Source organism: Cellulomonas sp. ACRRI (genome assembly GCF_022346185.1).
Taxonomy (GTDB): Bacteria; Actinomycetota; Actinomycetes; order Actinomycetales; family Cellulomonadaceae; genus Cellulomonas.
In genome coordinates this window covers 1-47,205 of sequence record NZ_JAKRMS010000017.1, presented here as the reverse complement: position 1 = coordinate 47,205, position 47,205 = coordinate 1, and the positions used below count along the sequence as shown (strand labels likewise).

General features: G+C 70.6%; 34 protein-coding genes. 12 read left to right on the top strand and 22 right to left on the bottom strand.

The genetic code is table 11. The features are described 5' to 3' along the window. Positions 1-76: 76 nt before the first annotated feature. A complete protein-coding gene (locus MHY85_RS05735) occupies positions 77-229 on the top strand; it encodes a hypothetical protein (protein WP_218704816.1) in 153 nt (50 codons plus the stop codon). Between the two features lie 29 nt (positions 230-258). On the opposite strand, the gene MHY85_RS05730 is transcribed toward MHY85_RS05735, so the two are convergent. The 3 genes from MHY85_RS05730 to MHY85_RS05720 form a co-directional block, all read right to left on the bottom strand. Further along, complete coding sequence (locus tag MHY85_RS05730; RefSeq protein WP_239194045.1) at positions 259-633, bottom strand: hypothetical protein; 375 nt, start codon at positions 631-633, stop codon at positions 259-261. 110 nt (positions 634-743) lie between these two features. Beyond that, positions 744-2,261, bottom strand: a complete 1,518-nt coding sequence (locus MHY85_RS05725; protein ID WP_239194043.1) for an alpha-N-arabinofuranosidase — start codon at positions 2,259-2,261, stop codon at positions 744-746. Between the two features lie 110 nt (positions 2,262-2,371). Further along, positions 2,372-3,364, bottom strand: coding sequence for a LacI family DNA-binding transcriptional regulator (locus MHY85_RS05720; protein WP_239194041.1), 993 nt, complete (start codon positions 3,362-3,364; stop codon positions 2,372-2,374). 402 nt (positions 3,365-3,766) lie between these two features. On the opposite strand from MHY85_RS05720, the gene MHY85_RS05715 reads away from it, so the two are divergent. The 6 genes from MHY85_RS05715 to MHY85_RS05690 all read left to right on the top strand — a co-directional run bounded on the left by MHY85_RS05715 (position 3,767) and on the right by MHY85_RS05690 (position 8,952). After that, positions 3,767-4,087: a hypothetical protein gene (locus MHY85_RS05715; protein WP_239194039.1), complete on the top strand. Its 321-nt coding sequence runs from the start codon at positions 3,767-3,769 to the stop codon at positions 4,085-4,087. 121 nt (positions 4,088-4,208) lie between these two features. Then, complete coding sequence (locus tag MHY85_RS05710) at positions 4,209-4,616, top strand: hypothetical protein (protein WP_239194037.1); 408 nt, start codon at positions 4,209-4,211, stop codon at positions 4,614-4,616. Between the two features lie 47 nt (positions 4,617-4,663). Then, on the top strand, positions 4,664-5,734 hold the full coding sequence (locus MHY85_RS05705; RefSeq protein WP_239194035.1) for a peptidoglycan-binding protein: 1,071 nt from the start codon (positions 4,664-4,666) through the stop codon (positions 5,732-5,734). Further along, positions 5,734-6,396: an ABC transporter ATP-binding protein gene (locus MHY85_RS05700; RefSeq protein ID WP_239194049.1), complete on the top strand. Its 663-nt coding sequence runs from the start codon at positions 5,734-5,736 to the stop codon at positions 6,394-6,396. The genes MHY85_RS05705 and MHY85_RS05700 overlap by 1 nt, the downstream gene beginning before the upstream one ends. Continuing rightward, positions 6,393-7,493, top strand: coding sequence for an FtsX-like permease family protein (locus tag MHY85_RS05695; protein WP_239194033.1), 1,101 nt, complete (start codon positions 6,393-6,395; stop codon positions 7,491-7,493). The genes MHY85_RS05700 and MHY85_RS05695 overlap by 4 nt, the downstream gene beginning before the upstream one ends. A 190-nt stretch (positions 7,494-7,683) precedes the next feature. Further along, positions 7,684-8,952 carry a low temperature requirement protein A gene (locus MHY85_RS05690; RefSeq protein WP_239194031.1) on the top strand — a complete coding sequence of 423 codons (1,269 nt, stop codon included), beginning with the start codon at positions 7,684-7,686 and terminating at the stop codon, positions 8,950-8,952. Positions 8,953-8,958: 6 nt separating this feature from the next. Here MHY85_RS05690 and MHY85_RS05685 read toward each other — a convergent pair whose 3' ends face one another. From MHY85_RS05685 to MHY85_RS05670, 4 genes are all read right to left on the bottom strand, one after another. Further along, complete coding sequence (locus tag MHY85_RS05685; protein ID WP_239194029.1) at positions 8,959-9,477, bottom strand: hypothetical protein; 519 nt, start codon at positions 9,475-9,477, stop codon at positions 8,959-8,961. Continuing rightward, the gene (locus MHY85_RS05680) at positions 9,470-9,976 is read right to left on the bottom strand and encodes a hypothetical protein (protein ID WP_239194027.1); all 507 of its coding nucleotides are present in this window, start codon (positions 9,974-9,976) and stop codon (positions 9,470-9,472) included. The genes MHY85_RS05685 and MHY85_RS05680 overlap by 8 nt, the downstream gene beginning before the upstream one ends. Continuing rightward, a complete protein-coding gene (locus MHY85_RS05675) occupies positions 9,973-11,016 on the bottom strand; it encodes a hypothetical protein (protein WP_239194025.1) in 1,044 nt (347 codons plus the stop codon). Before MHY85_RS05675 ends, MHY85_RS05680 begins: the two co-directional genes overlap by 4 nt. 65 nt (positions 11,017-11,081) lie before the next feature. After that, positions 11,082-11,435, bottom strand: a complete 354-nt coding sequence (locus tag MHY85_RS05670; RefSeq protein WP_239194023.1) for a hypothetical protein — start codon at positions 11,433-11,435, stop codon at positions 11,082-11,084. Positions 11,436-11,740: 305 nt separating this feature from the next. Here MHY85_RS05670 and MHY85_RS05665 point away from each other — a divergent pair, with 305 nt between their 5' ends. After that, positions 11,741-12,532 (top strand): hypothetical protein, encoded by a 792-nt coding sequence (locus MHY85_RS05665; protein ID WP_239194021.1) that lies wholly within the window; start codon positions 11,741-11,743, stop codon positions 12,530-12,532. Between the two features lie 30 nt (positions 12,533-12,562). Here the strand turns inward: MHY85_RS05665 and MHY85_RS05660 are convergent, their stop codons facing one another. Then, positions 12,563-13,189, bottom strand: coding sequence for a hypothetical protein (locus tag MHY85_RS05660; RefSeq protein WP_239194019.1), 627 nt, complete (start codon positions 13,187-13,189; stop codon positions 12,563-12,565). Positions 13,190-13,399: 210 nt separating this feature from the next. Here MHY85_RS05660 and MHY85_RS05655 point away from each other — a divergent pair, with 210 nt between their 5' ends. After that, positions 13,400-14,074 (top strand): helix-turn-helix domain-containing protein, encoded by a 675-nt coding sequence (locus MHY85_RS05655; protein WP_239194018.1) that lies wholly within the window; start codon positions 13,400-13,402, stop codon positions 14,072-14,074. Positions 14,075-14,082: 8 nt separating this feature from the next. Next, the gene (locus MHY85_RS05650) at positions 14,083-14,844 is read left to right on the top strand and encodes a hypothetical protein (protein ID WP_239194016.1); all 762 of its coding nucleotides are present in this window, start codon (positions 14,083-14,085) and stop codon (positions 14,842-14,844) included. A 93-nt stretch (positions 14,845-14,937) separates the two neighbouring features. Here MHY85_RS05650 and MHY85_RS05645 read toward each other — a convergent pair whose 3' ends face one another. From MHY85_RS05645 to MHY85_RS05620, 6 genes are all read right to left on the bottom strand, one after another. After that, complete coding sequence (locus MHY85_RS05645) at positions 14,938-16,047, bottom strand: sugar-binding protein (protein WP_239194014.1); 1,110 nt, start codon at positions 16,045-16,047, stop codon at positions 14,938-14,940. Between the two features lie 111 nt (positions 16,048-16,158). After that, complete coding sequence (mmsB, locus tag MHY85_RS05640) at positions 16,159-17,454, bottom strand: multiple monosaccharide ABC transporter permease (protein ID WP_239194012.1); 1,296 nt, start codon at positions 17,452-17,454, stop codon at positions 16,159-16,161. 22 nt (positions 17,455-17,476) lie between these two features. Further along, on the bottom strand, positions 17,477-19,027 hold the full coding sequence (mmsA, locus tag MHY85_RS05635) for a multiple monosaccharide ABC transporter ATP-binding protein (RefSeq protein ID WP_239194010.1): 1,551 nt from the start codon (positions 19,025-19,027) through the stop codon (positions 17,477-17,479). 260 nt (positions 19,028-19,287) lie between these two features. Then, positions 19,288-20,094 (bottom strand): ATP-binding cassette domain-containing protein, encoded by an 807-nt coding sequence (locus MHY85_RS05630; RefSeq protein WP_239194047.1) that lies wholly within the window; start codon positions 20,092-20,094, stop codon positions 19,288-19,290. Between the two features lie 16 nt (positions 20,095-20,110). Beyond that, positions 20,111-21,286, bottom strand: coding sequence for an ROK family transcriptional regulator (locus MHY85_RS05625; protein WP_158372643.1), 1,176 nt, complete (start codon positions 21,284-21,286; stop codon positions 20,111-20,113). A gap of 291 nt (positions 21,287-21,577) precedes the next feature. Then, entirely contained in the window at positions 21,578-21,979 is a 402-nt protein-coding gene (locus MHY85_RS05620) for a hypothetical protein (protein WP_239194008.1), read from the bottom strand. A gap of 310 nt (positions 21,980-22,289) precedes the next feature. On the opposite strand from MHY85_RS05620, the gene MHY85_RS05615 reads away from it, so the two are divergent. Next, entirely contained in the window at positions 22,290-23,225 is a 936-nt protein-coding gene (locus MHY85_RS05615; RefSeq protein ID WP_239194006.1) for a hypothetical protein, read from the top strand. A 227-nt stretch (positions 23,226-23,452) separates the two neighbouring features. Further along, positions 23,453-24,679, top strand: coding sequence for an aldose epimerase family protein (locus MHY85_RS05610; RefSeq protein ID WP_239194004.1), 1,227 nt, complete (start codon positions 23,453-23,455; stop codon positions 24,677-24,679). A 106-nt stretch (positions 24,680-24,785) separates the two neighbouring features. Here the strand turns inward: MHY85_RS05610 and MHY85_RS22025 are convergent, their stop codons facing one another. From MHY85_RS22025 to MHY85_RS05570, 8 genes are all read right to left on the bottom strand, one after another. Continuing rightward, a complete protein-coding gene (locus tag MHY85_RS22025) occupies positions 24,786-25,385 on the bottom strand; it encodes a helicase-related protein (protein WP_374232949.1) in 600 nt (199 codons plus the stop codon). A 2,543-nt stretch (positions 25,386-27,928) separates the two neighbouring features. Beyond that, complete coding sequence (locus MHY85_RS05600; RefSeq protein WP_239194000.1) at positions 27,929-29,740, bottom strand: phospholipase D family protein; 1,812 nt, start codon at positions 29,738-29,740, stop codon at positions 27,929-27,931. Next, positions 29,737-30,930: a DUF6361 family protein gene (locus tag MHY85_RS05595; protein ID WP_239193998.1), complete on the bottom strand. Its 1,194-nt coding sequence runs from the start codon at positions 30,928-30,930 to the stop codon at positions 29,737-29,739. Before MHY85_RS05595 ends, MHY85_RS05600 begins: the two co-directional genes overlap by 4 nt. After that, entirely contained in the window at positions 30,927-32,153 is a 1,227-nt protein-coding gene (locus tag MHY85_RS05590) for an McrC family protein (RefSeq protein ID WP_239193996.1), read from the bottom strand. Before MHY85_RS05590 ends, MHY85_RS05595 begins: the two co-directional genes overlap by 4 nt. Further along, entirely contained in the window at positions 32,150-34,267 is a 2,118-nt protein-coding gene (locus MHY85_RS05585) for an AAA family ATPase (RefSeq protein WP_239193994.1), read from the bottom strand. Before MHY85_RS05585 ends, MHY85_RS05590 begins: the two co-directional genes overlap by 4 nt. A gap of 67 nt (positions 34,268-34,334) precedes the next feature. Beyond that, positions 34,335-38,312 (bottom strand): Eco57I restriction-modification methylase domain-containing protein, encoded by a 3,978-nt coding sequence (locus MHY85_RS05580; RefSeq protein ID WP_239193992.1) that lies wholly within the window; start codon positions 38,310-38,312, stop codon positions 34,335-34,337. Continuing rightward, the gene (locus tag MHY85_RS05575) at positions 38,312-41,149 is read right to left on the bottom strand and encodes a helicase-related protein (RefSeq protein WP_239193990.1); all 2,838 of its coding nucleotides are present in this window, start codon (positions 41,147-41,149) and stop codon (positions 38,312-38,314) included. The genes MHY85_RS05580 and MHY85_RS05575 overlap by 1 nt, the downstream gene beginning before the upstream one ends. Positions 41,150-41,164: 15 nt before the next feature. After that, positions 41,165-46,366, bottom strand: coding sequence for a DEAD/DEAH box helicase (locus MHY85_RS05570; protein WP_239193979.1), 5,202 nt, complete (start codon positions 46,364-46,366; stop codon positions 41,165-41,167). Between the last annotated feature and the right edge of the window lie 839 nt (positions 46,367-47,205).

The following is a 47,205-nucleotide window of genomic DNA, read 5'->3' as shown; positions in this document are numbered from 1 at the left end:
GGTGCGGGCTGCTCGCCGGGCGCTCGGGCGCGGGGCGGGTTACGGTCGCCGCTCCTCGAACGATCGGAGGCACGACATGGGATACGTCGGCAAGCTGCTGAAGAGCGCGGTCGTGGCCAAGGCGGCGCAGGTCGCGATCCGGGAGATGTCCAAGCCCGAGAACCAGCGCAAGGCCAAGGAGCTGCTGGGCCGGGTCACGAAGCGGGGCGGGGCCACCGGCCGCGCCTGACGGGCCGACGGGGCGCTGCGCCCGCGAGGTCAGGCGTCGTACACGTGCGCGTCGCCCTCGAACGGGCGCAGCGTGTCCGGCGCCGGGAACGGCAGCGTCCAGGTCGGCGCTCCCGGGAGCACGGCGCCCCACTGCTCCGCGACGACCACCACCTGCTCCGGGCTGACCTCCGCGAACCGCACGCGCTGCTCGGTGCCGTCGTCGAGGGTCAGCGACCACCGCTCGGCGAGCCACCGCAGGCCGCGCTCGTCGAGGGCCGCCTCGGCGGCGAGCCAGTCGCCGGTGCCGGTGACGTCGCGCCCGAGCCGGTCGACCGCGACGAACTCCTCGCCCGCCGGGCGGATCCAGCCCAGCAGCTCGCGGTCGTCGGCGCGCCGGTGCTCGATCCAGTCCGCGGGCAGCATCGCGCCAGGCTAGCCGCGGGGTCGCGCGGTCTCCTACGGTTTCCGGCCCGGCCGCACGAGATCGGCGTGGGCCGGGCCGGAAACCGTCGGCGGGAGAGCCGAGGCGGCCGTCAGGCGCCCGCGCCGCGCAGGCGCAGGACCGACCAGGACACCGCCGGCAGCTCGACGGTCAGCACGCCGTCCTCGCCGAGGGCGGCGCTCGCGTTCGGCTGCGGCAGGACCGTCTCTGCGTCCTCCTTCGTCGCGCGCCAGTGGACGTCGTCGTGCGCGTAGGTCAGCGCCTCCACGACCTCGACCGCCCCGACGCCCCGCAGGTCGACCCGCAGCGTGGTCGGCGCGTCGATGGCCCGGTTCACCGCGAACAGCGCCACGTCCCCGGTCGACGCGTCGTACGTCGCCACCGCGTCCACCAGCGCCGACTCCCCGAACCGCGCGTTGGCGTACGTCGGCGCGTCCACGGCCACCCGCAGCACCTCACCCCGCGCGTACTTCGAGGTCAGCGCGAACGGGTGGAACGTCGTCTGCCGCCAGGCCGGGCCGCCCGGCTCGGTCATGATCGGCGCGAGCGCGTTGACGAGCTGCGCCTGGCTCGCGGAGTGCACCCGGTCCGAGTTCCGCAGCAGCGAGATGAGCAGGTTCCCGACGACCACCGCGTCGGCGACGGTGTAGACGTCCTCCTCGAGCCGCGGGGCGATCGGCCAGTCCTCGCCCTTGGGGAGCTTGTCGTCGTTCTCGTGGTACCAGACGTTCCACTCGTCGAACGAGATGTTGATCCGCTTGTCGGTCTTGCGCGCCGCGCCCACCGCGTCCGCCGTCGCCGCGACGGTCGCCACGAAGTGGTCCATGTCCTGCGCCGACGCGAGGAACGAGCCGAGGTCGCCGTCCTGCTCGTGGTAGTACGCGTGCGCCGAGATGAGGTCGACCTGGTCGTAGCACTCCTCGAGCACCTCGCGCTCCCAGGTGCCGAACGTCGGCATGCCCGAGCCAGACGACCCGCAGGCGACCAGCGTCAGGTCGGGGAACATCTGCCGCATGCCGCGGCCGGTCTCCGCGGCGAGGCGGCCGTACTCGCGGGCGGTCTTGTGGCCGAGCTGCCAGGGGCCGTCCATCTCGTTGCCGAGGCACCAGAACGAGATGCCGAACGGCTCGTCGGCACCGTTGGCGCGGCGCTGCTCGGCGCGGGCGGAGCCGCGGCGCTGGTTCGCGTACTCCAGCAGCTCGAGCGCCTCGGGCAGCCCGCGGGTGCCGAGGTTGACGGCCATCATCGGCTCGGCGCCGGCGGCCTTGGTCCAGGCCATGAACTCGTGCAGCCCGAAGGCGTTCGTCTCGGTCGAGTGCCACGCGAGGTCGAGCCGCTCCGGGCGGTCCTCGACCGGCCCGACGCCGTCCTCCCAGTTGTATCCCGACACGAAGTTGCCGCCCGGGTAGCGCACGGTCGAGATGCCCATCTCGCGGGCGAGGGCGAGCACGTCGCCGCGGAACCCGTCGGCGTCGGCGGTGGGGTGGCCGGGCTCGAAGATGCCCGTGTAGACGCACCGACCCAGGTGCTCGACGAACGTGCCGAAGGTGCCGCGGCGGACCGGGGCGACCGTGAAGGCGGGGTCGATGACGACGGTGGCGGAGTGCATGGGGGAGACCCTTCGTCGAGGTGCGTTCAGCGTTGAACTACGGCGGCGACGCCCACTGTAGTCCATCGTTGAACTGAGCCTCGTGCGTCCCGAGACGAGCGGGTGGGACGTCAGCGCTCGACGAGGTGGAACGGCGTGCCGATGTGGCCGCCCTCGCCGCGGCGCTCGCCGACGAGCAGGTCCAGGATCAGCCCGGTCGACGTCGCCAGGCCGGGGTCGATCGTCGTGAGCGGCGGGACCAGGAACCCGCCCTCCTCGATGTTGTCGTACCCGACGACCGCGACCTTCTCCGGCACCGGGACCCGGTGCACCCCGAGCGTGTACAGCGCCCCGAACGCCAGCGAGTCGTTGAAGCAGAACACCCCGTCGAAGTCGACGCCGTCCGCCAGCAGCTGCTCGACGGCGGCGGACCCCTCGGCGCGGTTGTACGCGTCGACCTCGACCAGCAGCGCCGGGTCCAGCGGGATCCCCGCGGCGGCGAGCGCGCGCCGGTAGCCCTCGAACCGCACGTGGCCGGTCGAGCCCCCGTCGCCGGGCTGGAACCCGACCGCTGCGATCCGCGTCCGGCCCTGCTCGATCAGGTGCCGCGTCGCGGCCTCGGCCGCCGCGGCGTTGTCCGGGCCGACGTGCGGGACGGTGTCCGACGCCAGGCCCTCGCCGTGCTCGCCGATGAGGACGAGCGGGACGGTGCTCCGGCGTGCTGCCATGTCGTCCCGGGTGAGCCGCAGCGGGCTGAACACCAGGCCGTCGATCGCGGGCAGGTCCTCGGACTCGAGCATCGACAGCTCGACGTCGCGGGTGCCCTTCGACTGGGTGACCAGCACCGTCGCGCCGCGGGCCTCCGCGGCGGACACGAACTCGGAGGCGAACTCGGCGAAGTACGGCTCGCGCAGGCTCGGCACGCACAGGGCGATGAGCCCGCTCCGACCGCTGCGCAGCTGCCGGGCGGCGAGGTTCGGGCGGTAGCCGAGCTCGGCGATGACCGCGAGGACCCGCTCGCGCACCGGCGCGCTGACCCAGCCGGTGCCGTTGACGACGTTGGACACCGTCTTGGTGCTGACGCCCACGCGCTCGGCGACGTCGGCGAGCCGGACGCGTGCCATCGGGCGCCTCCTCGTCGTGGTGGACGTGCGGCTCGACCAGGCCGCACCCTCGTGGCCCGCGCGGTCGTGGAACCGTCCGGTGGCCGGCCGGTGCGCGCCGATCGTACCTGCGTCGCGGACGCACCCGTTGAGCGTCGAACGAGGACGTCGGCGACGTGCCGCGCTCGCGGGTCAGATCTGGGACGACACCACCTGGACCCGGTGCTCGGCGGGAGCGCGACCCCTGCGGATCTCGGGTAGGGCAGCGAATCGCCATAGCAGGCCTCGCCCGGCGGAGAAAAGTGAGATATCCCCGACTCGTCCCCCTTTCCTCGCCCCGAACAGGACCACCACGATGGCTGCCCTGGGAGGCCGTGAGGCCTGCTCACGAGCAGGGGGGCTTTCTCTAGCAGGGGAAGTGCAATGCGCAGAATTGTGAGCAGTGCAGCGCTCGCGGCGGTCATGGCCGTCGGCCTGGCGGCGGGACCGGCCTCGGCAGCGCCGGCGTCGAAGTCGGGAACGGTCTCGTGCGAGATCTTCCAGAAGGGCGGCGTGCAGGCCAGCGCCGAGCGAGACGTCGCCGGCCGAGCACCCGGAGGCCCGTCGTTCGCGTACGACTGGGGTACGTGGACGAACAAGACCTACCGGATCAACGGGACGGCCTCGGGCGGCGGCGCCTGGAGCGTGGAGTCGCAGAGCATCCTCAACACGGCATCCTCGTTCGGCTACTGCCACGGCGGCTGAGCGGGTGCGCCGCTGGACGACGGCGATCGGCCTCGCTGCGCTCTCGACGGTCCTCGGGAGCTGCTCGGTCGGATCGCCGGAAACCGGGCCCGCCTCGGCGCCGTACTCCCCGCCGGGGTGGATGGCGGCCCAGGTGCAGGCGAACGACGAGCTGATCGCCAAGCAGTCCTCGTGTCTCGAGAGCGCCGGCTACGTGTTCACCGTGCAGGGAGACGGGCAGTTCCTCGCCCCGGAAGGTACCGACGTCAGCGCGTTCGCGTCGGCGCTGAGGCAGTGCACCGCTGATGCCCTGGGCGACCTCGACGGGTGGCGGCCGGGGCCGGGGGAGCTCGGCGAGCTCCACGACCGGCAGCTCGACGTCGTCGCGTGCCTCGAGCACGAGGGGTACGTGGTCCGCGACGTCCCGTCCCGGGACGCCTACGTGGACTCGGGCGGGACGTGGACACCGTACGACCAGCTCGTGATCGACGGAGACGCCATGGTCCAGCTCAAGCGCAGGTGCCCGGACCCGGGCATGGACAGCCTGTGACCCCGACGACCAGGGCGACCGCAGGAGCGCCGAGGCGCCGGAAGGGCGTGACGGCGCTCCTGTGGTCGTCGGCTGTCGCGATCACCCTCGTGGCGGGAGTCCTGGCCGGGCGCGCGACGGTCGCCCCGCCTCGTGCTCCGGCGCCCGACCCCACTCCTGCCTCGTACACGGTCGGCGAGGGATCGGTCAGCCGGTCGCTCCGGTTCCCGGCGACGGCCGTGTGGCCGGCCGTCGACCTCCCCGCCGGACTGGCGGAGGGGGTGCTGACATCCGTCGACGTGACGCACGGGGAGCTGGTGGGTTCTGGGACCGTCCTCTACACCGTCGACCTCCGGCCCGTCGTGCTCGTCGACGGAGAGGTCCCCATGTTCCGGGACCTCCTGCTCGGGTCCCAGGGACCGGATGTCGCCCAGCTCAGGGCGTACCTGCAGAGTGTCGGCCACCTCCGCTCGTCCCGCTCCTCGACCACGTTCGACGCGACCACCCGCCAGGCCGTCAAGCGGTGGCAGCGCTCGCTCGGAGTCGACCCCGACGGCCTCGTTCGGGCGGGAGACGTGATCTTCTCGCCCGGGCTCCCCGTACGGGTGTCGACAGGAGGTGCCTCGCCCGGAGATCTGACCGGTCCGGGTGTCGCAGTGGTCGGCGCGACCGCGTCGGTCCCTTCGTTCACGGTGACTCTCGCGGCGGACCAGGCGGCGGTCGTGCCCACGGACGGACCTGTGACCGTCTCCGGTGCCGGTCACGCGTGGGCCGGACTGATCGGTTCCGCGGAGCAGGTCGAGTCCACGCTCGTCCTCACGCTCGCGGGTGCGGACGGCGGTCCCGTGTGCGGAGCCGAGTGCGACACCATGACACCGCCGGCGTCCGGGGGCGCGTCGGTGTTCCAGGCCGACTTCACGATCGTCCCCGAGACGGTCGGCCCGGTGGTGCCCGTCGCCGCGATCGGTCGTACCGGGACCGGTGACCACGTCGTCACGCTCACCGCGGGTCGCCAGGTACGCGTCGTCGTCCTGGCATCGGCGGACGGGATGGCGGTGGTCGAGGGCCTGCAGATCGGTGACGAGGTGGTGCTGGTCGCGGACCATGTCCACGACGACCGGCCCGGGGGCGGTGCGTGATGCACCTCGCGGCGCGTGGCCTCCAGTTCGCGTACCGGCGCGGGGCGGAGCGGACGATCGACGACTGGACGGGCGCGTTCGCTCCCGGATCGGTGACGGCGTTGACGGGACCCTCAGGGAGTGGGAAGTCGACGCTCCTCTACCTGCTGGCGCTCATGCTGCGACCGACGGCGGGAACCGTCGAGTGGGACGGGCGGGCCGTGGGCGACCTCCCGGACGCGGAACGCGCCCTCCTCCGAGGGACCCGAGCGGGGTTCGTCTTCCAGGACGCCATGCTCGACCCTGCGCAGACGGTGCTGTCGAACGTGCTCGAGGGCGGCCTGTTCTCGGGGCTTCCCCGCCGGTCGCTCGTCGCTCGGGCCAACGACCTCCTGGAGCGCTTCGGGGTGGATCATCGCCGTGGTCATCGGCCGGGCGAGGTGTCCGGTGGGCAGGCGCAGCGGGTGGCGTTGTGCCGTGCGCTCCTGGGCGACCCGCAGGTCGTGTTCGCGGACGAACCGACCGGCAACCTGGACCGCTCGACGGCGGACGTCGTGCTCCACGCTCTGCGTGCCCACGCGGCGCGGGGCGCGACCGTCGTGGTGGCGACCCACGATCCGCTGGTCGTCGAGAGGTGCGACGGCGCGGTCGGCCTGACCACGCGCGCGGAGGATCCCGCGTGATCCGCACTCGTGCCCTCGTCGGCGAGGCGCTGCGCTCGACGGGGCGGCACCTCCTGACCACGGGGGCGCTCGCACTCATCGCGGCACTGGCCACCGCCGCGGTCCTCCTGACGACCGGCAACTCGTACGCCACCGAGGCCGCGGTGATCGGTTCGCTCGACGAGCGAGGTGCCCGGGTCGTGGTCGCCTACGACCACGACGGCGCCGCCGGGATCCGGATGGCGAGCGTCGACAGCCTCTCCCGGACCGATGCCGCGGAGTGGTTCATCGGGCTGGGGGAGGCTGTCGACCACCACGTGGACCACGAGCTGGCCCGGGCGACCGTCGGGGTGCGGGCGGTGTTCGGAGCGTTCGAGGACGTGGTCGTGCCGGCTGCGGGACGACTGCCTCGTGAAGGAGAAGCAGTCCTGGGTGAACGCGCGGCGCGCGACGCGGGGCTCCTGGACGGGATCGGCGCGCTGAGCGCCGGCGGGGTCGACATCCCGGTCGTCGGGGTGTTCCGGGCCGAGGGCCCGTTCGACCGTCTCAACGACGTCGCGCTCGCCGTGCCGGACTCTGCGGAAGGCGAGCGGCAGCTCCGGTACCTGTACGGCCTCGCTCCGGCGATCGGCCAGATCGACGTCCTCGCGGACGCGATGCGCGCCGGCGTGGTCGCGAGCGATCCCGATCTCATCCGCATCGAGAAGCCCAGTGCGGCGGCCGACCTCGAGCGGGTGATCAGCGGAGAGCTCGGGTCGGCGGCGCGCAGGTCGACGACGCTCATCCTGGCGACGTCGGGTCTGCTGATCCTCATCGTCGCGATCATGGTCGTCGGAAGTCGCCGACGTGACGTCGGCAGGTGGCGCGCACTCGGGGCGTCCCGGTCAGCCGTCGTCACCGGGTTCGTGATCGAGGTGGTGGTGCCCGTGGTCCTCGGCGCGTCAGTGGGCGCGCTCTCCGCTCAGCTGTGGAACCAGGCGGCCCACGACTTCCGGAACTCCTGGACGTTCGCGGGTGCGCTCGTGGTGGACGCGACGCTCGTGGCCGTGGCCGCGGCGGTCGCCCCGGCCATCGCCGCGGCCAGCAGGGACCCGGTCCGGGTCCTCCGGGTCCCCTAGCCGGACTCGGGATCGGGTCCGTCGCGACGTCAGGGGCGACGCCGCGCCGATATCCGCTGTGCGCGCCGCAGTCCCGCGGTCCCCGCGCTCGACGTGGTGGCGCCGGTCGGTGGAGACGTCGCGGCCCGTGCGACGTCGGCCGAGCTGGAGGTCTCACGGCGCCGCCCGCAGGCGTGACACGATCCAAGGCGTGACGAGGCCAGCTGCACCGATCACGCGATCCCGGGTCGCCCCGCTGCGCATCCGCATGACCGGCCGCGACCCCCGCGAGGAACGCCGCGCCGCCACCCCGCTCGAGCTGCTGTTCGACCTCACCTTCGTCATCGCCTTCGGCCGCACGGCGGAGGAGCTCGCCGTCCTGGTCGCGGACGGCCACGTCGGCCCGGCGATCGTCGGGTTCACCTTCGCCACGTTCGCCGTGTCCTGGGCGTGGATCAACTTCACCTGGTTCGCCTCGGCGTACGACACCGACGACTGGCTGTTCCGGCTCACCACGATGGTGCAGATGGTCGGCGTGCTGATCCTGGCGCTGGGTGTGCCGCCGATGTTCGAGTCGCTCGCGGCGGGGGAGCACCTGGACAACCGGGTGCTGGTGCTCGGGTACGTCGTCATGCGCGTGCCGATGGTGCTGCAGTGGGCGCGCGCCGCGGTCGCCGACCCCGCCCGCCGACCGAGCGTCGCCGTGTTCATCACCACCCTGCTCGCGGCGCAGGCCGGCTGGGTGACGCTCGCGCTGCTCGACCTGCCGACCACGACGACGTTCGCCTTCGTCGTCCCGCTGGTGGTGCTGGAGCTCGTCGGACCGGTCGTCGCCGAGCGCGTGCACGGCGGCACCCCGTGGCACCCGCACCACATCGCCGAGCGGTACGGCCTCGTCGTCATCATCGCCGTCGGCGAGGGGCTGACCGGCACGACGTTCGCGCTGGCCGCGATCATCGAGGAGTCGGGCTGGACGGTCGAGACCGCGCTGCTCGGGCTGGCGGGCGTCGCGCTCACGTTCGGGCTGTGGTGGGCGTACGACGTCATGCCGAGCGGCGAGCTGCTGGCCGCCCGTCGCCGACGCTCGTTCTCGTGGGGGTACGGGCACATCGTGCTGTTCGGGGCGATCATCGCGATCGGCGGCGGGCTGCACGCGGGGGCGTACTACCTGCTCGGGGAGAGCACGCTGTCCGCCGTGGGCACGGCGCTGACCGTCGCGGTGCCGGTGGCCGTGTACGTCGGGACGTTCTACGCGCTGTTCGCCGTGCTGAGCCGGGCGCACGACCGGTTCCACGTGGTGCTCGTCGGGGTGTCGGTGGGGGTGGTGCTGGCGAGCGTGGCGCTGGCGGCCGCCGGGGTGGCGCTGGTGTGGTGCCTGCTGGTGCTCGCGGCGACGCCGTGGGTGACCGTCGTCGGGCACGGGTGGGCGGGGCGGACGGCGTCGGCTGCGGCTGTCACCGGTGGCGAGGTCGACTCGTGAGGCCGCTCACTGTGACCGGCCGCTGAGCCTCGACGTGATCCGTTCGGCGGGCACGTCGAGCGTCGCCGCGAGGTAGACCCGGCGCCGCACTCCGGCGCGGCGCAGCACCAGACGGTCGCCGACGACCCGGGACGGTCGGACCTCGACCGTGGTCCCGGCGACCGGCCACACCTCCGCCGGGGCGTCGACCAGGGCCGAGTTCGCCGAGGGCAGCGGCTCGAACCGGATCTCGTCGGCCGTGACGACGAACGCCACCGAGCCCAGCACGGCAGGGCGGTCCTCGATCTTCCGTCGGCCCCAGACCAGGAGGGCGGCCGGGGCGACGAGGAAGGCGAGCAGGAGGAGGCTGCGCGGCTCGAAGCCCCGCACCGCGTTGGCGGCGACCCAGGGCACGAGCACGAGGAGCGCGAGCAACGCCGCCAAGGCGATCGCCGCCCGTCCGCGGCGCTGGGGATCGCGAGAAGCCCGCCGCTGGAAGTCCCGCCGCGCCTCGGGGCGGAACTGCACGACGAGCGGTTCAGCCACGGTCGGTCCCCCGCCCCGGGCGCTCGTCCGCGTCGCGCGCCTGCTCCGCGGCGCGCTTCTCCTCGATGCGCTGCTGCGACCCCTGCCAGCCGGTCAGCTCGTCCGCGGCGACCACGTCGCGCGTGCGCTGCGCCCGGGCCTGGGCGTCGGCGGCGTAGGTCGCGAGCTCCGCCACGGGTGGGAACACCGGTGTGCCGTGCTGCTCGCGGTGCTCGGCGAGCCGCCGTGCGAGCTGGTCCTGCTGCTCCGGGGTCGGGGTCCGGGACTCGACCTCGTCGCGATCGACCTGATCCAGCCGGAGGGCGGCCTGGAAAGCCGGGTCGGCGAGCAGAGATCGCAGCGGTCGTCGGCCGTCCGCAGCCTCGCGGAGGCGGTCAGCGTAGGCCGGGTCGTCGGTCTCCGCAGCCCGCTCGAGCAGGGTGCGGCGGAGCTCAGCGCGGTAGTCCGAGCCGAAGACCTTGTCGAGGACGGGGGAGATGTCGGGCAGCTCGGTCATCATGCTTCCGGGATCGGGACGCTGGTGATGGTCATCGACGACGCCTGCAGGCCGTTCATGAGTCCGCCGATCGCCATCACGGCCGCCACGGCGGAGCCCCAGATCGCGGAGAGCTCGGCGATGAACGCGGCGACGGCCGACACGATCGCCATCGGTGCGGTGGCGCCACCGCTGAAGACGGCGGCGATCGCCTCGCCGACGGAGCCCACGCCGAGAGCCAGCGCGACGACGTGGTCGCCCAGGGCGTCCAGCCCGGAGTAGGCGGCCTGGCACAGCATGTAGGACGAGCCTGCGGCCTTCTGGTACTTCAGCTCCAGGTCGCCGTAGGGGGCCAACTGGGCCTCGAAGGCCGCCAGGATCTCCGCGAAGAACTCGCCCGCCTTGGTGGCTGCCTCGCCCTGTGTCCAGCCCTGGAACATCGCGATCGCCTCGTCGCGGGTGGCGTCGCCGAGCCGGGAGAAGTAGTCACCGATCTGGCCGAACGCGCTGCCCGCGGTGTAGATCCGGTCCCAGTCGCCGCCGACCTCGGACCAGAGCCACTGGAAGATGTCGCCGCCACCGATGCCGGGCCACACGAGCTGGAAGCCCTGGTTGATCAGCCACCGCGCCCACCACGTGAACGACAGGTAGTCGGGCCACTGGAGGATCGCCAGGAACACCGGGTTGAGGTCGGGCATGCCCTCCGGCGCGGAGAGCGCCTCCGACGGCTGCGCCGCGGATCCCCCCGACGGTGCGGTCGCCCCCGTGATGGGCGGAGTCGCGGCGTTCGGGTCCAGGTCCTTGAACAGGTTCCGGAAGGCGACGGACTGGTCGTCGTCGGTCGCGTCGTACCGTTGGGCGATCGTGTTGAGAGCGTCGGCCGCCGCGGTGAGCAGACGCTTCGTCGCGGCGAGGTTGGTCTCGGTGGCCTCGAGGTAGGTGTCGTGCTGACCGAGGGCGAGGCCGGCGAGTCGACCGTCACCCCACCGGCTGAACCCGGACAGGTGGGACGAGCTGTAGCTCATCGCCCCGTTGACGTCCGAGGCGATCTGTCCCAGCCGCACGTCGCACGTCTTGAGGTATGTCGTATCGACCTGCACTCCACGCCCCCTGTTCGTCTGCCGGGACCCTACCGCGGCGCCGGGAACGCGAGTCGCCCGGTGGCAGCCCCCCACGCGGCGACGATGCCGACGATCACCAGGACGGCGTAGGCCGCCGTCGCCCCGGGGAGTCGTCCGGTGAGGACGAGAGCGGCACCGACCGTCGCTGCGACGACACCCATGACCCCGAGCGCGGTCCAGGGGACGCCGACCGCAGCTGCGATCACGAGTGCGAGCAGGAGGACGGCGAGAAGAAGTGCCAGCACCGGGAGGAACCCGCCGCCGGTCCCGCGGCGGGTGATCGCGACGATCACCATCAGCACGGCCGCGAGCGTCGTCGCCCACGCGGCGCCCGCCAGCGCGGCGTTCTCGATCCCGGCCATGTCGTCATCGTAGGGAGGCGGAGGCACCGGCCCGACGTCCACAGTGCCGCCCGATGATGCCGAGTGGCACGACCGGGCAGTCGGGTACCGCTGTCAGCAGGCTCCTCCACGTGCTGGCCGGACCGCTCCGGACCCGGAAGAACGCGCTCGGCTAGCCTGCGGGTCAGGTCGGGTCGCGGGAGCGACGGCGGGGTACGGACGTGGAGGAACCAGGGTGGCGCTCGGGCTCGGCCATCACGACGGGGAGCGGCGAGGCAGGGGTGCGCGGCGTGCCCGCTGAGCCCGGACATCGTGGCGCGGAACCGGTGACCCGGGTCCGGGAGGTCGCCACCGAAACAGGCCTGATCGTCTTCGGCACGGTCATCGTCGTGGTCGGCCGAGCGGAGACCGCCGCTCTCGGCATCGGGACGTGGATCACCGCGGTCGGGTTGCTGCTGCTCGTCGGCCGGGTTCTGCGTGACCGCGAGCGCGGTGGGGCGGGTGGTCGTGGGCAGATCGCGACACGCGTGCTGGACGGCGAGCCGGCGGCCGTGCTGCACGAGCACCCGGCCCGCCCGGTCCTCGGCGCTGTGTTCGCCGCGGTCGCGACCGTGCCGTTCGTCGCGCTCGTGTTCGGCGCAGCGCGCCTCGGCGTCGGCGCCGGTGCCGGCGAGGACGTCGCCGTCGTCGTGGTGCTGATCGCGCTGGTCGTGCCGGTGGCGCTCACCGTGGGCGGCCAGCTGCGCCGCGCACTGCGGGCCGGGATCTGGCTGACACCGACCGCGCTGGTCGTGCGAGAGCGCGATGTGACGAGCCGGGTCAGGTGGCCCGACGTGCGCTGGATCGGCGACACGGACGGCCCCGCGTCCGTGGTGCGCGTCGTCGTCCGGGACAGCCACGCCGTGACCGTCGACGCCCGCCGCGGCCGCGACCGGAGACTCCGCGCGGCGCTCGGGGACATCTCCATCCGGACCGGCATGTTCGCGCTGGACGCGCCCGAGCTCGTCGAACTCCTCCGAGCATGCCAGGAACCGGTCGTCGCGGCACGACTCGGGTCGGACGCCGGGCTCGCGCTGGTGCGCGAGTCCCGGAGATCGCGGCCCGCAACTGGGTCCTGACGTTCTGCGGGCACGCGGACCTCCGGCGCCTCAGCCTTCCGCCGCGCCCCGGTCCACCAGCGTGAACACGCTCGCCGGGCTCGACGGGTCCGGGTCGAGCGCGAGCCCGCCCTCCTGGTCCGCCACCACGACGCCCGCGGCCGACGAGATGTTCACCTGCTCCGGCTGGTCCAGCGTCGCGACGTCGAGCTGCTGGTCGGGCGCGGCCGGGTCGCACGGCGCCACGGTGATGACGTCGTCGCCGGGCAGGCTCAGGCAGGACGGCTGGCCGTCGGTGGTGGCCGTCGTCCGGACCTGGAACGTCTCGCCGGTGGGCTCGAACACCCACGTGGTCGGGACGCCGCCGGCCTCGGCGGGGTCGGCGACGGTGGTGACTCCGCCCTCGGTGGTCGTGGTGACCCACTCGCCGCCGTAGGTCTGGATGTCGACCTGGTGGGTGCCGACCAGCAGATCGCCGCCCGCCGTGGCGTCGTCGCCCGCCCCCGCGTCGGACGTCGTCGTGACCGGATCCGGCGCGGGCGCGGTGTCGGTGGTGTCCTCGGCCTCCGCAGTGCCGCCGGTGCACGCCGACGTCCCGACGACGAGGGCGCCGGCCGCGAGGGCGAGCGCGAACGTCCGGGCGTGGGTGCGCGGGCGGCGGGTGGGGGTCGTGATCACGGTGGTCCTCCAGCGGGTCGGCCCGACCGCTGCTCGATCGGTGGTAGCCGCGAGGGACGCTTCCGCACGTCCCTCACCTCGAACGTAACGAGACCGGGGATGCGTGCAACCGGGCCCGCGGACCTGCGCGCGAGTGCCAAAGCGGCGCCGAGTGACTCACATCGACGCCACGAACTATCTCAAATAAGGCACGATTGCTATAGTTGTGTCATGGCATCCCGGCCGCTCGGCTCACGCCTCACCGTCGCCCAGGCCGCCGAGGCCACCGGCCTGAGCCGGTCGCGCGTGGACGCGCTCATCCGGACCGGCAAGATCCGCGCCACCAAGGTCGGCCACCAGTACGTGCTCGACGACCCCCAGCAGCTCGCCGCGCTGACGCACCGGCGCGGCCGACCCATGAGCGTGCGGATGGCGTGGGCACTGATGCTCGTCGTCGACGACCTCGACGTCCCGTGGGCGACGCCGGGGGAGCGCCGGCGCCTCCGTGCCCACGTCGAACGACTGCGGGAGGACGCGGACCCCGCGACCCGGCTCCAGGCACTCGTCGCCGGACGGGCTCGGCGGGTGGCGTACCGGGGCACGGACCCGGCGGGTGTCCTGGCCGACGACGAGATGCTGCCGTCGGGCCTGAGCGACCCGCGCTCCGGGCTGTCTGCCGGCGCGCAGGCCGAGGGCTACGTGCACGAGGACGACTTGCCCCGCGTCGTCCGCCGCCACCTCCTGGTCGACCCGGTCGACAGCCGACCGGACGTGTGGCTGCACGTCTCCGCCTACGTGCCACCGCATGCCCTGCGCCTGCAGGTGGCCGCCGACCTCGCCGAGCACGGTGGCCCCCGCGAGCGCGTGCGTGCGAGCGCGATCGTCGCCGAGGCACTGGGCATCTGACCGCCGCCATGATCGTCCTGCCTCCGATGCCGCCGGCTCAGCGAGCGGCGTGGCACGCGCTCATGGACCTGCACGAGCGGATGCCCACCGGGTGGACGATGGTCGGCGGTCAGATGGTCCACCTGCACTGCGCGGAGCGCGGTCGGGCGCCGTCCCGTCCGACGGACGACCTCGACGCGGCGATCGACGTGCGCGCCGACAGCCGGGCGCTGGCGCGGTTCACGGGCGCCCTGCGTGATCTGGGCTTCCGGCCCGACGGCGCGTCGTGGCAGGGGTACGAACACCGGTGGGTCCGCGAACCCGCAAGTGTGGACGTCCTGATCCCCCGGGGCCTCCGGCCGTCGAGCAGGGCACGTAGGACGGTGACGGGGCGGCAGACGATCGAGACCTACGGTGCGCAGCAGGCGGTCGACCGTTCCGCCAGCGTGCCCGTGCTGGTCGACAGCCGCCGCGGCACGATCCGCCGGCCGAGCCTGCTCGGCGCGCTCGTCGGCAAGGCGGCGGCGATCCGCATCGCGGGGGATCCCGGCTCGGCTCGCCACGTCCACGACTTCGCGGTGCTCGCCACGCTGGTCCGCTCGGAGGACGCCGTGCACGCCGCCGGTCGGCGGGACCGCGAGCACCTCGACAACATGCTGGGCCGCATGGTCACCGACACGTCGTGGCGCTCGGTCGACGGCGCGGCAGAGGGTGTCGCCCGGCTGCGGCTCGCGCTGGAGCCGGAGCCCGACGCGCGGCGCGAGCCCCGACCGTCGTCGCCCTGGACCTGACCGCGGCGCACTCCTCCCGAGCACGCCGCGAGGGGCGGACCCACCCACGGGCCCGCCCCTCGCCTCGACCGCCCTACCGGGCGCCGACCGCCGTCACCCCTGCGTCAGCGGCGCCAGCGTGTCGTCGTCCTTGTACACGTCGGCCGCGTTCTCCTTCGTCACGATCACGGGCGTCAGCAGGAACGACGGCACGACCTTGACCCCGTTGTCGTACGACTCGGTGTCGTTGATCTCCGGCTCCTCGCCCTTCTGCAGCGCCTGGATCTCCTTGATCGTCTGCGCCACGAGCTCGCGGGTGTCCTTGTAGATCGTCGAGTACTGCTCGCCGGCCATGATCGACTTCACCGACTCGACCTCGGAGTCCTGGCCGGTGACGACCGGGGTCTCCTTGCCCGCCTGCGCGACGGAGGTGAGCGCGGCGCGGCCGAGGGTGTCGTTCGGCGACAGGACGCCGTCGAGCTCCTCGGAGCCGTACGAGCCGGCGAGGATCGTGTCCATGCGCTTCTGCGCGTTCTCGGCCTTCCAGCCCTGCGTCGCGACCTGCTCGAACGACGTCTGGCCGGAGACGACCACGAGGGTGCCGTCGTCGATCTTCGGCTGCAGGACGCTCATCGCACCCTCGAAGAACGGCGTGGAGTTGGCGTCGTCGGGGGAGCCGGCGATGAGCTCGATGTTGTACGGGCCCTCGCCCTTGCGCTCGGCCAGGCCGTCGAGCAGCGCCTGCCCCTGCAGGACGCCGACCTGGTAGTTGTCGAACGCCACGTACATGTCGACGGCGTCGGTGTTCTTCACCAGGCGGTCGTAGGCGATGACGTGGGCGCCGGAGTCGACCGCCGCCTCGAGCTGGGAGCCCAGCTGCGAGCCGTCGATCGCGCCCACGACGATCACGCTGGCGCCCTGCTCGGTCATGGCCTGGATCTGGTTCTGCTGCTCGGTGACGCCGCTGTTCGCGAACTGCACGATCGGGTTGTACCCGGCCTCGGTCAGCCCGTCCTTGAACAGCTGCTCGGCGAGCACCCAGTTCTCCGACGTCTTCTGCGGCAGGGCGACGCCGATGGTGGCGTCGGCCGCGAAGCCGCCGCCGCTCTCGGACGACCCGGCGGTCTCCTCGGTGGACGACCCGCCACGCTCGGACGAGCAGCCGGACAGGAGCAGTGCTCCGGCGGCCCCGGCGGCGACCAGCGCCGCAGTCAGCTTCTTCATGGGTGGTGTCACTCTTCCTGGTTGGGCACCCGTCGTTGGGTGCGGTCGAGCGTCGTGCCGGGGGTCGGCACGATGGAGTGCGGGTGTGGGGTCGGGGGAAGGCGCCGGCCGTCAGCTGCGCGCGAGCGTCTCGTTCTGCGACACCGGCACCGCGCCGGTCCCGGCGGTGCTGTCGTCGGGGCCGGGGCCCTCGGGTCGGCTCCGCCGCGCGCCCTTCATCAGCAGCCCGACGATCGAGGGCCGGCCCTGGACCTTGTTGTAGACGTCGAAGGCGACCGCGGCGAGCAGCACCAGGCCCTTGATCATCTGGGTGCTGTCAGAGCCGACGCCCATGAGCTGCAGGCCGTTGTTCAGCACGGCCATGACAAGGCCGCCGATGAGCGACCCGACGACGGTGCCGACGCCGCCGGAGACCGCCGCGCCGCCGATGAACACCGCGGCGATCGCGTCGAGCTCCCAGTTGGTGCCGTCGAACGGCCCGGAGGCGGTCGACCGGCCGATGAAGACGATGCCGGCCAGCGCCGCCAGCACGGACATGTTCATCATGACGAAGAAGTTGGTGCGGCGGATGTTGACGCCGGACAGCGCCGCCGCGACCTTGTTGCCGCCGACCGCGTACACGTGCCGGCCGGTGATCGTGCGGCTCGAGACGAAGCCGTACACCAGGACCAGGACCCCGAGGATGACGCCGGAGACCGGGAACGATGTGCCGACGCGGCCGCTGCCGAACAGGACGGTGGCGTAGGCGATGACGGCGCCGAGGGCGACCATCCGCGTGATCGACACCCACAGCGGGACCGGGGTGCCGCCGAGGCGGCGGGCGGAGCGGCGCTTGCGGAGTTCGCCGTAGACGACGCCCGCGATCGCGAGGATGCCGAGCAGCAGCGTCCAGTTGTTCAGGCCGGTGTTCGGGCCCCACTCGGGCAGGTAGCCGGCGCCGAGCGTCTGGATCTCCTCGGGGACCGGGACGGTGTTCGACTTGCCGATGTACTGGTTGGCGCCGCGGAAGAACATCATCCCGGCGAGCGTGGTGATGAAGCCCGGGATGCCGACGTAGGCGACCCAGAACCCCTGCCAGGCGCCGATCACCGCGCCGACGGCCAGGCCGAGCAGGATGCCCGCCCACCAGGGGATGCCCCAGTCGCGGATCGCCAGCGCCACGATGATGCCGACCACGGCGGCCACCGACCCGACCGACAGGTCGATGTGCCCGGCGATGATCACCAGCACCATGCCGATCGCCAGGATCAGCACGTACGAGTTGCCGTTGATGATGTTCTGCGCGTTGGTCGGCGTGAGCACCTTCCCGCCCGTGGCGATCTGGAAGATGATCACCAGCGCGATCAGCGCGAACACCATGCCGAACTGGCGGGCGCCGCCGCCGAACAGCTGCTTGAGAGACGTCATCGTCCGGTCGTCCTTCGCTGGATCAGGGGGTGGTGAGGGCGGGGCTGGTGCCGGTCATCAGCCGCATCAGGGACTCCTGGTCGGCCTGCTCCCGGTCGAGGACGCCGGTGACCCGGCCCTCGAAGATCGTGTAGATCCGGTCGCACAGGCCGAGCAGCTCCGGCAGCTCGGAGGAGATGACCACGACGCCCTTGCCCGCGTCGGCCAGGCGCTGGACCAGGCCGTAGATCTCGTACTTCGCGCCGACGTCCACGCCGCGGGTCGGCTCGTCGAGGATCAGCAGGTCCGGCTCCGGGAACATCCACTTCCCGAGCAGCGCCTTCTGCTGGTTGCCGCCCGACAGCTTGGCGACGCCCTGCCGGACCGACGGCGTCCGGATGTTCAGCGACTTCCGGTAGCGCTCGGAGGCCAGGAACGCGGTGTCGGTGTCGAGGACCCGGTGCTTGGTGATCCGCTTGAGGTCGGCCGACACGATGGTGTCGAGGATGCTGTCCAGCAGGTTCAGGCCCTGGACCTTCCGGTCCTCCGGGACGTAGGCGATCTTGTGGTCGATGGCCTGCTGGACGGTGTGCAGCTCGACCGGCTCGCCGTCGATGAGGATCTCGCCGCCGCGGAACCGCCCGTACGACCGGCCGAAGATCGACCGCGCGAGCTCGGTGCGGCCGGCGCCCATGATCCCGGCGAAGCCGACGATCTCGCCGTGCCGCACCTCGAACGCCGACCCCTTGCAGACCATCCGGTCCGCGACCGTCGGGTGCTCGACCCACCAGTCCCGCACCTCGAAGAACGTCTCGCCGATGTTCGGGGTGTGGTCCGGGAACCGGTGGTCGAGGGAGCGGCCGACCATGCCGCGGATGATCCGGTCCTCGTCGACCTCGCCCGCTCCGGCGTCCAGCGTCTCGACCGTCTTCCCGTCCCGGATGATCGTGATCGAGTCGGCGATGGCGGCGATCTCGTTGAGCTTGTGGCTGATCATGATGCTGGTCATGCCCTTCGCGCGGAGGTCGCGCAGCAGGTCCAGCAGGTGCGCGGAGTCCTCCTCGTTCAGCGCCGACGTCGGCTCGTCGAGGATCAGCAGCCTCACGTCCTTGGCCAGCGCCCGGGCGATCTCCACGAGCTGCTGCTGGCCGACGCCGATGTTCTTGACCTGCTCGTCGGGGGAGATGGTCAGGTCGACTCGGGCCAGCAGCTCCGCCGCCTTCTCGCGGGTGGCGTCCCAGTCGATGCCGAGCGGCCCGGCGACCTCGTTGCCGAGGAAGATGTTCTCCGCGATCGACAGCTCGGGGATGAGCGCCAGCTCCTGGTGGATGATCACGATGCCGGCCCGCTCGCTGGACTTGATGTCCTTGAACCGGACCTCCTCGCCCTGGTAGACGATTTCGCCGGAGTAGGTGCCGTGCGGGTAGACGCCGGACAGGATCTTCATCAGCGTCGACTTGCCGGCGCCGTTCTCGCCGCAGATCGCGTGGATCTCGCGCTCGCGCACCGTCATCCGGACCTGGTCCAGCGCCGTCACGCCGGGGAAGGTCTTGGTGATCGACCTCATCTCGAGGACGACGGGGGTGTCCAGCATCGTGCCTGCTCCCTGTGCCGCGCTGCACGGCCGGCGTCGGTGCCGGTCTGTCGAGCTCGCGGTGGACGCTAGGACCGCCGAGGCCTACGCGTCAACCTCTGAAGGCAATGCCGCGCCTTGGCGTGACCAAACCGCAACCTGCGCCGTACGTGGCGGCCCGAATGTGGGCGAACCGGGGCGGCTCGGGCGTGGTCGCCGGCCCGGTCGGGAGATTGCCGACAACCTCTGAAGGCAATCCAGTGGGGCGGTTGAAGCCAGGGCTAGCGCGTCGCCCACGCCGGGCGGACGGCCCGGGTCGCCCCGGCGATGGCCCCGATGATCTCCTCGGGTGCCGACGTCGCCGCGTCGAACGACCCGTTGTTCCGGCCGTGCCGCAGCACCTCGATCCGGTCGGCCACCGCCCGCAGGTCCGCCAGGTTGTGGCTGATGATCACGACGCCGAGGCCCATCTCGCGGAGCCGCTCGACCAGCATCAGCACCTCGGCGGTCTGCACGACGGACAGCGCGGCGGTGGGCTCGTCGAGCACGAGGATCCGGGGCCGCGTCGTCAGCGTCCGGGCGATGGCGACGGCCTGCCGCTGCCCGCCGGACAGCTCGCGCACGGGCGTCCGGACGGACGGCACGGTGATCGTCAGGTCCCGGAGGATCTGCGCGGACGCCAGCTCCATGCCGTCGATGTCCATCGGGCTGCGCTTCGACGCGCGCAGCTCGCGGCCGAGGAAGATGTTCGCCGCGACGCTGAGGTTCTCGCACAGGGCGAGGTCCTGGAACACCGTCGAGATGCCGAGGGCGTGCGCGCCTGCGGGGTTGGGGATGGCGACGGGGTCGCCGTCGATCTCGATGGTGCCGCTGTCGGGCTGCAGCACGCCGGAGATGATCTTGGCGAGCGTCGACTTCCCGGCCCCGTTGTCGCCGACCAGCGCGACGACCTCGTGCGCGTGCACGGTGAGGTCGGCGTCGGTCAGCGCCTCGACGGCGCCGAACCGCTTGGTGACCTTGCGCAGGGCGAGCAGGGGCGGGCCGCCGGGCTGGGATCGGCCCTGCTGCTGCGTCGTCGTCCACTCCACGTCGAGTGCCACGGTCTCAGTCTCCGTCCGGCCGGGCGTATGTGGGGAGGGTCGTGCGGGTGTTTTCCAGCGCGAGCAGCACCGCGCCCATGACCTCGGCGTTCGGGCCGAGCTCCGCGGCGACCACCTCGAGCGGCGCGATGTGGTTGAGCGGCACCCGGCGGCGGATCGCCTCGCGCATCGGGCCGATCAGCAGCTCGCCGGTCTCGGCGAGCTCGCCGCCGACGACCACGCACTGCGGGTTCACGGCGATGGCCAGGCCCGCGACGACGGCGCCGATGGTGGCGCCGGCGTCCTCGACGACCTGGCGGCAGCCGGGGTCGCCGTCGTTGGCGAGGGCGACGATGTCTCTGAGCGTGAGTGAGCCGCGGCTGGCGCGGAGGACCTCGATGAGCGCCGGGGCGCCGACGACGGTGTTGAGGCAGCCGCGGCTCCCGCAGAGGCAGACCTGGCCCTGGGCGTCGACCTGCACGTGGCCGATCTCGCCCGCCGTGCCGGCGAAGCCGCGGTGCAGGTTCTGGTGCAGGGAGATGCCGGCGCCGGTGCCGTGGGACGCGCGGACGTAGACGGAGTCCTGGAAGTGCCGGCTGGCGCCAAGGCGGCTCTCGGCGAGGGCGCCGAGGTTGGCGTCGTTGTCGACGAACACCGGGACGCCGAGGCGCTTGGACATGACCTGGGCGACGGGGGCGTCGTCCCAGCCGCGGAGGATGCCGGGGACCGAGACGGTGCCGGTCGCGGCGTCGACCGGGGCGGGCAGGCCGATGCCGATGCCGAGGAGCTCGTCGAGGCCGGAGCCGACGCGCTCGAGGATCTCGACGATGAGAAGGGCCGCGCGGTCGAGGCTGGTGTCGGCGCGGTGCTCGTGAGGCAGGGGGAGGGCCTGCTCGACGAGCACCTGGTGGGCCGAATCGGTGAGGGTGATGCTCATGTGGCGCGTGCCGACGTGGACGCCCGCCGCCAGGCCCGTGCGGTGGACCATCGTGACGAGCATGGCGCGGCGGCCGTTGTGGATCGTGGCGCGGACGTCGACCTCGCCCGCTTGTTGGAGCTCGCGGACGATGTTGCTGACCGTGGCGGCGCTCAGGCCCGTGGTGGAGGCGAGCTCGACCTGGGTGAGGCCGCCGTAGCGGCGGATGGTGTCGACGACCGTGGCGCGGTTGGCTTCGCGCAGGGCTGTTTGGGAGCCGGCCATGTGGGTGTGGGCCTCCCGTCCTGCCGCGCCGTCACTGTGTGCTGGGGGGAGGGTACTCCGGGGAGGCATTGAACAGCGCCGGTGACAGGGGCGAACGAGTTCCGCATCACGACGCTGGTGAGCGGCTGCCTAACCGGCGGCGTCCGAAGTCTGGTGCCCGAGATAAGCCCCTGTGCCTCGTGTGGGCACAGGGGCTTCGCCCACGTACCGAAGTAGGTCGTCGCGCCGCCGATCTGGCGGTACGGGCGGCGCAAGGGCGGCGCGACGACGACTCGGAGAGGGCGACGACGGTCAGTGCGGGTGCCGGACGGACTGCAGCAGCTCACCGGTTCCGGTCACCGTCCAGAACGACCATCCGTTGCGGTTCGGGTTCACGTCGGGACGGAATCGCGAGACCACTGCGATCGCTGCGCCGCTCGGGCTCTTGAACGACTTCCCCGCGAGCGGGCCGTCTGTGATGGTGACCCGCCTGCTCGCGAGCTCGTACACGGCATTTGTTCGGTGGCCGTCGTAGATCGCGTGGATCTCGAGGCCTCCGTCGAGTCCCTCGTCAACGGTCGCGGCGGTGGAGAACGCCGCGGGTCGGCTCCGCTCGATCAGTCTGCGGATCACTTCGCCGGGCGAGATCGCCGCGGTGTCGGCTGCAAGCTGGATGGCGAACGCGGTCTGGTTATCGACCTCAATGTGGGGCACGGGAGACTCCTTCGGTTGGGTGGCGCTTCCAACACAGTCTCCTCGTCCTACTATTTGCTGTCAATACTGCTGACAGCCTGCGGGCTCGTGATACCCAAGCGCGCTGCCGTGCCAGCGCCTGAACGCCTGCGCCGAGGCGCGCTGCGCGGAGTCGATCCCGTGCTCGTCCAGACCGCGCCGTGACACCAGCCGCGTGCTCGAATCGTGCCGATGCCGGCGCGTCGCCATGCACCTCGCTGTCCGAGTCTTCAAGAAGGTCAGTCGCCAGCCGATGTACGAGTGAAACGAGGTGCGCGATCGGGGGCAGAGTGTGGCTGAGTTCGAGTGGGTCACGAAGGTTGGAGACATCGGTACGAGAGCCGAACTGAAGGAGTTGTACGGCGGCAGCGTCTACTCAGGTGGAGTTGTGGAGTCCGCCACGACGCCCAACGTTCTCCTCTTCTCGGACCCCGCTGAAGGCCTGAAGTACGGATACCGCTACGACGGTGCAGCGCCGGACGGACGCGCTTTTTACTACACCGGTAGGGGCACGGTGGGAGATCAGACGATCGCTCGTAACCGGGCGATCGTCGAACACAAGGAGCAGGGGCGCACGCTCAGGCTCTTCGAGGCCGTGGGCGTCGTGAAGGGCACCCGTACCAAGCTCCAGCGATACCTTGGTGAGTTCCAAGTCGATCCCGATGATCCGTATCGCCGAGAGCCTGCCCGAGATGCGCTCAAGGCTTCCCGCACTGTTCTCGTCTTCCGCCTGTTACCCGTGGACGACGAGGCGGCCGCCGGCCTTGCTGCTGAAGAGCGGTCCGCCATCGAGCCGTCGGACGCTCGCGCACAGCTCGTTCCGCTGGAAGTCAACTCACACACGTTCTACGAGACCGGCGGTTCGCTGCCCGGCACGGCGTCGAAGGACGAGGCGGTGCTCGTTGACGAGTTCGTGGCGACTCTTGGTGGTGATGATCGAGTCCAGCGGTGGGCAATCACGTTGCCGGGAGGATCGGGAGTCCTGCTTACCGATCCTTTTGATCTGTCGACCAGGACACTGTACGAGGCGAAGAACTCTGCCTCGCGCAACAACATTCGAATGGCCATCGGACAGCTGCTCGACTACCGCAGGCACGTGCCCGTCACCGGCTTGCGATGCGTCGTGCTGCTGCCCGAGCGGCCGAGCGAGGATCTGTGCGATCTGATTGCGGGCGCTGGGATGGGGCTGGTGCACCAGACACGGGACGGCTTCACACTGGCGTTCTAGTGGCACGCGGCGAGCGTCGAAAGCGGAGGAGCGTGCGTCTCCGCGGTGCTCGGTGCGGCCCTAGTGCCTCCTCGTTGACCTACTGCCGCGCGCGTCCTAGCGTCGTCCCCGACCGCACCGCCCCTCCGGGCCCCCGACCCCCTCCACGTCACGCGCTAGGGTCGCCGCGCCGCGGGACATCGACGTCCCAGGGGGCGGCGCCGGCCGACGTGGACAGGGGGAGTCACATGCGCATGCGTCAACTCCGTCGCGGACTCGTGGGCGTCGTAGCCCCGCTCGCGGTCGCCGCACTGCTCGTCTCAGGCGGTCCCGCCGCCCTGGGGGCCGACGACACCACCGACCGCTGGGGCGGTGACAAGGGCGGTGGCCACCACGACACCGCGACCATCACGTCCGAGCCGTGGGGCACCACCGAAGACGGCACCGCCGTCGAGCGGTACACGCTCAGCAACCGCGGCATGACTGTCCGGATCCTTACGTACGGCGGCATCATCCAGTCGCTCGAGGTCCCGAACGGCCGCAAGGACCCGGTAAACGTCGTCCTCGGCTTCGCCGACCTGCAGGGCTACCTCGACAACAACAACCCGGGCCCGTACTTCGGCGCGCTCATCGGCCGGTACGGCAACCGCATCGCGAACGGCCAGTTCGAGCTCGACGGCACCACGTACCAGCTGCCGATCAACAACGACCCGAACAGCCTGCACGGCGGGTTCAACGGCTTCGACACCAAAGTCTGGACCGCGACGCCGATCCAGAACAACGGCACGGTCGGGCTCCAGCTCAACTACCTGAGCCCCGACGGCGAGGAGGGCTACCCGGGCAACCTCGACGTCCAGGTCACATACACGCTGACCCGCGACCAGAAGCTCGAGATCCACTACATCGCGACCACGGACGCACCGACGGTCGTGAACCTGACGAACCACACCTACTGGAACCTCCAGGGCGAGGGCACGTCGTCGATCCTCGACCACGAGCTCACGCTGCCGGCCAGCGGCTACACGCCGGTCGACTCGACGCTGATCCCGACCGGTGAGATCGCCGACGTGTCGGGCACGCCGATGGACTTCCGGTCGGCGACGCCGATCGGCGAGCGCATCCGCGAGCCGTTCGAGCAGCTGCTGTTCGGGCAGGGCTACGACCACAACTGGGTGCTCGACCGGCCCGACGACGGCAGCCTTCAGCTGGCGGCGAAGCTGCGTGACCCGGACTCCGGGCGGACGTTGAAGATGTGGACGACCGAGCCGGGGATCCAGTTCTACTCGGGCAACTTCCTGGACGCGACGCTCGTCGGCACCGGCGGGCACGTGTACCGGCAGTCCGACGGGCTGGCGCTCGAGACGCAGCACTTCCCGGACTCGCCGAACCAGCCGCAGTTCCCGAGTACGACGCTGCGGCCGGGGGAGACGTACGACACGACAACGGTGTTCGACCTGTCGCGCGGGCGGCGGTGACGCGGTTCCTCGACTACGGATGCAGGGGGCCCGCCCGTGCGGCGGGGCCCCCCTGCAGCCGGCGTTGTCGCGCCGCGCTGTCCGACGACGGGCTGGCCCGGACAGGTTACGGGTGGCTCGCCGGATCGCGCGGCGGCGCGAGGTCGATAGCCAGACTCCTTCCGGCGTCGCCGGCGTACCGGAGAAGGTCGTCCTGACGCGGCTGGCCGATCACCAGCCGGTACGCACCGACGGTGCGTAGGAGCCGGTCGCGTTGCTGCTCTTCGCGGCTCAGCGGCATCGCCGCGATGTACCGCTCGATCCGCGCGCCGTCTGGAGCAGTGGCGATCCAGAACGGTTCGATGTCGCTGGCCCCTGGCCGCCGTGCCTCGCGGGCAGCGGCGAACACCGCATCCCAGGGGTCGTCGTGGAGGGTGAGCGCTGCGGCACGGTGGCGAGCGGCGACGTTCTTGCGTACGGCGTGGCCCTTGTAGCGGTGCACGCGCCCTTCGCGCTGCTCGAGATCGACCGGGTTACCGGGGAGGTTCCAGTGCACGACGGCGTGGGAGTAGGTGTGAAAGTCGAGACCCTCCTGGCCGACGGACGTCGAGGCGAGCACGAACGGGCGGAACGGCGAGTTGTAGGCCATGCGGATCGTCGACTCGCGCATGGCCGCCTTGTCGCTGGTCTCAGCCCGACCGAACCTGGCGGCGAAGTGGCTGCTCATGTGGCGGTCGACGAGTCGAATCTCCCCGTCAGACACGTGTACGTCCGCCACCGCGTTCGTCGCCGTGCGCGTGGACAGGGCCTCGACCATCGCTTCGGCAATGGATCGGGACCGCATGAGCGGCGTCGCGTCCACGAGTCCTTCCGACTCGAGCAGCACGTGCGCGTACTCGTCCAGGACCGCCTGCAGACATCCGTCTAGCGCATGCTCGAGGATCGCCCGCCAGTACGACTCGTCGTCCTGCGCGCGGACGAGCGCGATGATCTCCGGCTTGTTGAACAGCGATCGCAGACCCTGTGCGACGTCGAACGCGTGACGTCGCAGTTCCGAGTCGGCCCACCGCTCGGGTCCCCCCGCCACGCGGCCGAGTGCTCGGAGCGCGCACGTGCCCGGGGCCGCGATGGCCATGGTCGTCAGGACGTCGACGAGGTCGTCGGGGCGTCGGCCCAGTTCCAACGACGTGACGGCCTGCGCGGTGCGCAGGTGCGCGATGAGTCGGGACTCGTGATCGTCGTCTTGTTGGGACCAGCGCGACAAAGAGTTCCGAACCGGCTTCTGCTCCTCGGGGGAGACCACCTCGTCCAGCAGGAACGGCGCTGCCCAGTACCAGCTCTGGTCCACGCGTTCGGACGTCGTGTCGCCCTTCGGTAGGCGGTCGACGAGGGCACTGACCCGTGCTCGGACGGCGTCGGCGAGTCGGGTGCGGTTCAGCGGGATCTCGGCCGTGGCGCGAGCGACGTCGAGCGGGTCGCCCGCGCGCGCAAGTGTCAGGCTGGGGTACAGGAGGGCGAGCGTGGACATCCCGGCGACCCGGTCACCTGCCATCCGGAACTGGAGCGGCGGAGCCAGCGGCCTGTCGTCGTAGGTTCGGGCGAGTCTCGCGGCTTCGAGCGTGCGGCGTTCGGCCTCGTAGCTCATCACGACCGAGATCGCCTTGGGGACGACGGACCATGCGGAGAAGACCAGGCGCTTCGTGAACGACTGGAGGTCGGGCTGGGCGTATGCGCCGCCGAGGTCGTAGTACGGAAGGGACGGCGGCAGCCACGCGAGGCGCCATGTCTGCCGGTCGAGGACGTCGGCGCAAAGCCCACGCATCTTGGCGTTGCCGGGGTCGACGGCGCGGTAGTGGTGGATGTCGTCCCAGTCCAGGAGCCCGGCGCCAGAGCGCAGGGCGGTCGCGACGCCGGCATCCTGGCGTTCCGCGGCCGCGTGGAAGCGCGTCCTGACCTGGTAGGCGCCGCGCTCCATGAGGTTGAGCGGGTAGGGCGATGATCGCCAGTACTCGAACACGTCGTGGGTATCGACAAGTCGTGCGACGTCGTCGAGGACCCGCCACGAACGCACGTCGTCCGGCGAGAGTGCGAGGCCTGGCAGCGGCTTGTCGGTCAGCATGCCGTCTCGGTCCGGGGTCGACGCGAGGCGTTCGGTGCGGCACATGACACGACGCAGCTCGTGCTGGACGCGGTCGCGCGCTGCCACGGCGAGCCTGTCGTCGTCGCCTGAGACGAGGGACTCGCGCATCGCGCGCAGAGACTGCTCGACGACGTGGGCGCGGTCGTCGCCGGCGAGGAAGCGGGTCGTCCTGACGAAGTCGCTGTAGTGGTCATCCCCGTCGGGCTCGTCGGGGAGCGTGTACATCTTGTACGGCGTCGCCGAGAGCAGCAGCACTCTGGCGGACGGGTGGTCGAAGATCGCGTTCGCGAGCCGGGCGCCTTCGTCGTCGGCCCCGTCGAGGAGGTCCTTGAAGCGCTGGAACTCGTCGAGGATGACGAGGTCCGGTTCCAGGTGGTCGACGGCAGCCCGTGCGACGAGTCCGCGGAGGGTTCCGATGAGCCTGTACCGGCGGTCGCTCAGGTGGGGCTTCGGCTTGCCACGCAGGTAGTTGAAGTCCTGCACGCACTCGTCGATCTCGACGCGCAGCGGCTGTCCGCCAGGACCGGTTGTGGAGTCGATCGCCGCGCCGAAGGCTTGGCACAGCGCATAGTCGAGCGACGACCGGTCGAACCAGGCGAGGGCGGCCTCGAAGTTCTCCCGGCTCATGCCGCCCTCGAAGAAGCGCTTCCACCTCGTGGCGTGGACCGCATCCGCCCCCCAGGCTTCGGCGAGCATCCAGTACAGGAGCACTCGCTCCTCGTACTTGCCGCCCGAGTACCCGACGTTGAACGAGGTGCCCGGGGTGAAGGAGACGAAGTTGACCCGTCGGTCCCGGAGATCGCGGATCGCCTTAGGCAGGAGTGTCAGCCGGTCGGCGTGCTTGAGCTCGGTGCCGCCGACGACGTTGAGCCGGCTGAGGTTCTGGCGAGCGATCTGGCTGTTGGAGCAGATGTAGACGATGTCGATCCGCTCTTTCGACTCCCAGAGATGCTCGACTGTCCGGGCGATCACGCCCTTGGCGACCATCGTCTTGCCGAGGCCCACCTCGTCCGCGACGAGGAAGCGCTTGACCCGGTCCTCGTCTGTCCACAGGCGTTCGAACGCGTAGTCGACGGTCCGTCGCTGGAAGTCCTTGAGGCTGGCGAGCGTGCGCTCGACGTCGGGTCGCTTCATGGCCGGACTTCCCGGTGGACCCGCCACACGACGTCCCACAGCGCGTCGAACCCGTCGGGCACGAGGGAGGCACCGTCCGGCGGGTTCCGCAGGTCCTCCATCAGGCTCGCCACCCTGGCGAGCGCATCCTCGTCGCGGCCGACGGCTCGGACCATCGGTTCGAACAGCGCGGCCCGGGCGCTGAAGCCTGCGTTGGCGGAGGCGAACCGCTCGCCCGGCGTGCCGGTCGCCTGGGCGAAGATCGAGTCATAGGCCGGGTCGCCCAGCAGGAAGAGGAGGTAGCGCAGCACGTCGTCCTTGCTGCGGAGGACATCGAGAACGGCGTCGAGCCGTCGGGCATCGACGTCGCCGACGAGGACCGCCTTCAGGACGCAGCGGCGGGTGACGCGAGCGGCGCGCTCGCCGGCGGTCGTCTCGACGACGACGAAGGCCGTGACGTGCTTCGGAGCGACTGTCCACGCCAGCTCGGCCGTGAGGGGCTGCGCGTGGGTCTCGGACACCGACGCCAGCCAGACACGGGTCGAGCCTGGCGGCTGTCCAGGGACGGGCAACGAGAGGACCGCCTCCGCCCGGTCGTCGTCGAGGGCTCGGACGCGGAGGACGGGCGCGTGCGCGGCGAGGTCGCGGTGGAAGCGCTCGAGCACGTACGACGTCTCGATGGCCGGGTCGGGAACGCCGTCCTGCGACGAGGCGCTGTGTGGAGCGAGCAGGTTCACGAGCCCGGGCACCTCCGCGGAACCGTCCAGCACGGCCGCCACACCGCAGGTCGAGGTGGGGCCCGTGAGCACCGCGTCGAACTCGACGTTGCGGTCCCAGGCCGCGCTGGTGAGATTGGCGCTGCCGGTCACGGTCGTTGACGTCCGGTCGTCCAGGTCGAGGATGAAGGTCTTCGCGTGCAGGCCGTCGCTCTCGTCCTGGAACTCCGTCGGCACGCTCTCGCCCGCGGGCGCGGCGTCGTGATCGGTCTCGGCCGTGCGCTGCAGGACGGTGACGTCCCAGCCTTCCAGTGCGTGTGCGCCGACGAGGTCGAGCGACTCGGCGCGTGACACCAGCGTGCGGGCCGCGCTGATCCGAGCCAGCGAGTCCAGGCGGCCGCGTGTGAGGAACGGGCTGATCGCGAGCACGCGCCGAGCACGCGTGGGGAACGGCCAGGCGTCGCCGCCGAGACCGATGGGGAGTAGCTCCCCTCCGGTGAACGGGCTCGGTGGAGCGAGCCGGACGCTCGCGAGCGTGGCAGCAAGGTCGTCGACGTCGTTGGTGCGCCGATCCGAGACTGGTCGGGTCGTGAGCGAGGGAAGCCACCGGATGAAGTCCGCTGCGGGCGCGGCGTCGATCAGCCCGTCGGAGGCCTCGTCGAGCACGAGAGCCGTGTCCCAGGATCGGTCGAGAGTCATGTTGCGGCTCAGTACGACGACGCGGTGCGCGTGGCTGCCCTCAGCGTCGACGAATCGCAGTGCCCAGATCTTGGGGTGGAAGATGCCGCCGTCGCGTGGTGCGGTGACTTCGTGGACCGTGTCTTCGACGAACGTCAGGACGCTGCGATAGGCCGGTGGCACCTGGATGCCGCCGGATTGGCAGAAGACGGTCGTGTGCTCCGCATGGCGCCGGACGGCCTCGAGGAGCCGGATGGGGTCGACGCGCTCTGCGTCACCGTCCGTCTGGTCGAACACGGCGAACGAGAGCGGTGCGAGCAGGAGCGCGGTGAGGTTGAGCGCATACGTCGTGCCGACGACGAGGTCGACCTTGTGGCCGGGTGGCGGTCGCAGCGCGTCCGTGAGCAGGACCCGCGACTCGGGCGTGAGCGTCATGCGGTCTCCCGAGCCGCGTACAGATCCCGGAGGTGCCGATGCGCGATGGACCACGTGTAGTCGAGGCGTCCCGTGCCGCTGGCGCCCGACCACCGATCGAGCGCCGCCTGGTTCGCCAGCCGAGCGCGGCCGCCCTTGATCTGGCGTTCGCGCGTGGCCACCAGCAATGCGGCGTCGCTCTGCCTTTCGACGACCGCGTCAGTGGAGGCGAGGGTGATCCAGGAGTCGACGAACAGGCGTGTGGGGGGCCGGATCCCGGCGCTGTGCCTCGCGATCGTCGCCCACCATGCGGCCCGGTCCCAGCTTTCCAGCGCGCCGGTTTCGTCCACTTCGACCCGCCACGCGTCGAGCTCGGCCTCGTAGTAGTCGACGAGTTCGTCGCTCGCGCGCTTGCGCGCCAGCAGCAGGTTGTACAGCAGCGCGGCGCCGTGGATCGCCGTGTGGAAGCGCCGTGCGTGGTCGACTGTCTCCGCGAGCCGCGCCGGAGCATCGCTCAGGCCGGGCAGCTCCCACACCAGGTCACTGAGCGTGACCGGCTGGTGCAGGATGAGCCAGGCGAGCATCGAGCCGTCGGTCTCACGGGCGATGACGTGCGAGAGGTATTCCTCCTCGGCGGCGCTCAGCTCGAAGTTCGTCTTCGTGAGCAGACCGTCGGGGGCCGGGGGGAGGTGCGGGTCGAGGCCGGACCGTGGGCGGCGTTCTTGCGCTTCCGGGTCATCTGCGGTGGCGGTCCGACGCGCCAGGCGATGTGCATCGTGCCGGCGGCGAAAGTAGACGTCGGCGGACAGGTCGGCCTCCCTGATTCCCCAGGCGCCGAGGGCGGACCAGTACGTGGCGCTCGGCAGCCGCTTGAGCCTGTCCCGGGCGCGGCTGCCGATCACGCCGACCTGCTCGCCTCCCGCGAGCAGGCTGCCGACGAGCCTGTACTCGAGCGCGCGGAACTCGGCGCCCATCTCCGCCGGGCTCGGCTTGTGCGCCGCGTGCTGCATCAGCCACGGGACGAACAGCACGTAGCGCAGGCGAGTGTGCAGCGTCGAGGTGCCGGGGAAGAGGGCGCCGGAGAGGGCATCGCGGATCGCTCCGATGCCGAGCTCGTCCACCGTGCCCTCGTCCTTGAAGAGGTCGACGATCTCCAGCATGCGGCGGCGCTGGCTCGCGTCGGCGTCGAGCCACCCGAATGACGACGTCATGCGTGGGCGGCGAAGTCGCGGGCGGCCAGGGAGTCTTCGGTCGCGGCGAGTCGGGTGACCAGCGTCGCCAAGTCGTGCACTTGGTCGAGCAGGGTAGCAGGGTCGGCGCCAAGGTCAAGTGCATGCTGGTAGATCTCGACGCCGGTGCCGACAACGCGGTGTCGGGCCTCCGGCTCGTTGCCCTTGGCGTAGACGAGGTGCCCGCGACGCAGGCCGCGCACCGTGCAGTACGCGAGCATCTGGTAGAGGTCGGCGTTGGGGTAGCCGCTCGGCTTCTCGGCTTTGTACTTTGCGTCGATGACGGCCGTCGGCGTCGCCGATTCCGGGCCGTACCAGACGAGGTCGGGCTTCATCGGCACGGTCGTCGCCTCGTCGAGATGCCACCGGTCCTGCGCACGCACGCGCCCGCCGGCGACCAGCAGCGCCGCGCCCAGGGCCTCGGTGAGGAAGTCCTCGAAGAGCTTCGCCATGTCGAGCATGAATCCGTCGATGCGGACGGTCCCGGCGGCTTGCTCGACGGAGCTGCCGCGCAGGACGAGCTCGCCGAGCCCGAGTGCGACGTGGTACCTCGCGTTGAGGCGCGAGCGGGTCCACGCCGGCAGCATCCCCCCGCGCGGGAGCGGGCTCACGTCGGCGAGCTCGCGGGAGAGGCGTCGCAGCGCCCGACGAGTGCGGTCCGGCACTCGTTCGAGTCGCAGGAGGCGGTCGGTGGCAGCGCGCAGGATCTGGTTCTCGGCGATGTCGACGTCGAACTCGTCGAATCGGATCTCGAGCGGCAGGGCCATGCCGTGGCGGCGGGTGAGCTGGTCGCTCGTGCGGATGCGGCCGCGCAGGACCGGGGAGGCGAGCTCCTCGACGCGGTACCCGTGGAGGAGGCCGTGGGAGGTCGCCCTCTCGGCCTGGCGGGCGAACGCGGAGGCGATCGCCTTGAGCAGGTCGGCGTCCTCCTCGAGGTCGACGTCCTCGTCGCGCCAGAGCGATCCGTCGCGGGCGTACCCGATGAGGAACATGAGCCGACGGATGTTGACCTTGGGGCGGATCGTCAGGTCGACGCCCGCGATGCGGGCGACGCCGACCTTCGTGCGGGGGCCGATGACCCACCAGCCGGCGTGGACGGACGGCGCGGCAGTGACGAGCTCGCTCGAGCGCAGCGCGAGGCCGGTCCGGTCGTCGAGGGCGACTTCGACCGGCTGTCCGTTCTCGATGAGTTCGATCGTCGTCATGGCGTGGGATCGTCCACCGGGGCGTCGATGTCGGCGAAGTCGTCCGCCGCGGCTGCCGTCGAAGTCTCCCGCGCGAGCCGGCTGCGGATCGCGCGGAGCGAGTACCGCGCGGCGACGTCGATGCCCTCGCCGTAGTGGTGCTCCTCCAGCAAGGGCAGGATCGACGTCTCCCACGCGGTCTCTAGCCCGCCGTTGCGGTGTACGTCGGCGCGCATGAAGTACGACGGGCCGATTCGGAAGTCCTCGTCCTGGATGAGGGCGTTGAGACGGTCGAGCACGTCGGCGGTCGTTGCCGGTAGGTCCCGATCGGCCAGCCAGCGCCGCAGCATGCTGCGGGTCGGCTCGACGCTCGGGTGCAGCGCCTTGAACGCGAACCTGCGTCGCATCGCGGCGTCGACGAGAGCGATAGACCGGTCGGCGGTGTTCATCGTGCCGATGATGAACACGTTCGATGGCATCGTGAACCCGGCCTCGTCGCCGGTGCTGTAGAGCAGGTCGATCGCTCGATCGCGGTACTCGAGCAGGAAGTACAGCTCGCCGAACACCTTGGCGAGGTTGGCTCGATTGATCTCGTCGACGATGAGCACGTACGGCGTCGACGGGTTCTCCCGCGCCGCGTCGACGAGGCGGCGGAACGGGCCTGGGGTGAGCGCGAATCCAACCGTGGCCGTCCCGTCCTTCGGTGCGACGGGCCGGTAGCCCTCGAAGAAGTCCTCGTAGGAGTACGCGGGGTGGAACTGGACGAGTTTGACCGCTGACTCGTCGGTCAAGTGCCGGGCGATCGCCTGCGCCAGGTAGGTCTTACCGGTGCCAGGCGGGCCATAGAACACCATCTGGTGGCGGTCGCGCAGCAGGTCGACGCAAGACTGGACCCAGTCGCGGTCGACGAGGAGCGAGTCCGCCAGCTCGTCGGTGGCGTCACGCAGGACGAGCTCGACGGGCGCGGCCTTCGCGGCCTTCTTCGCCTCGGCGGCGTCGGGAGCGACGAGCGCCGCGAGGGCGGCGAGCTCGCTGGTGAGGTCAACGACCGTGTGCTGGCTCGACAGCTTGGGCTTGAGGCCTGCAGGCAGATCCGTGAGGTCGACGGGCCGGGCGGGGTTGCGCCACTGCACCGTGCGGCGCAGGTTCGAGCGGTCGTCCGACGACTGCACCGAGGCGACCTCGCCGGTGATGTCGCCAATGTAGAAGTTGCCGCCGTCGTTGGCGATCACGAGGTCCCCGACCTGGATGCGATTGACGAACAGGTCGAGCTCGGTGACCTTCTCGTTTCGGGTGTTGTACGATTTCTGGGCGTAGTCCTCTTCGACGACGGCGACGATCTCGGCCCTGCCGAGGGGCAGCGTGAGCGCGCGAATCTGGCTGGCGGCTACCGACACGGACCCCCGTGCGATCCACGTCGGCACGAGGTTTTTCCCGTTGACGTTGTTGCCACGCACGAGCCAGGCGCGGCGCGTGGCAGGCTCCGAAGACTCGGCGAGCAGCTCGCGCAGGTCGTAGCTGGTCAGCCGTGCGGACTGGCTGGCGCGGCCCGCGTCGTCGAACTCCAGGCCTTCAGCGACCAGCAGCTCGCGCGGGTCGTCGCTGCGGTGCGGGTCGTTCCACCGGAAGCCGTCCGACACCGTTCCCGCGGACGTGAGTACGCGGAAAGCCGCCGAATGGTCGGTTTCCGAAATCCACGTGCCGACGTTCTGGTTCGCCAGCCCGGTGAGCTGAGCGAGGTCGCTGTACGACGTCCATAGACCCGGCTCCACCAGGTCGAGCGCCGCGCGGAGAGTATCGAACTTCGTGCCAGTTGCTTCGCTCGCCAGGGTCTGTCGACGTGCACGCTGTCGAGCGCCGTACTGACGGTTGAGGGCAGTCATCAGTGCTGCATCTGAGGAAGCGCTGGCAAGCGCGTCCCGTCCGGCATCCGTCAGTGCCCACCCGCCCGACTTCTCGATCCATCCGATTGCTCGAGCATGAGAAATCTCAAAACGGACGCCCGTCTCAAAGCGACGGACGCCGCTGTCATTGGCGCTCAGTTCGAACTCTGTCAGCGGCAACGTCGCAGCCAGCGCCTGAATCGCCGAGGTGGATTGGAGAGGATGCGGAGCGTCGCGCAGGATGCGAAGCATCGTGCCCACGAGCAGCGGACGCCGGATTGCATCACGGGCGGGTGGTTCGGACATCAGGCGGCCTCCGTCAGTGGTCGTGGCGCGGGCCGTGGCCGGCGGGCGGGTCGAGTGGGCTGACGTAGAACGCTCCGGAGGCCGCAGCATCGGTCATCGCGTCGTATGCCTCCAGGATGAGGCGCTTAGTGCGGAACTCGCCGTGATCGCGTTGCTCGTACTTGCGGACGACGAAGAATGAGTCCATCACGTGCTCCACCTCGTCGCGGTCCAGGCCGTAGAGCACGAACATCGCGGCATCGAGCTCAACGCGCATCCGTTCGCGACGTGAAGGAACCCATTTGAACGGTCCACGACTTGACTGCGTGGACCCCGAAAGCGACTTCGCGAATCCGGCCATTCGTTCCGAGGTGTAGTTGAGCTCGAGGACCCTCGCAAGGACCCACTCTCCCAACGTGCATTCGGTAACTCCCTGGAGCGGCCTCTGGAAGTCGGATGGTCCAGGGACGGCGACTTGATAGAGAATCTCGTATGTCGCGTGGGTTCCGCTGATTTTCTGGCGGACCAGATAGTCACAAATGAAGCTTGAGAGCAGCGCCTGTAAAACTGGGCCGTCGCTCGGGCGACTCAGTATCATCACAGGAAACACATGGCCAACCGCAGAGCGGGGAATGATCGCCGGAATAAGGGTTCGTTCGTTGACGCCACCCGTGATGTCGCGCCATCCAAGAAACCACTCCTCGCGCCACTCAGATGGAATGGCCGCTTCCGCGTCCTTGGACTTCACCCAGTAGCGTGCGCGCGGCTCATAGGTTGGGTCGGCGTGGGCACTGTCAGCCGCTCTTGGCAGGGTACCCTTATTCAGCTGAGCCTGTGTGGCTCCGCGATATGTCGCGAAGCGGTGATCGAAGTGCCAGAGCATCTTCGCCTCGTAAAGTGGCATCCAGTCCAACTTACCAAGATCCCAACCCCACCCGTTGAACCGCGCCTCGCGATTAGTTAGCTCGTGTTCGTCTAGAAATAAGGCAGAGTCGGTCGCCATATCAAGAAGCCTTGCGAAGCGCACGCCCCACCGATTCTGATGTGCGTCTCGATGCACGAGCACTGGGAATTGCTCGTGCAGTTTGACGGTGAGATCTGCATCTCGCGCGCCTCGGAAAATGGGTAGAGTTCCCGAATTCGGACTCACCTTCGCCAGTTGATCCGGCGTGAGTAGTATCCGCTTGTTCTTGGCGTCGCCAACGTGCCTGACGTAGCTTGCAAAGTGCACTGACCCGGCGGGTCGCCCAACAGACAAGACCGAAACCGCAAAATGCTGCTTGTTCGTTACGGATGGGAAGATCTTCGCTTCGTTCTCAAAATCGTAGAACGCCACCAGTTCCCGCCGGCGTACCGCGTTCCCGAGGAACGCGGCTGCAGTCGATCCGGTTGCAAGTTCGGTTTGTGTGATAATTCCTAGCCGTCCGCCCTGTTTGACGAGAGATTGGAATAGTTCGGCGAACACGGCGTAAGTGTTGACGTCTCCAACTCCGCACAGTGGATATCTGCCGGACTTGTGGAGGAAGAGGCTCAGTTGCGCCGAACGCCGACTGGCGCTCGCCCAGGAGTCCGCTAGAGACGAGTTTGACTCTCGCAATTCCAGTATCAGCTTCTTGCGCAACGCGGCGGTCTTCGCCGTCGCGATTCTGCTGTCGCGCTGCGAGAAGAACTCCTGCTCCTGGAGCGTTACTCGCTCCCAAGGAGGGTTACCAATCACGGCGGTGAAACCGCCACTCCAGCCGTGTGCCCCGTTCGGGGTGTTGGTGTGGAAGACGTCGGGGAACTCTAGGTGCCAGTGGAAGAACTGGGACTCGGCGGCCAGGCGCTGGACGACGCGAACGAGAGTCTCTGGCGCGGTGCCGTCGTGCAGCGACTCAAGCACTCCGGTGGTGATGGCGGTCGTACCCGGGGCCTTCACCTGGACGAACGCGGCGCACCAGGCGTCGGCATGCAAGCGCTCCCGGGTGAGTTCCGGGGAGGACTGGTACTGGGTGTAGGCGCGCTGGGCGGCGTGGACCTCACGCAGGCGCGGTGCGCCGGTTGCCGGTGCTACGGCCTTCGAGAGACGTCCGCGCAGGTCGATGGTGGAGGTGCCGACGTCCACTAGGTCGAACAGGGAGTCGGCGCCCGCGGTGGTCTCACGCTCGGCCTTGTTGCGCTTCCTCAGCGCGGTGGTGAAGCGCTTGTCGTCGCCGGTGAGCGCCGTGAACGCGTCGTCTGGGATGCCGCCTGCGAGCAGGGCGGGGGTGGTGCCGAGCAGAGCGTTGCCGACTTTGAGGTGCGCGTCCAGAAAGGTTAATGGGCGGCCCGCTTGCATCGATTCCAACCACAGGGAGACCTTGGCGAGCTCGGCGGCCAGCGGGTTGAGGTCGACCCCGTAGATGCACGAGCCGACCACGTCATAGAGGGCGTCCTGCAGGTCGGTGGGGGTGGGGTCGGTCTCGCCGGAGCGGACGATCGCGAGGCGTTCGGCGATCCGGCGCGCGGCCGCGACCAGGAAGTGCCCGGACCCGCACGCGGGGTCGCACACGCTCATCGCGAGCAGGGCGGCCTGCGGGTCGGCTGCGCGCTCGGCCTCGTCGAGCAGCGGGGTGAGGGTCTCGTCGAGCACCAGGTCGATCAGCGAGGACGGCGTGTAGTACGAGCCGGTGGTCTTGCGGTCGTTGCCGGCCAAGTTTTCCAGGGTGAACGTCTGCTCGGTGCGGTGGTAACGGGGCACGAGCTCGAGCAGCGACTCGTAGATGGAGCCGAGCTCCTCGGCGCCGAGGTTCTTGTAGTCGACGGTGCGCAGCGGCTGGCCCTTGGGCCGCACGGTCGACAGGTGCCGGATCGCGGACAGCAGCGCGTCGTTGGGGAGGTCAGCGTCGGTGAACAACTCGGCACCGTCGTCGTCGAACAGGCCGCCCAGACCGGGCAGCGCGAGCTCCGGACAGCCGTCGTCCTGCCCGAGGCGGGCGATCACCAGTCGCTGCACCTGCCACAGGTCACCGTGCCGGGTGCCGCGGCGCCTGAGCGCGAGGCGCCGCAGCCGGTCGGTCGAGAAGTAGTCCCGGTAGCGGGCCTGCGCCGTCGGGTCGGAGTCAAGGGGGTGCAGGGCCTGGCGGTCCTCGGCGACGAACAGGAACAGCATTCGGTAGACCAGTCGGAGCAGTGCCTGGTGGTAGTCAGCCAGGTGCAGCGAATCTTCGTCCAGCCGCTGCCGCAGGGACGGCGTCGCGCGCAGGAACCCGGTGCCGAGGTCGGCGATCGCGGCCTGCACGCCGTCCGACAGCAGCGACAGTGCGCGTGCGCCGGTCGCGATCGCGGTCGTGCGCCACCGCTCGAGCCAGCACTCGGACGGGCCGGCATCGTCGGTCAGGACCTCGAGGCGGGACTGGTGGAGCAGGAGGAACAGCACGACGAAGTCGGCGAACAGCTCGCCGGAGAACATCGCCTCCAGGTCGAACTCGACGAACGACTGGGCCGACAAGGAGGTCGAGTCGCGCAGCACCCGCACGACCCGGCCGTTCGACACGACTGCCCAGAGATGCTCGTCGGACCGGTTGAGCAGCTCCTGCACCATCGCATGCGGGGCGCGCTCGGCGGCACCCGGCACACTCTTGGTGCGGCGATCGAGGTCGACGCCCCACCCGAGCAGGTGGATCGGCACGGCGCCCCACTGGTGCGACACCGGGAACGACTTGCCCGACGCAGTGATCCCACCGGCCGGGGTCGCCTGGAGCCGCCCGTAGCCGAGCTCCCGGAACAGCACCTGCAACCACCGCTCACGCGTCACGCCGACGGCCGGGTCGCCCTCCGGCAGCCGCGACAGCGCATCGTGGAACGACGGCCACACGCCGATGAGGTACGCCCATGCCCGGTTCGCGGCCTCGCGCGGGGTTTCGCCCGCGGCCAGGTGGTAGTCCCAGCCGGAGAACCCGCCAAGCTCGCCGTCACCGGCTGCAACGCGCGCGAGCAGGTCGGAGGGCAGCAATGCCCCGATGGATCGCACCGCGGTCAGGTCCCCGGCCATCAACGGCTCCCCACGACAGGCAGGTACAGGTACACCCCGAGGACGTCCACTGGCGTTTGGGCGCGCACGCGCAGCCCTTGCCGGGCCGCACCGGCTCCCGCCCGCACGCGCCGATGGCTCTCCAGCAACCGGTCGGCACGCTCGCCCGCTCGGGAGTCGAGCAGCGGTCCGAGGGCGCTCACACGCTCAAGCGCGGCGGCGATCAGATCACGCGCCTGATCGGCGGGCACGTTCGCGTCCGCCTGCGCTGCGATCAGCGACGCGACCTCGTCCGTCGGCAACAGGTCCGGCGCGTCCGGATGGCCGCGGAACGCGACGATCTCGCAGTCCTCTGCGATCAGGGTCCGTGACCCGTCGGCCGTGGGGAGGTCGAGGTGGAACCGGTAGCGCAGGAGCAGCGCGGTGGTGCGGGCGGCGACGTGGCGGGTGCGGACGACCCCAGCCCGCCGCGCCGGACCCCTGCGGAGCGTGGTTGCGGAGTCGAGGGCGGTGTCGAGCACGTACCGGGCGACGGCTTCGACGCTCGGGTCGGTCCGCACGAGGAGGGCGTGCCGCCGTGGCACGGGCATCTGGCGGTGGAACGGCAGGGGCGTGGCGAAGCCCGGCGGCAGGGCGTCGCGCAGCCCGGGCGCCAGCGTGTCGGTGATGGCCTCGAATCCGTCGCCGGTCGACGTCACGGACGCGCCGAGCGCCCGCAAGGACTCCTCGACGAACGGCTCGATCTGCCCGTGGGTGCCGAGCGCGGCGCGCGCCTCGGCGACCTCCTGGGCGACATCGTCGGGGTGGATCGTGCCCTGCGCGTACTTTGTGCGGGACGCCCGCTCGGTCTCGGCGGCCGAGCGCCACTCGGCTTCCAGGCGCCGGTCGGCCTCCTCGAGGCCCAGCTCGAGCTCGAGCTGCTCGTGGTTCACCCCGCGCAGCAGCAGACCTTCGAGGAGCGCCTCGAGCAGCGAGTCGGACTCGCTCGGGACGGGGACGGACACGCCCGTCGCCTTGCTGATCGCCTGGTGGCGGCGGATCAGCACATCCAGCACGAGGCCGTCGATGCTGTTGTCCTTGCCGTAGATCGTGATCGCCCGCACTGTCGGCGCAGTCTGCCCGAAGCGATCGACACGACCCTCACGCTGCTCATGCCGGGTCGGGTTCCACGCCAGGTCGTAGTGCACGACCGCCTGAAACGCGTCCTGCAGGTTGACGCCTTCGGACAGGCAATCGGTCGCGACAAGCACGTGCCGGGCATCGGTCGCGGTGAGCGCCCGAATCCGCTCCTGTCGCTCGGCCGGCGGCAGCGTCCCCGTGACCACTGCAACCTCGGCGGCCTTCTTCAGCTCGGCTGCGAGATGCTTGCCGACGTACTCCGCTGTGTCGATGAAGCGGCAGAACACGATCGGGTCGAACCCGTCGGCGAGCAGCCCCTTGACCTCCTTGACGAGAGTCGCCAGCTTCGCGTCCGCGGCCGGGCCGAGCAGGGACTCGGCAGTCTGGGCCAGCGCGCGCAACCGGGATCGCTCAGACGGGGTCGTGGCCTCGGTGTCCTCCGTGAGGGCGCCGGGGGTGACGTCCGCTGCCTCGACGGCCTCGTCGTCCGCAGTGTCCAGCACGCTCGCGCGGCCGAGTGCGTCCGCCTCGGCGAGATCGGCCGCCTCTGCAGCAGCCGCGCGCATCCGCAGCGTGGCGGCGGCCGCCGCCGGAGACGATGCGAGCGAGCGCAGGAGCGCGAGCACGGACCACCAGCGCACCCGCTGGCGCACCGTGCCATCACCCGCGTCGCGGACCTGCTCGCGCGCATAGTCGAGCACCTTGGCGAACAGGGCCCTGTACTCGGGCTTGAGCGAGTAAGCGACCTCGCGCAACTCGCGGTCCGACGGGAACTGCGTGTCCTCATCCAGATAGCGGCGGATGTCGCCGCGTCGTCGCTGCACGAAATGCCGGGCCAACCGCTCCCGCCCCTGCGGCCGGTCGAGGTCGATCGTCGCGAGCTCGGGGTCAAGCAGTCCAACGAGGTTGCGGAAGCCCTCGTCCTTACCCGAATGCGGTGTCGCGGTGACCAGGATGAGGTGCCGCTTCGGGTCGCGTGCGAGATCGTCGAGGAGCTCATGCCGGCGGTGCCGTTGGCGTCCGCCGCCGACCGTGTCCGAGACGGCGGTGTGCGCCTCATCGACGATGACCAAGTCCGGGCAGTGGTTGAGGAACTCGGCCCGGTGCCGGTCGGACTTGATGAAGTCGGTGGATACGACTACGTGCGGGTACCGGTCGAACAACGACTCGTTCATCATTAGATTCCGCTCCAGGCGGCGGACCGTCGACGTCAGCACGAGCTCCGCCTGGATGTGGAACTTGCGCGCCAGCTCGGCCTGCCACTGCTCGGCTAGCGCGGGGCTGCACAGCACCGCGAGACGCTTGGCGTCCCCCTGGGCGAGCAGCTCGGCGGCGATCAGCCCGGCCTCGACCGTCTTGCCGATGCCGACGTCGTCGGCGACGAGCATCCGCACTGTGTCCTGCCGCAGCGCCATCAGCAGCGGGACGAGCTGGTACGCCCGAGGCTCGACGGCGATTCCGGCGAGCGACCGGAACGGCCCGGCCGACGACCGGAAGCCGAGCTGGAGCGCGGTGCGCAGCAGGCCGGCACTGGTCGCGTCGCCGAGGTCGTCGGGGCTCGGTAGGGGATAGGTCGCGTCCTCGACCGGCTCGAGCGCCGTGTGCAGGCCGGCTATGTCGTCGTTCCCCCCGCCGAGGGGCCGCAGCAGCAGGAACGCCGGCCGGCTGTCGGGCAGCACGACCCACTCGCGTCCGCGGGCGCGCACCAGCGAGCCGGGCGCGTAGGTGGCTGTCGTCATCGGTGGTACTCCAGATCAACTGCGGGCGGTGCCGAACACGGACGGGTAGCGGGCGACAACGGCCTCCCAGGCGTCGTCGTGGCGGACGCGGATGACCATCCAACCCAGGTCCTCCAGGCGCTCCTGGGAATCGTGGTCGCGCGTGCGCTGGATGTCGCCGTCGTGGACCGGGCCGTCGACGAACACGGCGACCGGCCCGGTCGCGAGATTGAAGACCAGGTCGGGACGGGCGCGCGCTTCCTCGACCGATGGCTGCGCGCGGTCGGGCAGACGGTAGCCGTGCTCGTCGAGCCAGTTGACGAACTTGCGCTCCAGGCCCGAGTCCGCGAGCGACGACAGCGAGTCGCGCTGCTCCGAGCGCGTCCGTCCGCCTGCACCCGTGCGCACATCGGCGGCGGCCAGCTCGAGCAGGAGATCGCGCACCACGTGCCGGTTGATGAACGCGTGCTCGTGCTGGTTGCCGTACGCGAGCAGGCACTCGTAGCAGGCGAGCTCGCACCGCTCCGCGCCGGGCGCCGCGTTCGGCGAGTGCCCCAGGTCGGCGCCCGAGTCAGGATCGAAGTGCGCGATCTCCAGGGCCTTGCGCGCCACGCTCGCCAGCGCCCCACGCTCGCTGACGAGGCGGCGGAGCGCTCCGGCGCCCCCCTCGGCTGCCTCGGTCAGCAGCATGCGCCCGCGGCCATCGAGGTCGGGCAGCCGCTGCGACTCGAGTTCGGAGTCCTCGAGCTGGAACACCGCCTCCGCACCGCGCTCGAGCGCGTAGCGCAGCGTTGTCGCCGCCGAGTCGTCGAGCGGCCGGGCCAGACGCAGCAGCAGGATGTTGCGGCGGTCCTCGACGTACGGGATGACCTTCAGCACCTTCTTCGCGTCCTCGAACGAGAGCAACGCCTCTGCGTCGACAGTCGCGTCCTCGGCATCCTTCTTCTGCGCCCAGCGGCCCGTCGTCACGTCGAGGAAGAAGCCGCGGTCGTTCGGGTCCTTGCGGCGGCGGCGCCCGACGTTCGCGACGCGGATCGTCGCGCTATCCCCATACGTCAACGTCGCCGTCGTCTGGCCGTCGCTGATCGCGTCAGCGTCGACCCGGCCCGGCCGGTCGCCGTGGTCGTGGAACCGGTACGACACCTCCAGCTCGAAGCCCGCGCGACGACGCTCCTCCTCATCGGAGCTGATCCGCTCACGACGTCGCGTGAAGACGGTCTGCAGTCGCAGCAGGTTGTACGTCTTCACGCCGAGCTGGACGCCGCACGAGTCGCAGACATCTGCGCCCTCACCGCTCGGGTGGTGGTAGCCGCAGGCCTCGCACCGTCGCGCCTCCTCGGTGTCCGCCACGCCCGCGTGGTCGGAGGATCGCGGAAGCTGCACCCGCTCCACCTCGTACCTGGCGCCTTCGTGGTAGATCAGTGACCCGGGGCCGAACTCGCTGATCGCCAGGAACCTCGGACGCTGCAGGTAGTCCCCGTCCCGCTTGCCGCGGCCGCCGGGGATGTACGCGGCGAGCGGCAGCCGGGGGAACGAGTACCCGGGAAGGAAGCCCTCGGAGGCGAAGTAGCGGTAGGAGTAGAAGTCGGTCTGACCGTGCTCCGAGTCCTCGTTGCGCAGCAGCGCGAGCTGGTTCTTCGACTCCCAAGCCCGCCGCGACGCGGCTTCCTTCTCGAATCGGGGTGCGCGAGGGTCGACCGCCAGCTTCGACTGCGCGTGGTACTCCGACAGGGCCGTGCGGTACAGCAGACGCCACCGCTCCAGCGCGTGGTCGAAAGCGGTCGGCGCCGAACGCACCTGGTCGGCGACCCAGCCGTCGTACCACCAGATCACCTGTTCGACGGCGTCCCACGCCCCGCGCAGCTCGTCGATGACCGCCTCGGCACGGACCACGGCGCGGCGCTGCACCTCGGGCTCGGTCAGCGCGCGCCAGACCTCGGGGATCACGTCGAGCGTCGGCTGCTCACCCGAGGCATCCACGATGTCGGTGATCCGCGACTTCAACGACTGGCCCGTCTCCGAGAGCCAGACCGCGTGGACGTGCGAGCGCACGAGGTCCTCGTTCGCGAGGTCGAGCCGCGGGGCGGCCACCGATCCCGCGACCATGTCCCGGGAGTTGCGGAAGTAGTAGGTGTCGTGGGCGTTGCCCGTCGCGCAGTAGGTCACGACGAGAGCGGGCTGGCCGCTGCGGCCGGCACGGCCAGACCGCTGCGCGTAGTTGGCCGGGGTCGGCGGCACGTTGCGCAGTCCGACGGCGTTGAGGCTCGCGATGTCAACGCCGAGCTCCATCGTCGGCGAGCAGAACAACAGCGGCAGCCGCCCGTCGCGGAACTCGTGCTCGCGCACCTCGCGCTGAGGTCCCGGGACCTGGGCGGTGTGCTCCATCGCGTGCAGGCCGTGCAGCCCCTCGGCGACCTCCCGGTATAGGTTCGCGAAGAACGGGTTGACCCGGATGACCGCCTCGCTGTCGGTGCTCTTGCGCAGCGGGTCCTCCGCGCCCTTCATCCCGTCGCCCGCCCGCCAGCGGATCGCTGAAGCCTTGAGTCGGTACCCCGGCACGCCCTCGACCGGGTCGGCCTCCGCCAGGAGTCCGCCCTCGTCACAGAGGACGCGGAACATGTCTCGAATCACGAGCTCCGCGTCGTCGGGGCTCAGGTCGCGCCCGAGCGCCGCGTCCCGGCGCAGGTACCTGCCGAACGCGGAGCGCCCCGAGACGAACAGGTCGTTCCAGCCCTTCTTCTTCGTCGCCCCACGCGGGTACACGACGCCCGCCGCCGCGACCTTCTCGTCGTCGGGCAGCGCCCATTGACCGCTGAGATGCTGGCGCGAGTCACGCTGGATCTGCTCGAAGCCGAGCTGCGTCAGGCAGTCCACGTCCACCGCGAGCACGCGCCGCATCTCGTGGAGCAGGATGCTGCACAGCTCCTCACGCAGCTGGGCCGGGGCGTCGCGCAGCTTGGGGTGCGTGCTTTCCCAGATCTCCTGGGCCGCGGCGATCTCGGACAGGTCGACGTAGGAAACCCTCAGCAGGCCCGTCTGCTCGAGGTTGGGCATCGTGATCCGCCAGCCGCGCTGGAGGTCGGCGTAGACGCGGTACTCGATCACCGCGCGCAGCGCCCGCAGCGCCGACTCCTTCGCCGAGAACCGGACCTCGGGGTTCGCAGCGAAGTCGGCCATCTCCAGCCGCAGCGCGTCTGCCACCCGCTGCGCCACGACTTCGTGCGTCAAGCCATCGGGCGCGTCCGCCAACGCGCGGTACAACGCACCGCGCAGCTGGGAGATCTGCACGAAGTCGTTGAAGTGCCCCGCCTGCAGCGACGCGTCCTGCCGGTTGTCCACGAACGTCAGCAGCTTCCGCGCGTCCGCCGCCAGTTCGGACGGGCCGAGCTGCTTCAGTGACCGCACGACACTTGCGGCGACGACCGTGACCGCCGAGGACCGCCCCTCGCGGTCCAACGTCGCGAGCTTGGCGTAGTCGTTGCCACGCACCTGCTCATAGGAGACCCGGCAGCGCATGCAGAACGCGAACGGAGTCGACACGAACCACGCGCGCAGGCCGGCGCCCGGCGCCGTGACCGTCCCGTCGGGGGCGATCCACACCTCCTTCGGCAGGTACTTCGCCTTGGTCTCGAGGACCACGGTCGCGCCGGCCGGGTCGGTGGTCAGCCAGTGGTCGGGCAGGCGGTTCTCGAGGACCGGGTCGGCCGGCCACGGCAGGTCGTCGGACACGTAGAGGTACCCGGTGACCGCGTCGCCGCCGGACGCGTCGGCGTCCTGTCGCGGTACGAACGCCTCGCGCCCGCTACTCGTCTTCGCCACCACGAGGTACTCCTGGCCGCACTCGCGGCAGAAGCCGAGCGGCAGCAGCGCCTTGCCCGCGTCTCCCGGCACACGCAGCTGGTACGTGCTAGTGATGTAGCGCGTGTCCTCCGGCTCGAGCGACACGTAGACCGTGTCCCCCTTGGAGAGGAACTGGTGCAGCCGGAACGCGAACAACGGCCGACCCGTTTGCGGATGGCGTGCGGTCGAACCCGCCAGCAGAACCGTCCGGATCGCCTCGGTGCATGCCCCGGCGTCGAGCCCGGTGCGTCGCGCGAGCTCGTCGGCCGCCGCGCTGACCGTCGTCGGCTTGCGGCGGACCAGCCGGCCGCTCTCCCGCTCGGTGTCGAGCCCGAACGTCGTCTCGACCCAGCACGCGAGGGGATCGCGCGCCAGCTCGTCGTACGCCAGCACGTCGACGGCGCCGACCTTCCGCGTCGCCTCGGCCAACGCGGCGTCGTCAACCGCTCCGTGCGACGTGGCACGCGTCAGCGACTCGCCGATCACGCGCTCTGGGGTGACCTCCGACCCAAACAACCGCGTCGCGACATCGGCCACCGTCGTCTGCTGGGCAGCGACCGACCCACCGGATGCCATGGTCGCGGACGTGCCGATCACCTGCAGTGACCGTGACGCGCACGCGTCACGCAGGCGTCGCACCAGCAGTGCCACGTCGGCCCCCTGCCGCCCGCGGTACGTGTGCAGTTCGTCGAGGACGAGGAAGCGGAGGCCGCGCGCCGCGTGGATGAGGTGCTGGCGCTCATCGGGGCGAGTCAGCACGAGCTCGAGCATGACGTAGTTCGTCAACAGAATGTCTGGCGGGTCGGCCAGGATCTCCCGGCGGCGCGCCTCCGACTCCTGCCCGGTGTACCTCGCGAAGGTCACCGGCTCCTGTCCAGGCGGGTAGCCGTAGCGCAGGAACTTCTCGAGTTCGAGCGTTTGGGAGTTGGCCAGGGCGTTCATCGGGTACACGACGACCGCCTTCACGCCCGGGACGCGGGCGTCACCAGCGGCGGTTCGCTCGCGCAGGACGGCGTCGACGATGGGCACGATGTAGGCCAAGGACTTCCCGGACCCGGTGCCCGTGGTGAGGGTGTACGACTTCCCGCTGCGAGCCGCCTCGATCGCCTCGCGCTGGTGGCGGTGCAAGGTGAGTGTTGTCGAGCCGGGGTCATCGGCGTGCTTCTTGACCCGGAAGATGCGCGCATTCTCTGGGTGCAGCAGGCCCTCGTCGACGAGGTCGCTTACGGTGCCGCCAGTCTCAAAGCTTGGGTTGAGGCTGAGCCACGGGTCCGGCCATTGGGCACCGCCGTCGAGCAGCTCGTTCACATGCTCGCGGATGCGCCGGTCGCGGACCTCGACGCTTCCAGACGTGAAGCCACGGTAGTCACTGATCACGCGATCGCGGATGCTGAACACGTCCACTGCTGCGTGACCCCCTAGTCGGGCTACCTGACGGCGCCGAGTTTGCCACGGTCTCGGACCGGGTGGACGCAGTGCCGCACGTTGCGTGTGGATTGTGCCTGATCGTCCCGTTCGCACCTACGGCGTCACCCGCGTGGACCAAGGGGAACTCTCGCCTGAGCGTTCATGGCAGACGGCTTGTCGATCCGGTTCGTGCATCGGTACGAGAGAAGGGTCTCGCGGCCTCTCGCGTGGTCGGCATCCCTCGCGCGTCGCGAGCGGCGCGCTCCGAGGATGACGGCCAACACGCTGTGCAGGTCTCGTCAGACGCTGACGACGCGGGGGCCGGCGGGCGGGCCGCGGTTGGTGAGGAGCGATCGCTTCGGAGACCGACCGCACCTCCATGCGCGCCTGCCGTTCCGGCAAGGGAGAGCCGGAGCGCAGCATGATCGAGTGTCCGAGGACCGCAAGAGGCCCGAGCAGCTCGCTGGAGTGCCGGACCCGTCTGAGTGGCATCGCCCGCCACAGCCTTCTCACAGATCCCACCCACCGCTAACGTCGACAGAGGAAGCGCACCCGCGCGACCCTGCACCGCAGCACCCCGCCGCCGCAGCCGGGGCTGCGGCGGTTCCGCGGCCATGGGGGGCCTCGGGAGAACGGCGACGCGACCTGCCGCACGAGGTCGCCCGCCCGATCGGTATGGCATGGACCGTCCGCCACACCGCGGCGCCGCGCGCGCCCGGTTGCACCGGACGGGCGGACGTCTCCCACCCCAGGAGCACGCCATGCACCCGCACCCCACCCGCCGACGTCCACGGTCACCACTCGCCGTCGCGGTCGTCCTCGCTCTGCTC

What these genes read in the sequence shown, in the direction of transcription:
- MHY85_RS05735 (WP_218704816.1), top strand. Translation starts at nt 77, where the DNA reads ATGGGATACGTCGGCAAGCTGCTGAAGAGCGCGGTCGTGGCCAAGGCG.
- MHY85_RS05730 (WP_239194045.1), bottom strand. Translation starts at nt 633, where the DNA reads ATGCTGCCCGCGGACTGGATCGAGCACCGGCGCGCCGACGACCGCGAG.
- MHY85_RS05725 (WP_239194043.1), bottom strand. Translation starts at nt 2,261, where the DNA reads ATGCACTCCGCCACCGTCGTCATCGACCCCGCCTTCACGGTCGCCCCG.
- MHY85_RS05720 (WP_239194041.1), bottom strand. Translation starts at nt 3,364, where the DNA reads ATGGCACGCGTCCGGCTCGCCGACGTCGCCGAGCGCGTGGGCGTCAGC.
- MHY85_RS05715 (WP_239194039.1), top strand. Translation starts at nt 3,767, where the DNA reads ATGCGCAGAATTGTGAGCAGTGCAGCGCTCGCGGCGGTCATGGCCGTC.
- MHY85_RS05710 (WP_239194037.1), top strand. Translation starts at nt 4,209, where the DNA reads ATGGCGGCCCAGGTGCAGGCGAACGACGAGCTGATCGCCAAGCAGTCC.
- MHY85_RS05700 (WP_239194049.1), top strand. Translation starts at nt 5,734, where the DNA reads ATGCACCTCGCGGCGCGTGGCCTCCAGTTCGCGTACCGGCGCGGGGCG.
- MHY85_RS05680 (WP_239194027.1), bottom strand. Translation starts at nt 9,976, where the DNA reads ATGATGACCGAGCTGCCCGACATCTCCCCCGTCCTCGACAAGGTCTTC.
- MHY85_RS05670 (WP_239194023.1), bottom strand. Translation starts at nt 11,435, where the DNA reads ATGGCCGGGATCGAGAACGCCGCGCTGGCGGGCGCCGCGTGGGCGACG.
- MHY85_RS05655 (WP_239194018.1), top strand. Translation starts at nt 13,400, where the DNA reads ATGGCATCCCGGCCGCTCGGCTCACGCCTCACCGTCGCCCAGGCCGCC.
- MHY85_RS05650 (WP_239194016.1), top strand. Translation starts at nt 14,083, where the DNA reads ATGATCGTCCTGCCTCCGATGCCGCCGGCTCAGCGAGCGGCGTGGCAC.
- MHY85_RS05645 (WP_239194014.1), bottom strand. Translation starts at nt 16,047, where the DNA reads ATGAAGAAGCTGACTGCGGCGCTGGTCGCCGCCGGGGCCGCCGGAGCA.
- mmsB (WP_239194012.1), bottom strand. Translation starts at nt 17,454, where the DNA reads ATGACGTCTCTCAAGCAGCTGTTCGGCGGCGGCGCCCGCCAGTTCGGC.
- mmsA (WP_239194010.1), bottom strand. Translation starts at nt 19,027, where the DNA reads ATGCTGGACACCCCCGTCGTCCTCGAGATGAGGTCGATCACCAAGACC.
- MHY85_RS05625 (WP_158372643.1), bottom strand. Translation starts at nt 21,286, where the DNA reads ATGGCCGGCTCCCAAACAGCCCTGCGCGAAGCCAACCGCGCCACGGTC.
- MHY85_RS05610 (WP_239194004.1), top strand. Translation starts at nt 23,453, where the DNA reads ATGCGCATGCGTCAACTCCGTCGCGGACTCGTGGGCGTCGTAGCCCCG.
- MHY85_RS22025 (WP_374232949.1), bottom strand. Translation starts at nt 25,385, where the DNA reads ATGAGCAGCCACTTCGCCGCCAGGTTCGGTCGGGCTGAGACCAGCGAC.
- MHY85_RS05600 (WP_239194000.1), bottom strand. Translation starts at nt 29,740, where the DNA reads ATGACGCTCACGCCCGAGTCGCGGGTCCTGCTCACGGACGCGCTGCGA.
- MHY85_RS05595 (WP_239193998.1), bottom strand. Translation starts at nt 30,930, where the DNA reads ATGACGTCGTCATTCGGGTGGCTCGACGCCGACGCGAGCCAGCGCCGC.
- MHY85_RS05590 (WP_239193996.1), bottom strand. Translation starts at nt 32,153, where the DNA reads ATGACGACGATCGAACTCATCGAGAACGGACAGCCGGTCGAAGTCGCC.
- MHY85_RS05585 (WP_239193994.1), bottom strand. Translation starts at nt 34,267, where the DNA reads ATGCTTCGCATCCTGCGCGACGCTCCGCATCCTCTCCAATCCACCTCG.
- MHY85_RS05580 (WP_239193992.1), bottom strand. Translation starts at nt 38,312, where the DNA reads ATGGCCGGGGACCTGACCGCGGTGCGATCCATCGGGGCATTGCTGCCC.
- MHY85_RS05575 (WP_239193990.1), bottom strand. Translation starts at nt 41,149, where the DNA reads ATGACGACAGCCACCTACGCGCCCGGCTCGCTGGTGCGCGCCCGCGGA.